Origin of the sequence: Streptomyces tremellae (assembly GCF_039540215.1) — a bacterium.
GTDB classification, from domain to species: Bacteria; Actinomycetota; Actinomycetes; order Streptomycetales; family Streptomycetaceae; genus Streptomyces; species Streptomyces tremellae.
This window is the reverse complement of sequence record NZ_BAABEP010000031.1, coordinates 1-40969: the sequence shown is the minus strand read 5'-3', so window position 1 is coordinate 40969 and position 40969 is coordinate 1. Positions and strand designations below refer to the sequence as shown.

40 protein-coding genes are annotated in these 40969 nt (G+C 73.2%); 18 read left to right on the top strand and 22 right to left on the bottom strand.

The window, feature by feature from the left end; genetic code table 11:
- Positions 1-85: 85 nt before the first annotated feature.
- Positions 86-1246 carry an NADH-quinone oxidoreductase subunit D gene (locus ABEA77_RS20765; protein WP_345649661.1) on the top strand — a complete coding sequence of 387 codons (1161 nt, stop codon included), beginning with the start codon at positions 86-88 and terminating at the stop codon, positions 1244-1246.
- Positions 1247-1312: 66 nt separating this feature from the next.
- Here the strand turns inward: ABEA77_RS20765 and ABEA77_RS20760 are convergent, their stop codons facing one another.
- Both ABEA77_RS20760 and ABEA77_RS20755 read right to left on the bottom strand, forming a co-directional pair.
- A complete protein-coding gene (locus ABEA77_RS20760; protein ID WP_345649659.1) occupies positions 1313-2434 on the bottom strand; it encodes a coiled-coil domain-containing protein in 1122 nt (373 codons plus the stop codon).
- 142 nt (positions 2435-2576) lie between these two features.
- Positions 2577-3689 carry an alpha/beta hydrolase gene (locus tag ABEA77_RS20755; protein WP_345649656.1) on the bottom strand — a complete coding sequence of 371 codons (1113 nt, stop codon included), beginning with the start codon at positions 3687-3689 and terminating at the stop codon, positions 2577-2579.
- A 145-nt stretch (positions 3690-3834) separates the two neighbouring features.
- Here ABEA77_RS20755 and ABEA77_RS20750 point away from each other — a divergent pair, with 145 nt between their 5' ends.
- From ABEA77_RS20750 to ABEA77_RS20725, 6 genes are all read left to right on the top strand, one after another.
- Positions 3835-5823, top strand: coding sequence for a phosphatidylglycerol lysyltransferase domain-containing protein (locus tag ABEA77_RS20750; protein WP_345649653.1), 1989 nt, complete (start codon positions 3835-3837; stop codon positions 5821-5823).
- Between the two features lie 65 nt (positions 5824-5888).
- The gene (folP, locus tag ABEA77_RS20745; RefSeq protein ID WP_345649650.1) at positions 5889-6794 is read left to right on the top strand and encodes a dihydropteroate synthase; all 906 of its coding nucleotides are present in this window, start codon (positions 5889-5891) and stop codon (positions 6792-6794) included.
- Positions 6791-7297 (top strand): nuclear transport factor 2 family protein, encoded by a 507-nt coding sequence (locus ABEA77_RS20740; protein ID WP_345649647.1) that lies wholly within the window; start codon positions 6791-6793, stop codon positions 7295-7297. The genes folP and ABEA77_RS20740 overlap by 4 nt, the downstream gene beginning before the upstream one ends.
- Positions 7298-7479: 182 nt before the next feature.
- Entirely contained in the window at positions 7480-7839 is a 360-nt protein-coding gene (gene folB, locus ABEA77_RS20735) for a dihydroneopterin aldolase (RefSeq protein WP_345649644.1), read from the top strand.
- Positions 7836-8459 carry a 2-amino-4-hydroxy-6-hydroxymethyldihydropteridine diphosphokinase gene (folK, locus tag ABEA77_RS20730; protein WP_345649641.1) on the top strand — a complete coding sequence of 208 codons (624 nt, stop codon included), beginning with the start codon at positions 7836-7838 and terminating at the stop codon, positions 8457-8459. The genes folB and folK overlap by 4 nt, the downstream gene beginning before the upstream one ends.
- 53 nt (positions 8460-8512) lie before the next feature.
- Positions 8513-9013, top strand: coding sequence for a DUF3180 domain-containing protein (locus ABEA77_RS20725; RefSeq protein WP_345649638.1), 501 nt, complete (start codon positions 8513-8515; stop codon positions 9011-9013).
- 116 nt (positions 9014-9129) lie between these two features.
- Here ABEA77_RS20725 and folE read toward each other — a convergent pair whose 3' ends face one another.
- From folE to dacB, 6 genes are all read right to left on the bottom strand, one after another.
- Positions 9130-9735 carry a GTP cyclohydrolase I FolE gene (folE, locus tag ABEA77_RS20720; RefSeq protein WP_345649635.1) on the bottom strand — a complete coding sequence of 202 codons (606 nt, stop codon included), beginning with the start codon at positions 9733-9735 and terminating at the stop codon, positions 9130-9132.
- Between the two features lie 188 nt (positions 9736-9923).
- Complete coding sequence (gene ftsH / locus ABEA77_RS20715) at positions 9924-11960, bottom strand: ATP-dependent zinc metalloprotease FtsH (RefSeq protein WP_345649632.1); 2037 nt, start codon at positions 11958-11960, stop codon at positions 9924-9926.
- 240 nt (positions 11961-12200) lie between these two features.
- Positions 12201-12761 (bottom strand): hypoxanthine phosphoribosyltransferase, encoded by a 561-nt coding sequence (gene hpt, locus ABEA77_RS20710; RefSeq protein WP_425588340.1) that lies wholly within the window; start codon positions 12759-12761, stop codon positions 12201-12203.
- A 35-nt stretch (positions 12762-12796) separates the two neighbouring features.
- The gene (tilS, locus tag ABEA77_RS20705; protein WP_345649629.1) at positions 12797-13864 is read right to left on the bottom strand and encodes a tRNA lysidine(34) synthetase TilS; all 1068 of its coding nucleotides are present in this window, start codon (positions 13862-13864) and stop codon (positions 12797-12799) included.
- A gap of 266 nt (positions 13865-14130) precedes the next feature.
- Positions 14131-15261 (bottom strand): zinc-dependent metalloprotease, encoded by a 1131-nt coding sequence (locus tag ABEA77_RS20700; protein WP_345649628.1) that lies wholly within the window; start codon positions 15259-15261, stop codon positions 14131-14133.
- A 153-nt stretch (positions 15262-15414) separates the two neighbouring features.
- The gene (gene dacB, locus ABEA77_RS20695; protein ID WP_345649625.1) at positions 15415-16929 is read right to left on the bottom strand and encodes a D-alanyl-D-alanine carboxypeptidase/D-alanyl-D-alanine endopeptidase; all 1515 of its coding nucleotides are present in this window, start codon (positions 16927-16929) and stop codon (positions 15415-15417) included.
- Between the two features lie 155 nt (positions 16930-17084).
- Here dacB and ABEA77_RS20690 point away from each other — a divergent pair, with 155 nt between their 5' ends.
- Complete coding sequence (locus tag ABEA77_RS20690) at positions 17085-17582, top strand: inorganic diphosphatase (RefSeq protein ID WP_345649622.1); 498 nt, start codon at positions 17085-17087, stop codon at positions 17580-17582.
- 204 nt (positions 17583-17786) lie between these two features.
- Positions 17787-19430 (top strand): threonine/serine exporter family protein, encoded by a 1644-nt coding sequence (locus tag ABEA77_RS20685; RefSeq protein WP_345649619.1) that lies wholly within the window; start codon positions 17787-17789, stop codon positions 19428-19430.
- A gap of 37 nt (positions 19431-19467) precedes the next feature.
- Here ABEA77_RS20685 and ABEA77_RS20680 read toward each other — a convergent pair whose 3' ends face one another.
- Positions 19468-21123, bottom strand: a complete 1656-nt coding sequence (locus tag ABEA77_RS20680; RefSeq protein WP_345649616.1) for a DedA family protein — start codon at positions 21121-21123, stop codon at positions 19468-19470.
- 274 nt (positions 21124-21397) lie between these two features.
- Between ABEA77_RS20680 and ABEA77_RS20675 the strand changes: the two genes are divergently transcribed.
- Positions 21398-21769 (top strand): YbjQ family protein, encoded by a 372-nt coding sequence (locus ABEA77_RS20675; protein ID WP_345649614.1) that lies wholly within the window; start codon positions 21398-21400, stop codon positions 21767-21769.
- Between the two features lie 401 nt (positions 21770-22170).
- Positions 22171-23610 (top strand): glutamate decarboxylase, encoded by a 1440-nt coding sequence (gene gad, locus ABEA77_RS20670; RefSeq protein ID WP_345649611.1) that lies wholly within the window; start codon positions 22171-22173, stop codon positions 23608-23610.
- Positions 23611-23680: 70 nt separating this feature from the next.
- On the opposite strand, the gene ABEA77_RS20665 is transcribed toward gad, so the two are convergent.
- Together ABEA77_RS20665 and ABEA77_RS20660 are read right to left on the bottom strand one after the other, a co-directional pair.
- Positions 23681-25147, bottom strand: coding sequence for an aldehyde dehydrogenase family protein (locus tag ABEA77_RS20665; protein WP_345649608.1), 1467 nt, complete (start codon positions 25145-25147; stop codon positions 23681-23683).
- Positions 25148-25222: 75 nt separating this feature from the next.
- Positions 25223-26092, bottom strand: coding sequence for a helix-turn-helix domain-containing protein (locus ABEA77_RS20660; protein WP_345649605.1), 870 nt, complete (start codon positions 26090-26092; stop codon positions 25223-25225).
- 320 nt (positions 26093-26412) lie between these two features.
- Here ABEA77_RS20660 and ABEA77_RS20655 point away from each other — a divergent pair, with 320 nt between their 5' ends.
- A complete protein-coding gene (locus ABEA77_RS20655) occupies positions 26413-26949 on the top strand; it encodes an ATP-binding protein (protein WP_345649602.1) in 537 nt (178 codons plus the stop codon).
- Between the two features lie 216 nt (positions 26950-27165).
- Here ABEA77_RS20655 and ABEA77_RS20650 read toward each other — a convergent pair whose 3' ends face one another.
- The 5 genes from ABEA77_RS20650 to rpmG form a co-directional block, all read right to left on the bottom strand.
- On the bottom strand, positions 27166-27408 hold the full coding sequence (locus ABEA77_RS20650; RefSeq protein ID WP_345649599.1) for a DUF397 domain-containing protein: 243 nt from the start codon (positions 27406-27408) through the stop codon (positions 27166-27168).
- 197 nt (positions 27409-27605) lie between these two features.
- Positions 27606-27884, bottom strand: a complete 279-nt coding sequence (gene rpsR, locus ABEA77_RS20645) for a 30S ribosomal protein S18 (RefSeq protein WP_345649597.1) — start codon at positions 27882-27884, stop codon at positions 27606-27608.
- 5 nt (positions 27885-27889) lie between these two features.
- Entirely contained in the window at positions 27890-29083 is a 1194-nt protein-coding gene (locus tag ABEA77_RS20640) for a CobW family GTP-binding protein (RefSeq protein ID WP_345649594.1), read from the bottom strand.
- Positions 29083-29337: a type B 50S ribosomal protein L31 gene (locus ABEA77_RS20635; protein ID WP_345649591.1), complete on the bottom strand. Its 255-nt coding sequence runs from the start codon at positions 29335-29337 to the stop codon at positions 29083-29085. Before ABEA77_RS20635 ends, ABEA77_RS20640 begins: the two co-directional genes overlap by 1 nt.
- A 103-nt stretch (positions 29338-29440) precedes the next feature.
- Complete coding sequence (gene rpmG, locus ABEA77_RS20630) at positions 29441-29605, bottom strand: 50S ribosomal protein L33 (protein WP_345649757.1); 165 nt, start codon at positions 29603-29605, stop codon at positions 29441-29443.
- Positions 29606-29690: 85 nt separating this feature from the next.
- Here rpmG and rpmB point away from each other — a divergent pair, with 85 nt between their 5' ends.
- The 3 genes from rpmB to ABEA77_RS20615 all read left to right on the top strand — a co-directional run bounded on the left by rpmB (position 29691) and on the right by ABEA77_RS20615 (position 30885).
- A complete protein-coding gene (rpmB, locus tag ABEA77_RS20625) occupies positions 29691-29927 on the top strand; it encodes a 50S ribosomal protein L28 (RefSeq protein WP_345649588.1) in 237 nt (78 codons plus the stop codon).
- Positions 29927-30232 (top strand): 30S ribosomal protein S14, encoded by a 306-nt coding sequence (gene rpsN, locus ABEA77_RS20620; protein WP_345649585.1) that lies wholly within the window; start codon positions 29927-29929, stop codon positions 30230-30232. Before rpmB ends, rpsN begins: the two co-directional genes overlap by 1 nt.
- Before the next feature lie 74 nt (positions 30233-30306).
- Positions 30307-30885: a hypothetical protein gene (locus ABEA77_RS20615; RefSeq protein ID WP_345649582.1), complete on the top strand. Its 579-nt coding sequence runs from the start codon at positions 30307-30309 to the stop codon at positions 30883-30885.
- 126 nt (positions 30886-31011) lie between these two features.
- On the opposite strand, the gene ABEA77_RS20610 is transcribed toward ABEA77_RS20615, so the two are convergent.
- Positions 31012-31608: an ATP-binding protein gene (locus ABEA77_RS20610; RefSeq protein WP_345649579.1), complete on the bottom strand. Its 597-nt coding sequence runs from the start codon at positions 31606-31608 to the stop codon at positions 31012-31014.
- A 186-nt stretch (positions 31609-31794) separates the two neighbouring features.
- Positions 31795-32709: an NADP-dependent oxidoreductase gene (locus tag ABEA77_RS20605; RefSeq protein ID WP_345649576.1), complete on the bottom strand. Its 915-nt coding sequence runs from the start codon at positions 32707-32709 to the stop codon at positions 31795-31797.
- A gap of 225 nt (positions 32710-32934) precedes the next feature.
- Between ABEA77_RS20605 and ABEA77_RS20600 the strand changes: the two genes are divergently transcribed.
- Positions 32935-34611: a bifunctional 3'-5' exonuclease/DNA polymerase gene (locus ABEA77_RS20600; RefSeq protein ID WP_345649573.1), complete on the top strand. Its 1677-nt coding sequence runs from the start codon at positions 32935-32937 to the stop codon at positions 34609-34611.
- 104 nt (positions 34612-34715) lie between these two features.
- On the opposite strand, the gene ABEA77_RS20595 is transcribed toward ABEA77_RS20600, so the two are convergent.
- The 4 genes from ABEA77_RS20595 to ABEA77_RS20580 form a co-directional block, all read right to left on the bottom strand.
- On the bottom strand, positions 34716-35450 hold the full coding sequence (locus ABEA77_RS20595) for a GntR family transcriptional regulator (protein ID WP_345649571.1): 735 nt from the start codon (positions 35448-35450) through the stop codon (positions 34716-34718).
- A gap of 114 nt (positions 35451-35564) precedes the next feature.
- Positions 35565-36554, bottom strand: a complete 990-nt coding sequence (locus ABEA77_RS20590) for an aldo/keto reductase (protein WP_425588339.1) — start codon at positions 36552-36554, stop codon at positions 35565-35567.
- Between the two features lie 29 nt (positions 36555-36583).
- Positions 36584-37408, bottom strand: coding sequence for an SDR family NAD(P)-dependent oxidoreductase (locus ABEA77_RS20585; RefSeq protein ID WP_345649567.1), 825 nt, complete (start codon positions 37406-37408; stop codon positions 36584-36586).
- Positions 37409-37601: 193 nt separating this feature from the next.
- Positions 37602-37964, bottom strand: a complete 363-nt coding sequence (locus ABEA77_RS20580; protein ID WP_345649564.1) for an L-rhamnose mutarotase — start codon at positions 37962-37964, stop codon at positions 37602-37604.
- A gap of 235 nt (positions 37965-38199) precedes the next feature.
- Between ABEA77_RS20580 and ABEA77_RS20575 the strand changes: the two genes are divergently transcribed.
- Together ABEA77_RS20575 and ABEA77_RS20570 are read left to right on the top strand one after the other, a co-directional pair.
- Positions 38200-39561, top strand: coding sequence for a sugar porter family MFS transporter (locus ABEA77_RS20575; protein ID WP_345649561.1), 1362 nt, complete (start codon positions 38200-38202; stop codon positions 39559-39561).
- Positions 39562-39764: 203 nt separating this feature from the next.
- Positions 39765-40859 carry a mandelate racemase/muconate lactonizing enzyme family protein gene (locus tag ABEA77_RS20570; RefSeq protein ID WP_345649559.1) on the top strand — a complete coding sequence of 365 codons (1095 nt, stop codon included), beginning with the start codon at positions 39765-39767 and terminating at the stop codon, positions 40857-40859.
- Positions 40860-40969 lie beyond the last annotated feature (110 nt).

The window sequence follows — 40969 nt, the reverse complement described above, 5'->3', positions numbered from 1 at the left end:
GCGCCGCTGAGACCGGGGCCCGGAGACCGGAGACCGGGGTCGGGGGCCGCCGGGGCCGCCGCCGGCCCTCTGCGAGACTGGGCCCATGACGGAAAGCACCGGCGCCACCACGACGACCGTCGGGATCGGCGGGGCGGCCGAGAGCACGGACATGGTGCTCAACATCGGGCCCCAGCACCCCTCCACGCACGGGGTGCTGCGGCTGCGGCTCGTCCTCGAAGGCGAGGTGATCAGGGCCGCGGAGCCGGTCATCGGCTACATGCACCGCGGCGCGGAGAAACTCTTCGAGGCGCGCGACTACCGGCAGATCGTGATGCTCGCCAACCGGCACGACTGGCTGTCCGCCTTCTCCAACGAACTCGGCGTCGTGGCCGCGGTCGAGCGGATGCTCGGCATGGAGGTACCCGAGCGCGCGGTGTGGGCGCGCACCCTCCTCGCGGAGCTGAACAGGGTCCTCAACCACCTCATGTTCCTCGGCTCCTATCCGCTGGAACTCGGCGGCATCACGCCCGTCTTCCACGCCTTCAGGGAGCGCGAGGAGCTCCAGAACGTGATGGAGGAGGTCTCGGGCGGCCGCATGCACTACATGTTCAACCGCGTCGGCGGCCTCAAGGAGGACCTGCCCGCGGGGTGGACGCGCCGCGCGCGGCACGCGGTCGGGGCCGTGCGGTCGCGGATGGACGTGTTCGACCGGCTCGTGCTCGGCAACGAGATCTTCCGGGGCCGCACCCGGGGCGTCGGCGTCCTCGCGCCGGAGACCGTGCAGGCCTACGGCGTCACCGGGCCCATCGCCCGCGCCTCAGGCGTCGATTTCGACCTGCGCCGCGACGAGCCGTACCTCGCGTACGGCGAACTCGCCGACGTGCTCACGGTGGTGACCCGCCAGGAGGGCGACTGCCTCGCCCGCTTCGAGTGCCTGCTCGAACAGACCCACAACGCCCTCGCCCTCGCCGACGCCTGCCTCGACCGGCTCGACGACCTGCCGCAGGGGCCCGTCAACCAGCGGCTGCCGAAGGTACTCAAGGCGCCGGAGGGCCACACGTACGCCTGGACGGAGAACCCGCTCGGCGTCAACGGCTACTACCTGGTGTCCAAGGGCGAGAAGACGCCCTACCGGCTGAAGCTGCGCTCGGCGTCCTTCAACAACATCCAGGCGCTCACCGAACTGCTGCCCGGCACCCAGGTCGCCGACATGGTGGCGATCCTGGGGTCCCTCTTCTTCGTGGTCGGAGACATCGACAAGTAGGGCCGGCGCCAAGGCCGACCAGCGGCCGAGCCGGACGCCGGGCGGGCGGCCGGGCGGCCGGGCCGCTCAGGACCCCAACGCGCTGCGCAGGCCGCCCATTTCGAGCTGCTCGGTGTCGTCGTGCTCGGTCAGGTCGATGACCTCGCTGCCCACCGCGTCGATGACCTCGCTGCCGTCCGCGTGGCCGGCGGGCCCGCCGCCGTCGGCACCGTCAGGGCCCTCCGCGGCCTCGGCGCCACGCGCCGCACGGCCGCCGTCGCGCGAGCCCGCCTCCGGGTGGTCGCGGCCGCCGTCCCGGTCGGCCTCCGCCGTGCGGCCGCCGTGCTGGGTGCCGAAGAAGTCGAACCCGCTGCCGCCGGGCCGCTGTTCCGGCCGGTGCCCGGCGCGCCGCGCGTACGGCACGATCGAGGACGGCGTCGCGGCCCTGCGCGCGGGCAGGGCCGGGCGCGGCGCGCAGGGCGCGTCCTGCGGCTGCGCGCCCCGCGCCGACTCCCGTGCCGCCGCGGGCTGTTCGCCCGGACCCGCGGGCCCCTCGGACGCGCCTCGCGGCGCCACCGTCCTGGCGCCGCCGTCCGCCGGGCCCGGGGCCGCCTCCACCGGGCGCCGCGCGCGGGGCGCGGGCAGCGCGGCCTGTCGGGCGCCGTTGGCGGCCAGTTCGTCCAGGGCCTTGCTCGCCATCAGGTACGCCGAGGGGGTCGGCGTGCCGCCCGCCGCGAGCGCCTTCGGCTCGGCCGACGCCCCGATCGCCAGCCTGCGGCGCCCTTCGAGCGCGCTGGCGCGCTCCGTCTCCGCCGTCGCGTACCGGCGCAGCAGGGCCGCGTGCTCGCCGCGCAGCCTGGCCAGTTCGACGCGCTTGGACCGCAGCTTGGCCTCAAGGCGGCTGCGGATCTCCCGCGCCTCGTCGACGTCGGACTCGAGCTCCGCGACGCGCTCCTCCGCCTTCCACTGGTCGCTCTCGCGGGCCCGCGTAAGACCTGCGACCCTGCGGCCCGCCTCCCGGTCCCAACTCCGCATCAGACAGGCGGCGGTGACGGCGGCCGCACCGGCGACCGCGGTGACGCCCCGCAGTACGAGCGGATCGGCGACGGCCCAGACGCCTCCCGCGCACGCGACGGCGAGCACGGCGACGGCAGCCGGCGGCAGGAGTTTGTGGAGGGGCGGGGAGTGGCGGTGGCGTCCATGCGGCATGGCTCGAAATTTACCGCGCCGATGGGCCGAACGGGTGGCGCGGGTCGCAAGTTTGCCCCGGCGTTTTCGGGACCTTCACCCGGGCCCTGTCGAACCCGTACGCCCCCGCTCGCCGCGGCGGGCCGTACCCGCGCCCGTGCCCTCAGCCGATCCGCTGCCCCAGCCACACCAGCGCGGGCGGGATCTCCCGCTTCCAGGTGTTGTAGTTGTGGCCGCCGCTCGGCAGGACGATCGAGGACACCCGCGCCGGCGCCCTCACCGCCCTGATGAACTCCCGTGTGGCCCGGAGGTTGGTCTCACCGTGCAGGGTGCTCGTCACCAGGAGGGAAGTGGCGGGCGGTGTGCGGTGGCGCAGCAGCCACATCAGGTCGGCGTCGTGGCGCAGCGCCTCGTCGCCGTGGAACAGGTCGCCCGTGGTGGGGTCCTCGGCCGCGCGGTAGTACGCGGCGAGCCCGACGGCGGCGCCGAAGTCCTCCGGGTGGTGCATCGCGATCTTCAGCGCGCAGTAGCCGCCGGTGGAGTCCCCGATGATCCCCCAGTGCGTCAGCCCAGGCCCCACCCGGTAGGAGTGCGTGACGACGTCGGGGATGTCCTTCGCGAGGTACGTCTCGGTGCGCGGCCCGTGCGGCACGTCGACGCACTCGGTGTCGCGCGGCGGCGCCACGGTCGGCCGCAGCATCACCAGCACCATCGGCTCCATGTGGTGCGCCGCGGCCTGGGCCCTGGCGATCGCCGGGTAGTCGAGCCGGGAGACCAGCGCCTGCGCCGCGCCCGGGTAGCCCGTCAGCACGATCGCGGCGGGGAACAGCCGGTGCCGGTACGCCGGCTGGAAGTACTGCGGCGGCAGGTACACGTACGCGGAGCTGACGATGTGGCTGCGCGGCCCCGCGATCGCGGTCTGCCGCACCAGTCCGACGCGCGCCGCGTCCGAGCCGCGCGGCAGCCCGGCGTCGACGGGCCGCTGCGCGTCGGTGACGGCGCCCGTCGGGTCGGTGTCGTGCACCAGTACGGTGCCCGTCCCGGTCTCCCGCCCGAGCAGGTCGTCCCACGACGCGTAGAACAGGAAGGACCGGTTGACGACGAGGGCGACAGCGGCGAACACCGCGACCTGCGTGGCGAGGAGCAGACCCGCCCGCCCCGCGACCTGGCGCACTCCGGGGCGCGCGAGGCGCGGCCAGCGCCACACCGTGAGCACGAACAGGACGACGGCCGCGAGGACCGCGACGCCCAGAACCTTGTGGCTGGTCAGACCCATGGGCTTGGCTCTCCTCCTCGGTGAACTTCCCGGCCGACTGAACCCTCCCGCTCAAAGCCCCGTCCTAGGGGGCGCGGGCCGGTCCGCCCGCCGCTTCGCGGCCAGGGACCGAGCAGCACGACCACCGGACGAACCTTGGGAAGCGATGGCTGTGCCGGTAGATGGGGACAAATCAGTATCGGTTCCACGGAAGGCCGCCGACGCAGGACAGAGCGGCAGCACCGACGTGGCCGGGCGGGCCGGGAACGGCGGGGCCCCGGGCGCCGGTACGGCCTCCCGCGCCGCGGGCGGCGGGCCCGCGCGCCGCTGGGCGCCGTGGCCCGCGCCCCGTACGGTGCCGTCGCTGATCGGCACGGCCTGCACCCTGATCGCGCTCGTCAACATCGCGTCCGGGGTCTTCCCCCGGTTCCGGCACAGCAGGATGCACGCGCTCGCCGAGGTCCTGCCCGGCGCGCTCGGGCCGTTCGCCGCCGCGCTCGCGGTCAGCGTCGGCGTGCTGCTCCTGTTCCTCGCGCACGGCCTCAAGCGGCGCAAGCGGCGGGCCTGGCGCGCCGCGGTGGTGCTGCTGCCCGCGGGCGCCGTGGGCGAGCTGGTCTACCGGCACTCGCCGCTCGGCGCGCTGCTCTCGCTGCTGCTGCTCGCCCCGCTGATCGCGCACCGGGCGCAGTTCGCCGCGCTGCCCGACCCGCGCGGCCGGTGGACGCCCCTGACCAACTTCCTGCTGATGGGCGCGGCCTCGGTCGGCATCGGGCTGATCGTGGTCAGCGCGCACCCGCACCGCACGGTCGGCAGCCCCGGCTTCACCGCCCGCCTCGAACACGTGCTGTTCGGCCTGGTCGGCGTCGAGGGCCCGGTCGCCTACCGCGGTCCAGCCGACAGCGTCGTCGCGTACACCCTCGGCTCGCTGGGCCTCGTCACCGCCCTGAGCACGGTCTATCTGGCGCTGCGGCCCGAGCAGCCGGCGGCGCGGCTCGGCGAGGAGGACGAGCGGCGGCTGCGGGAGCTGCTCGCCCGGCACGGCGGGCGCGACTCGCTCGGCCACTTCGCCCTCAGGCGGGACAAGGGCGTCGTCTTCTCGCCCAGCGGCAAGGCCGCCGTCTGCTACCGCGTCGTCTCCGCGGTGATGCTCGCGAGCGGCGACCCGATCGGGGACGTGGAGGCGTGGCCCGGCGCGATCGAGCGGTTCATGGAGACCGCGGAGGCGCACTCGTGGATCCCCGCCGTGATGGGGTGCAGCGAGACCGGCGGCGAGGTGTGGACCCGCGAGACCGGTCTCGACGCGCTGGAGCTCGGCGACGAGGCGGTGGTCGAGGTGGCCGGCTTCTCCCTGGGCGGGCGCGCGATGCGCAACGTGCGGCAGATGGTCAAGCGCGTGGAGCGCGCCGGGTACGAGACCCGGGTGCGCCGCGTACGGGACGTGCCGGAGGCCGAGCTCGACCGGATCAGGCGCGCAGCCGCCGACTGGCGCGGCGGCGGCACTGAGCGCGGCTTCTCCATGGCGCTCGGCCGGATCGGCGACCCGGCGGACGGCGACGCGGTGCTCGCCACCGCGCACCGGGCCGAGCCGGGCCACGGCGCGGACCAGGGCCCGTACGGCGACCTCAGGGGTGTCCTGCACTTCGTCCCGTGGGGCGAGGACGGGATCTCCCTCGACCTGATGCGCCGCGACCGGGCCGCCGACCCTGGCCTCAACGAGTTGCTGATCGTGGCGACGCTCGGCGCGGCCGAGGCGCTCGGGGTGCGGCGCGCGTCGCTGAACTTCGCGATGTTCAGGTCCGTGCTCGCCCGGGGCGAGCGGCTCGGCGCCGGGCCGGTGCTGCGCGGCTGGCGCGCCACCCTGGTGTTCCTGTCCCGGTGGTTCCAGATCGAGTCGCTGTACCGCTTCAACGCGAAGTTCCAGCCGCGCTGGGAGCCGCGCTTCCTGATCTTCCGCCGTGGCCGCGACCTGCCGAGGATCGGCTTCGCCGCGATGCAGGCCGAGGGCTTCCTCACCCTGCCGCGGCGCGCCGCGGGGGCCAGGCCCTGCGCCCACCTCGCCCCTGCCGACGGCGAAGGCGCCCCGCGGGGCGCGCCCCCCGCCGCCCGCACGCCGGCCCGCACCGGCGGCGGCCCCCGCCCCCTGAGCCGCCGGTGAGCCGCCCCTGAGCCGCCCGCGCCCGCAGGAGCTGCGGGCGCGGGCGCAGCATCTAGGGTGGGTCCATGAGCACCACGACGACGCGCGGACGTGGCACGGTCCAGGGGCTGCCCGAGTGGGACCGGTGTGCGGTCATGGGCGTCGTCAATGTGACGCCCGACTCCTTCTCGGACGGCGGGCGCTTCTTCGACACCACGGCCGCCGTCAAGCACGGGCTCGACCTGGTCGCGCGGGGCGCCGACCTGGTGGACGTCGGCGGCGAGTCGACCCGCCCCGGCGCCAGCCGGGTGGACGAGGACGAGGAGCTGCGGCGGGTGCTGCCCGTCGTGCGGGGCCTGGCCTCCGAGGGCGTCGTCGTCTCCGTCGACACCATGCGGGCCGGGGTCGCGGAGCGCGCGGTGGAGGCGGGGGCCGTCCTCGTCAACGACGTGAGCGGCGGGCTCGCCGACCCGGCGATGGTGCCCGTGGTCGCCGCGGCGGCCGTCCCGTTCGTCATCATGCACTGGCGGGGCTTCAGCGCCGACATGAACGCCCGCGCCGTGTACGGGGATGTGACCGCGGAGGTCGTCGCCGAGCTGCGGCAGCGGATGGACGCGGTGGTCGACGGGGGGATCAGTCCCGAACTCCTCGTCGTCGACCCCGGGCTCGGCTTCGCCAAGCGCGCCGAGCACGACCTCGAACTCCTGGCCCGCCAGGACGAACTGCGGGCGCTCGGCAGGCCGCTGCTGGTCGCCGCGTCCCGCAAGCGGTTCCTCGGCCGGGTACTCGCGGGCGACGAGGGCGCGCCGCCGCCCGCGCGCGAGCGCGACGCGGCCACGGCCGCGGTCTCCGCGATCGCCGCGTCGGGCGGTGCCTGGGCGGTCCGGGTGCACGCCGTACGGGCCACGGCGGACGCCGTACGGGTCGCCCGCGCGATCGAGGGCGCGGTCAGGCCGCCCCGTGCGCACACCCCGGCGAGAGGCACCAGGTGAGCGAGGGCCGCGGGGCGCCACCCACAGAACGCGAGCGGGTGGAGCGTGCCAACACCGACTTCTACGAGGCGATGGAGCGCGGCGACCTTGAGGCGCTGTCCGCGCTGTGGCTCGGCGAGGGCGACGACGGGGCCGACGGCGCCGAGGACGTGACGCCCTCCTGCGTCCACCCCGGCTGGCCGCTGCTGACCGGCCGCGGCGAGGTACTCCGCTCGTACGCGCTGATCATGGCGAACACCGAGTACATCCAGTTCTTCCTGACCGACGTCACGATCGCGGTGGCCGGCCGTACGGCACTGGTCACCTGCACGGAGAACATCCTCAGCGGCGCCCCCGCCGAGGAGGGCTCCGAGCTCGGCCCGCTGGTGGGCCAGCTGGTCGTCGCGACCAACGTGTTCCGCCGCGCGGACGGCGGCTGGAAGCTGTGGTCGCACCACGCGTCACCGGTCCTTGCGGAGAGCGAAGGGGACGACGAGCCGCCCGAGGCCGAACCATCCTCCTGAGTGGGCGGACGCCGCGAAGGGATTGGCCGCACTGAGCACGGGGTAGGGGCGCCGCTACCCCCGGCTACCGCGGGCCCCGCGAGCGGGAGCTGTCCGTGCCCGACGGTAGATTCGAACGTGGGTGCCCGGCCCGCCCGCACGCGGCCGGTCCCCGCCGACCGACGACAGCAGGAGTGATTCGCGTGGATCGTGTCGCGCTGCGCGGCCTCAGGGCCCGTGGGCACCACGGTGTCTTCCCCCGTGAGCGGGAGGAGGGCCAGACCTTCATCGTGGACGTGGTGCTCGGTCTCGACACCCGCCCGGCCGCGGCGGAGGACGATCTGGCGAAGACCGTGCACTACGGCATCGTCGCCGAGGAGGTCGTCGCCGTCGTCACGGGCGACCCGGTCGACCTCATCGAGACGCTGGCCGAGCGCATCGCGCAGCAGTGCCTGAAGCACGACGGCGTGCACGAGGTGGAGGTGACGGTCCACAAGCCGGACGCGCCCATCACCGTGCCCTTCGACGACGTGACCATCACCATCACCCGGAGCCGAGTATGAGCACGCACGACACGCGGGGCACGGGCCCCGCGGCCAGCGACCCGACCGTGCAGCCGGTGCCCGCCTCGGTCATCGCGCAGGTCGACGCGGCCGACCTCACCCTGTCCAACCCGAAGCGTGCGGTGATCGCGCTCGGCTCCAACCTGGGCAACCGCCTGGAGACCCTCCAGGGCGCGGTGGACGCCCTGGAGGACACCCCTGGTGTCCGCGTCAAGGCGGTCTCCCCCGTCTACGAGACGGAGCCGTGGGGCGTGGAGCCCGGCAGCCAGCCCTCGTACTTCAACGCGGTGGTGGTCGTGAAGACGACCCTGCCGCCGGCGTCGCTGCTGGAGCGCGGCCACGCCATCGAGGAGGCCTTCGACCGGGTGCGCGAGGAGCGCTGGGGCCCGCGCACGATCGACGTCGACATCCTCGCGTACGGGGACGTCGTCTCGGACGACCCGGGCCTCACCCTGCCCCACCCGCGGGCCCATCAGCGGGCCTTCGTCCTCGCGCCGTGGCACGACGTGGACCCGGAGGCCGTGCTGCCGGGGCAGGGCGCCGTGACGGAGCTGCTGACGGGCGTCGGGCAGGAGGGCGTCATGGCCCGTGTCGACCTGGAACTCCGTCTGCCGGAATAGTCGTTAGGCTCGGCAGGGACCTGGCGGCATATTTCTGAAGGGCGGCTCTCCGGGTGAGGCAGTTGCGGATCGGCGTCCTCGCCGGGCTCCTGGTGACGGTCGGTGTGCTCGCGTGGGGCGGGGCGCGCCTGTGGGACTCGTTCGGGACGCTGCCGAGCGTCCCGGCGGGCGCGCCCATCGTGCTGGCGGCGATCGCGGTGATCCTGCTGGCGACCGCCCTGTCGATCAGGGCGCGGCTGCGCGCCCAGCGCGAGCGGCGCCCCGAGGCGAAGGGCGTCGATCCGCTGGTCGCCGCGCGCGCGGTCGTCTTCGGGCAGGCGGCGGCGCTGGTCGCCGCGCTGGTCGCGGGGATGTACGGGGGCACGGGCGTCTTCCTGCTGACCCAGCTGTCCATCCCCGCCCGGCGCGACCAGGCGATCTACGCCGGCTTCTCGCTGCTCGCGGGGATCGGGATCATCGCGGCCGCCGTCTTCCTCGAACGGGTCTGCAAGCTGCCCGACGACCCCGAGGGCCCCGGTGGTGACGGCGACCGCTCCACCGGCAGCCGCGCCTGACCCGGCACCGGGCGCACGGCCCGGCACCGCGCCGCCGGCCCGGTCCCCGTACGGCGGACCCGGTCCCGTAGGACGGGCTCGCCGCGCACGGCGGCGCGACCGCGTCCCGTACGGGCTCAGTGCGACAGGATCAAACTCATGGCCTCGGCGCGCGTCGTGGCGTCGCGCAGCTGGCCGCGCACCGCGGACGTGATGGTCTTCGAGCCGGGCTTGCGGATGCCGCGCACCGACATGCACATGTGCTCGGCCTCGATCACCACGATCGCGCCGCGCGCCTCCAGGATGCGCACCAGGGAGTCGGCGACCTGCGTGGTGAGGCGCTCCTGGACCTGCGGGCGGCGTGCGTAGACGTCCACGAGACGGGCCAGCTTCGACAGGCCCGTGATCTTGCCGCTGACCGCGGGGATGTAGCCGACGTGCGCGACGCCGTGGAACGGCAGCAGGTGGTGCTCGCACAGCGAGACGATCTCGATGTCCTTGACCAGCACCATCTCGTCGTGGCCGAGGTCGAACGTCGTCGTCAGGACGTCCTCGGGCTCCTGCCACAGGCCCGCGAGGATCTCCTTGTACGCGCGCGCGACCCGCCCCGGCGTGGCCCGCAGCCCCTCGCGGTCCGGGTCCTCGCCTATCGCGACGAGCAGCTCCCGCACCGCGTTCTCGGCGCGCTTCTCGTCGAACTCGCCGATCGGGCCCTCGCCGTCCAGCGTCACCGGGTCCGTCATGTGTTGCCTCGATCCTTTGTCACATGGTGTACGTGGTGCACGTGGTGCACATGCGCGCTTCTGGTTGTCCGCACATGAAGAATGCCGCGCCCCTCAGGCTAGGCCGCATGACCTGGAACCTGGGGGGGCGCGGCAGACATTCCGGACCGGACGTGTCCGGTCCCACATCCGTCACCCGCCTGCGGGCGTCACCCGTTGTCGGGGCGCTCCTCGGGGACCTGCTCCGCCGGGGCGTCGGTGCCCTTCGTCAGCGAGGCGGCCCCATTGCCGTTGGCGCCCGAGACGCCGTTGGTGAGCGCCAGCTCCTTCGGCGAGAGCACCGGCGGCCTGGTCGACGGCGTGCGCCGCGCCGAGCCCGTCCATGCGGGCCGCATGGGCCGCTTGACGACGGTGGAGAAGATCTGCGCGATCTCCTCCTTGCCGAGGGTCTCCTTCTCCAGCAGCGCCAGCACGAGGTTGTCGAGGACGTCCCGGTTCTCCACCAGGATCTCCCACGCCTCGTTGTGCGCCGTCTCGATGAGCTTCTTGACCTCTTCGTCGACGAGCGCCGCGACCTCTTCCGAGTAGTCGCGCTGGTGGCCCATCTCACGGCCGAGGAAGGGCTCGCTGTTGTCGCCGCCGAACTTGATGGCGCCGAGCCGCTCCGTCATGCCGTACTGCGTGACCATCGCCTTGGCCGTGGAGGTGGCCTTCTCGATGTCGTTCGCCGCGCCGGTGGTCGGGTCGTGGAAGACCAGCTCCTCCGCCGCGCGCCCGCCCAGCATGTACGCGAGCTGGTCGAGCATCTCGTTGCGCGTGGTGGAGTACTTGTCCTCGTCGGGCAGGACCATCGTGTAGCCGAGGGCCCGGCCTCTGGACAGGATCGTGATCTTGTGGACCGGGTCGGAGTTCGGAGAGGCCGCCGCGACCAGGGCGTGTCCGCCCTCGTGGTACGCGGTGATCTTCTTCTCCTTCTCCGACATGATCCGGGTCCGCTTCTGCGGGCCCGCCACCACGCGGTCGATGGCCTCGTCGAGGGAGTGGTTGTCGATCAGCTTCTTGTCCGAGCGCGCCGTCAGCAGCGCCGCCTCGTTCAGCACGTTCGCCAGGTCGGCGCCGGTGAAGCCGGGCGTACGGCGGGCGACCGCGCTGAGGTCGACGTCGGGCGTGACCGGCTTGCCCTTCTGGTGGACCTTGAGGATTTCGAGGCGGCCCTGCATGTCGGGCCGGTCGACGGCGATCTGCCGGTCGAAGCGGCCGGGGCGCAGCAGCGCGGGGTCGAGGATGTCCGGCCTGTTGGTGGCGGCGATCAGGATGACGCCGCCCTTCACGTCGAAGCCGTCCATCTCAACGAGCAGCTGGTTCAGCGTCTGCTCGCGCTCGTCGTGCCCGCCGCCGAGGCCCGCGCCGCGGTGCCGGCCCACGGCGTCGATCTCGTCGACGAAGACGATCGCCGGGGCGTTCGCCTTGGCCTGCTCGAACAGGTCGCGCACCCGGGAGGCACCGACACCGACGAACATCTCCACGAAGTCGGAGCCCGAGATCGAGTAGAACGGCACGCCCGCCTCGCCCGCGACGGCGCGCGCGAGGAGCGTCTTGCCCGTTCCCGGCGGGCCGTACAGCAGCACGCCCTTGGGGATCTTGGCGCCCACGGCCTGGAACTTCGCCGGCTCCTGGAGGAACTCCTTGATCTCCTGGAGCTCCTCGACGGCCTCGTCGGAACCCGCGACGTCGGAGAACGTCGTCTTCGGGGTGTCCTTGGTGATGAGCTTCGCCTTGGACTTCCCGAACTGCATGACGCGCGAGCCGCCGCCCTGCATCTGGTTCATCAGGAAGAGGAACACCACGACCAGCAGCACGAACGGCAGCAGCGAGAGCACCACCGAGAGGAACGGGCTCTGCTTCGAGGGCGAGACCGTGTATCCCTTGTCGATCTGACCGGCGTTGAACTTCTGCTGGAGCTCCTTGGCCAGCGTGGAACCCTGGCTCCCGATGTAGCTGGCCTGGATCTTGTCGCTGCCCGCGACCTTCTGGCCGTTCTTGAGATCGACCTTGATGACTTGATCGTCGCCAGTGGTCAGCTTGACCTGGTCGGCCTGGTTCTTGTCGATCGCCTGAACGACCTGGCCGGTGTCCACCGTCTTGTAGCCGCCTCCAGTGGAGACGACATTCATCAACACGACCACGGCGAGGACGGCCAGCACGATCCACATGACCGGCCCACGGAAGTATCGCTTCACGTCCATCCATACGAGGCGGTGACGCCCCGTCCCTCCTGCCCGTAGGTAAATGCTGCTGTGAGAAAAGACTGTTCTTCGGACGGTACCCCAGCGTCGGCCCTACCGGCCGCACGGTGCTGGTGACAAACGCGTCCTCCCCTGCTCCAACGCGGGGACGGCTGGAGTGGTTCCCGGCTCAACAATGATGTGTCCGCATCACTGCCCCAGAGGGGGCCGCGGGACCGGGACGGGACGCTCCGCTCCTGGTCAGCCGCCGTAGACATGCGGCGCGAGCGTCCCCACGAAGGGCATGTTGCGGTACTTCTCAGCGTAGTCGAGCCCGTATCCGACGACGAAGGCGTTCGGAATGTCGAACCCGATCCACTTCACGTCGATGGCGACCTTTGCGGCATCCGGCTTACGCAGCAGGGTGCAGACCTCAAGCGACGCGGGCTCCCGCGAGCCGAGGTTCGACAGCAGCCAGGACAGGGTCAGGCCCGAGTCGATGATGTCCTCGACGATCAGGACGTGCTTGCCCTTGATGTCGGTGTCCAGGTCCTTGAGGATGCGCACGACACCCGAGGACTGGGTGCCCGCGCCGTAGGAGGAGACGGCCATCCAGTCCATCGTGACCGGGGTGGACAGCGCGCGGGCCAGGTCCGCCATCACCATCACGGCGCCCTTGAGCACTCCGACCAGGAGAAGGTCCTTGCCCGCGTACTCCGCGTCGATCTTCGCAGCCAGCTCGGCGAGCTTCGCGTCGATCTCTTCCTTGGTGATGAGCACCGACTGGAGGTCGGTGCCCAGGTCCGTCTGGTCCACCACAATCACTTTCGTCGTCCGGCGTCCGCTGGCCGGCCTGATCAGCCCTGCCGGAGGACCAGTCTGCCACCCTGCCTCAGCGCCTCGACGCGCCCGGGGAGGTTGATGCCCGACTGCCCGCGCCAGCCCGTGATCAGGCGGTCCACCTCCTCGATGTGCCGCGCGAACAGCGAACCCGCGGGCGCGCCCGCCGTGATGGCCGCCTTGCGCAGCACCCTGCGGCGCACGGCCGGCGGCAGCGCGAACAGCTTCTCGACCTCCAACTGCCCCGCGTCGTCGCGGACGGTGGACTCCGCGTCGGCCGCCCACGCGTCCAGCGCGTCGGCGTCGTCCCTGGAGAGCTGCGCCGTACGGGCAAGGGCCTCCACGACCCCCTTCCCGAGGGCCTTCTCCAGGGCCGGCAGGCCCTCCTGGCGCAGCCGCGAACGGGTGTAGGCGGGGTCCGCGTTGTGCGGGTCGTCCCAGACGGGGATGGACTGGGCGAGGCAGGCCGTGCGGACGGTCTGGCGGTCGAGTTGGAGGAAGGGGCGGCGGTAGCGGCGCCCGGCGCCCGAGACGGCGGCCATGCCGGAGAGTGAGCGGATGCCGGAGCCGCGCGCGAGGCCGAGGAGGACGGTCTCGGCCTGGTCGTCGCGGGTGTGGGCGAGGAGGACCGCGGCGGCGCCGTGGCGCTCGGCCGCGGAGTCGAGGGCGCCGTAGCGCGCGTCGCGCGCGGCGGCCTCCGGTCCGCCGTCGCGGCCGACGGAGACGGCGACGGACTCGACGGGGTCGAGGCCGAGGGCGGTGAGGCGGGCGACGACCTCGGCGGCGCGGATGTCGGAACCGGACTGGAGGCCGTGGTCGACGGTGACACCGCCGGCCCTGACGCCGAGCTTGGGCGCTTCGAAGGCGAGGGCGGAGGCGAGGCCCATGGAGTCGGCGCCGCCCGAGCAGGCGACCAGTACGAGGGGGGCGCGGCGGTCGCAGGGGCCGGTCCCGCGGGAGGCGGCGGACGCGGCGGACGCGCAGTGGGCGGCGCGTGCGGAGTGCGCGGAGTGTTCGGTGAGGATGTCGTGGAGAACGCGGCGGACCGCCAGGCGTATCGCCGCGACCGCAGGATGGGGACCCATGTCCGGTGCCCTTCATGAAAATGTGTCTACGGGGGGGTGACTCGGTCGTGTCCCCGGCGGGGCCGGGGCAGGTTCGTCACTGAGAGTGCGTCGATGGTGACAGAACCGAGGCAATACCCGAGCATCGCACGCCCAGCCAGTGCTTACGCTCCCTCGGACGGGTGATACCCGAGGCGTACATCTGCCACGCGCGCGCCCGCACACGCCCCCTCGGGCACCGGGCCGACGCCCGCCGGAACCGGCCGCGTCCCCGGGTGGGGCGCCCCCTACTGGGACCTGTGCACCCGCGCGACCCACTCCGCGGGGGCGGCGATCTCGGCCTTGGTGGGCAGCGTGTTCGGCGAGGTCCAGACGCGGTTGAAGCCGTCCATGCCGACCTCGTCGACCACGGCGCGGACGAACCGCTCGCCGTCGCGGTACTGCCGCAGCTTCGCGTCGAGGCCGAGGAGCCTGCGCAGCGCCTGGTCGAGGCGGCTCGCGCCGCGCGCCCTGCGCTGCTGGAACTTCTCCCTGATCTCGGCGACGCTCGGCACGACCTGCGGGCCCACGCCGTCCATCACATAGTCCGCGTGGCCTTCGAGCAGCGACATCACGGCCGTGAGACGGCCGAGCACCTCGCGCTGGCGGGGCGTCTGCACCAGCTCCACGATGCTGGGCGCCTCCTCCTCCGCGCCGCCGGCCTCCTCCTGGCGGTTGCCCACCACGGACTGGGCCGCCTTGGTGAGCCGCTCCAGCACCGTCGCGGGGTCCACGTCGGTCTCGCCGAGGAAGGACTGGATCTCGCCCTTCAGATGGTCCTTCAGCCACGGCACGCCGGTGAACTGGGTGCGGTGGGTCTCCTCGTGGAGCGTCACCCAGAGCCTGAAGTCGTGTGGCTCGACGTCGAGTTCGCGCTCGACGTGCACGATGTTCGGCGCGACGAGCAGCAGCCTGCCGCCGCCGTCCTCGCCCGCGGGCAGCTCGCGCCCCGCCGTCGCGAACGTCTCGTACTGGCCGAGGACGCGGGAGGCCATGAAGGACAGCAGCATGCCCAGCTCGACGCCCGTGACCTTGCCGCCGACCGCGCCGAACACGGCGCCGCCCGGCGTGCCCGACCTGCGCTCCTGCACCTTCTCGAAGAGGGGCTTGAGCAGCTCGCGGAAGCCCTCCACATTGGCCTTCACCCAGCCGGGCCTGTCCACCACGAGCACGGGCGTGTCCGCGGGTTCGTGCCCGTCCCGGACCATCCGCGTATAACCGCGCACGTGCTCCTCGGCCGCCTTCGCGTGCCGGCGCAGCTCGGCGACGATCTCCCGCGCCTCGTCCCTGGTGACCTCGGGACCCGGGCGCATGAGCCGGTTCGCGGTCGCCACCGCGAGATTCCAGTCGACCATCTCGGCACCACCGATGCTCGTCATGTCGTCAACCGTACGGGGTGACGGCCGCGTGCGGCGGGGTTCGGGTGCCCGGATTCGTCCCTGACATCCGCCCCGGGAGCGTGGGCGCGCCGTCGGGGCCCTCCCCTACGGGGCCGCGCCGCCGCCTACGGGGTCGCGCCGCCGCGCCCGCAGTCAGGGGAGGAGCGCCGCCGACGCCTGGTCGAGGGCCTGCTCCGCCGCGGTGGGCGAGGCGGTCGCGTCGGCCATGAAGGCGAAGGCGAGCAGCCTGCCGCTGGCGTCGACCACCGTGCCCGCGAGCGTGTTGACGCCCGTCAGGGTGCCCGTCTTGGCGCGGATCAGGCCCTCGGCCGGGGCCTGCCCAGGCCCGGTGTAGCGGTCGACGAGCGTGCCGGTGAAGCCCGCGACGGGCAGCCCGGTCAGCACGGGGCGCAACTCCGGGTGGTCAGGGTCGCCGTCGCGGGTCAGCAGCGAGGTCAGCAGGGCCGCCGTGACCTTGTCCTTGCGGTTGAGGCCGCTGCCGTCGGTGAACACGGTCCCGGCGAGCGGCATGCCGAGCTTCGCCAGGCGCTGCTTCACGGCCTTCGCGCCGCCGGCGAAGCTCGCGGGCAGGTGCGCGGCGAGCGCGGTCTGCCGCGCCATGGCCTCCGCGATGTCGTTGTCGCTCTCGGTCAGGGCACGCTCGATCAGGTCGGAGACGGGCGCCGACCAGCTGACGGCGAGGCGTCGCGCGCCCTTGGGCGCCTTCGCGGGGGCCGCCGCCTTGGTGGCGGTGATCCCACGGGCGCGCAGCTGCCGTACGAACTCCTCGGCCGCGGCGCCCGCCGGGTCGCCGCTGCGCGGGGCGGGCCCGCTGGTGGTCCTGTTGAGGCGGCCCTCGTTGAGCGTGAGGGCCATCACGGGCGCGATGTTGTCGTTGGGGCCGATCGGGTGCTGCCGCGGCCCCGAGTAGAGGGAGACGTCGTAGCCGAGCGCGACCTTCCTGACGCCCTTGGCCTTGAGGGCGCGTGCGGTGGAGTCGGCGAGCCTGCCGAGCGCCTTCGCGTCCAGGCCGGGGTCGCCGCCGCCCACCAGGGTGATGTGCCGGTCGCCCCGGCCCGCCACCACGGTGGTGGGGATGCGGTGGTCGGGGCCGACGGCCGAGAGCGCCGCCGTCATCGTCGCGAGCTTCACCGTGGACGCCGGGGTCATGGGCCGGGTGGCGTTCTTCCCGTACAGCTGTCTGCCGGTCTCGACGTCCACGACGGAGGCCGCGGTGACCTTGCCCAGCGCGGGGCGGCCGAGGAGCGGGCCGAGGGTCTTCGCGAGGTTCATGGGGGCCTCGCCCGCCTCCGCGCGGGTCCCGGTGTGGTTGCCGCGGCCCGAGGTGCCCGCGTCGTGCGCGGTGGCGCCGCCGTCGTCACCTGCGTCACCTGCGTTGCTGGCGTTGCTGGCGTTGCTGTCATCGGGGTCGCCGCCGAGGGCGGTCAGGACGGGCCCCGCGCTCGGCGCGGGCTTGGGGGCGCGCGCGGGGGCCGGTGCGCCGGGGTGCGCGCCGGCCCCCGTGCGGCCCTGCCCCGCGGCCCAGGTCTTCTCTGCCGTGCGCTGTCCGCCGTCCCAGGGGCCCGCGATCGCGATCGCGCCGGCGGCGGCGAGCAGCCCGAGGACGGCGGAACCCGCCGTGACCTGCCAGGCTTTCTGATCCAGCACGGCTGACCAGCCCCTTTCGCGATCACTTGACCTCGTGGGGGACACTTAATCACTGCGCCACGCGGTGCGCTCGCTGCCCCTGTCCGGGCGGAGGACGCCGGCGGGCCGCAGCGTCACGCCCACCGCCACACGTGTTGATCTTGGAGGAACCACCCGTGGAGTTCGACGTCACCATCGAGATCCCCAAGGGGTCGCGGAACAAGTACGAGGTGGACCACGAGACCGGCCGGATCCGCCTCGACCGTCGTCTCTTCACCTCGACCAGCTACCCGGCCGACTACGGCTTCGTCGAGAACACCCTCGGCGAGGACGGCGACCCGCTGGACGCGCTGGTCCTGCTGGACGAGCCGACGTTCCCCGGCGTCCTGGTGGACTGCCGCGCTGTCGGCATGTTCAAGATGACGGACGAGGCCGGCGGTGACGACAAGCTGCTGTGCGTGCAGGCTTCCGACCCGCGCATGGCGAGCGTGAAGGACATCAAGGACGTGCCGGACCACGTCCTCGCGCAGATCAAGCACTTCTTCGAGGTGTACAAGGCGCTGGAGCCCGGCAAGTCGGTCCAGGGCGCCGACTGGGTGGGCCGCGCCGAGGCCGAGGCCGAGATCGAGGCCTCCCGCAAGCGTCTTGAGGCGCAGGGCGGTTCGCACCACTGATCGTGCGCCGGAGCGCACGCGGCGCATGTTCCGCGGCGCTCCGGCCATGGAGTGAGCACCACCCCAGCGGGCGGCGCGCCTGATCACGGCGCGCCGCCCGTTCGCGTGCCACGTGCGCATTGTCGGCGTGTCAGCTGCCATGTCCGTGGCCATACTGGGCAGACGCGGCAGCAGGCCGTGCGAGTAAGGAACGAGGCGTGACGAGTGGCCGAGCCTGACGGTCCGGAGGACAGGAAGCCTCCCTCGGACGAGGCGCACAGCGCCTTCACCCCGCCGCTCGGGGTACCGCAGCCGCCGGTCCCCGAGGACGAGCAGCCCACGTCGGAGTTTGCCGTGCCGGAGGGCGTGAGCACGGAGGCGCCGACGCCGCCGCCCTCGTACGCGCAGACGGCGATGCTGCCGCCGGCGTTCACGCCCGCGGAGGGCGTACCGATCCTGCGGCTCACCAAGGAGGCCCCCTGGCAGGACCGGATGCGCACGCTGCTGCGCATGCCGGTCGGCGACCGGCCGCTGCCGGAGATCGTGCAGCGGCACGACGTCGCGGGCCCCGCGGTGCCGCGCGTGCTCGACCTGACGCTCCGCATCGGCGAACTGCTGCTCGCGGGCGGCGAGGGCGCGGAGGACGTGGAGGCGGCGATGTTCGCCGTGAGCCACGCGTACGGCCTCGAACGCTGCGAACCCAACGTCACCTTCACCCTCATCTCCATCTCCCACCAGCCCTCGCTGGTGGAGGACCCGGTCACCGCGAGCCGGGTCGTGCGCCGGCGCGGCACCGACTACACGCGCCTGTCCGCCGTGTTCGACCTCGTGGACGACGTCACCAACGAGGACGAGGACGTCACGCTCGAAGAGGCGTACCGCCGCCTCGCCGCGATCCGCCGCAACCGCCATCCGTACCCGGGCTGGGCGCTCACGGCGGCCAGCGGCGTGCTGGCCGGGTCAGCGGCCGTGCTGGTCGGCGGCGACTTCGTGGTGTTCGTCGCCGCGCTGGTCGGCGCGATGCTCGGCGACCGGCTCGCCTGGCTGTGCGCGGGGCGGGGGCTGCCGGAGTTCTACCAGTTCGTGGTGGCGGCGATGCCGCCTGCCGCGATGGGGGTGGCACTGACGCTCGCGGGCCCCGCCCTGTCCTGGGACGGCAAGCCGTCCGCGGTGATCACCGGTGGGCTGTTCGCGCTGCTGCCGGGGCGCGCGCTGGTCGCGGGCGTGCAGGACGGCCTGACGGGCTACTACATCACCGCGGCGGCGCGGCTGCTCGAAGTCATGTACTTCTTCATCGCGATTGTGATCGGCGTGCTGATCGTGCTCTACGTCGGTGTGCAGCTGAACGCGGAGCTCAACCCGGAGAGCTCGGCGCCGGTCGCCGAGGGGCGGCCACTCGTGCAGATCCTGGTGTCGGTGACGCTGAGCCTCGCCTTCGCCGTCCTCCTGCAACAGGAGCGGCGCACGGTGCTGATGGTGGCGCTCAACGGCGGCGTCGCCTGGATCGTCTACGCCGCGATGCACGACACGGCGAAGATCTCGCCGGTCGCCTCCACGGCGGTGGCGGCCGGGCTCGTCGGCCTGTTCGGGCAGCTGTTCTCGCGCTACCAGTTCTCCAGCGCGCTGCCGTACGTCACAGCCGCGATCGGACCGCTGCTGCCGGGTTCCGCGACCTACTTCGGCCTGCTCGGCATCGCGTACAACGAGCTGGACCACGGCCTCGCCTCCCTCTCGAAGGCGGTGGCGCTCGCGCTGGCGATCGCGGTCGGCGTGAACCTCGGGGGCGAGATCTCCCGGCTGTTCCTGAAGGCGCCGGGCGCGACGCGCGGCTCGGCCCGGCGCGCGGCGAAGCGCACGCGCGGCTTCTGACCCAGCGGCGCGCGCGGAGCCGCGTGCGCCGTGCGGCTCAGTAGCGGCGGCGCGGGTCGGCGCCCTCACCCTCCGGGTCCTCAGGCCCGCCCTCGGGCGCACGCCCTCCGTACGGCTGCTGCTGCCCGTAGGGGTCGCCGGGGTACTGCTGGGGCTGGTGCTGCGGGTACCGCGGCGGCTGCTGCCCGCCCTGGGCCTGCTGCTGGTACTGCGGAGGCTGCTGCGGGCTCTGCGCCTGCTGCTCGTAAGGGGACTGCTGAGGGTACGGGGCCTGCTGCCCCTGCTGCGGGTACACGGGCTGCTGAGCCTGCTGGGCCTGCTGGGCCTGCTGGGCCTGCTGGGCCTGCTGGGCCTGCTGGGCCTGCTGAGGGTACGGCTGCCGGGGGTGCTGCTGGTACGGGGGCTGCTGGGCCTGCGGGTACGCCTGCCGAGCACCGGCCTGCCCGCCCTGGCCCGGCTGCCCCGCCTGCCCGTAGCCGCCCTGCCGGCCCTCGGCCGCCCCGCCGTTGCCGTACGGCGGGTAGCCGTACGGCTGCTGCCCGCCGGCCTGCGCCGGGTAGCCGTACGGCGCCTGCGGGCCACCGCCCTGGTAGGCCCCGCCGTGCTGCGGCGCCTGCGGGTACTGCCCGCCCTGCGGCGGCTGCGGGTACCGCCGCTGCTCGTCGTACGCGCCGCCGTTCCCGTACCCGGCCTCCTCGCCGTAGACCGGGCTGCCGTACTGCTGCTGTCCCTGGTAGCCGCCCTGCTGCGGGGCGTACGGCTGCTGCCCGCCCTGCGGGTGGGCGCCGTAGCCGCCGGGCTGCTGGTACGGCTGCGGGGCCTGCGTCCCCGGCCCGCCGTACGGCTGCTGCCGGGCGTAGGGGCCCTCGCCGCCCGAGCCCTCGCGGGGGCCACCGTCCCCCGCTCCCCCGCCGGGGCGCGGGCGCCCGGCGGGACCGTCCTCGTCGGCGAGGTCGGACAGCGCGGGCATCGGCATGGTGGTCGAGGGGTCGGCGTGGCCGCCGTCCGCGCGATCCGCGGCCCAGGCCGCCTTCTTGCCGGCTGTGTGGGCCTTGTCGGTCTTGTCGGTCTTGTCGGTCTTGGATCGCGAGCGCAGGTACTCGATCGCGATCGGGATGACCGAGACCAGCACGATCGCCACCAGGATCAGCTCGATGTGCGCGTGCACGAACGCGACCTTGCCGAGCGCGGCGCCGAGTACCGAGACGCCGATGCCCCAGAGGCCGCCGCCGATCACGTTGTAGATCACGAAGGATCGGTAGTCCATGCGGCTGACGCCCGCGATGATCGGCGTGAACGTCCGCACGATCGGCACGAAGCGCGCGAGGACCAGGGACTTCGGGCCGTGCTTCTCGAAGAAGGCGTGCGCCTTCTCGACGTTCTCCTGCTTGAACAGCTTGGAGTCGGGCCGGTTGAACAGCGAGGGCCCGACCTTCCGGCCGAAGAGGAAGCCGACCTGGTCGCCGAGGGCCGCCGCGAACCACACCAGCAGGCACAGCAGCCACAGCGGGGTGCCGAGCTTGCCGGTCGTGACCAGCAGGCCCGCCGTGAACAGCAGTGAGTCACCGGGCAGGAAGAACCCGATGAGCAGGCCCGACTCGGCGAAGACGACGATCAGCAGACCGATCACGCCGAAGGTCGAGATCAGGTGGTCCGGATCCAGCCAGCTGGGTCCGAGAGCGAGGGTGGTCACGGGTTCCGGACTCCTGAGTCGTCGGTGGAGCGTCGCCGCCGATCCTACGTACGGCTCGTACGCACGGCGCGCCCGCGGGCACTCCACCGTACGGACCGGACGCACCGGCGCGTACGGGCGCGGCCGGGCGCGGCCGGCCGCCAAAGCTATCAACGCCGCCGCGCGACGCGTGGTTCCACCCGCGGCGGGCGGCCGCTGCTGGTACGAAGGGGCCGCAGCACTCGCGGAAGAACAACAAGAAACAGAAGAGAACAGAAGAGAGGGGAACGGTCGCATGGCCATCGAGGACTACAGCGGCGGACTCAGCCCGGACGCGGAGGTCATCGTCGTCACCACGAACGACGTGCCCGGCTATCGGGTGACGGAGGTGATCGGCGAGGTCTTCGGCCTGACGGTCCGCTCGCGGCACGTCGGCTCGCAGATCGGCGCGGGCTTCAAGTCCATGATGGGCGGCGAGCTGAAGGGCCTCACCAAGACCCTCGTCGAGACCCGCAACCAGGCGATGGAGCGGCTGATCGAGGCGGCGCGGGCCCGCGGCGCCAACGCCGTCCTGATGATGCGCTTCGACGTGACGGACGCGGCCCAGGTCGGCACGGAGGTCTGCGCGTACGGGACGGCCGCGGTCGTCGCCAAGGACGGCGCCTGAGCCGTGGGCCAGGCCGTCTGAGCCGGGGGCCGGGCCGTCTGAGCCGGGGGCCGGGCCGTCTGAGCCGGGGGCCGGGCCGTCTGAGCCGGGGGCCGGGACGCCTGAGGCGACGGCCGGGACGCCTGAGGCGTCCCCCGCGCCCGGCGGCCCGGCCGGTGCGCGGCCGGTGCGCGGCCGGTGCGCCCTGGAGCGGCCCGCGCGGGGGACGCGTCACGCGCGGCCGGGGGCCGGGGGCGTTCGTATGCTCGCCCCGTACGCCCGTACGCCCGTACGCCTCGTACGCCCCGCCGCCGCACTGCCGGGCCCAGGACCGGCACGGCGGACGGCGCCCGCCGCCACCGTCCACCGCCCGCGCCCGGCCCGTTCCGCCGCGCGGGCGGCACAGCCGAGGAGAGCCGCAGATGACCCTGTACCAGGGCAAGGAGCCGCACCGCCCGAGCACCGGCCGGGAGGACACCGAGGAGGTGCGCCGGCTATCGATCAACCCGTTCTACGGCGAGGCCGACCCGGTCAGCGCGATGAACTCGGCGCCGCCCAAGCACCGGCTGCCTGACGGTCCGATGCCGCCCGCGACCGCTTATCAGCTGGTCCACGACGAGCTGATGCTCGACGGCAACGCGCGGCTCAACCTCGCGACGTTCGTCACGACCTGGATGGAGCCCCAGGCCGATGTGCTGATGAGCGAGTGCCGCGACAAGAACATGATCGACAAGGACGAGTACCCGCGCACCGCCGAGCTGGAGCAGCGGTGCGTGACGATGCTCGCCGACCTGTGGCACGCGCCGGACCCGGCGAAGGCGGTCGGCTGCTCCACCACCGGGTCGAGCGAGGCGTGCATGCTCGCAGGGATGGCGCTCAAGCGGCGCTGGGCGCGGCGGAACGCCGATCGCTACCCGGCCACCGCGAGGCCCAACCTGGTAATGGGCATCAACGTGCAGGTCTGCTGGGAGAAGTTCTGCGATTTCTGGGAGGTGGAGATGCGCCAGGTGCCGATGGAGGGCGACCGCTTCCACCTCGACCCGGCGGCGGCCGCCGACCTGTGCGACGAGAACACCATCGGCGTGGTCGCCGTGCTCGGCTCCACCTTCGACGGTTCGTACGAGCCGGTCGCCGAACTCTGCGCGGCGCTCGACGCCCTCCAGGAGCGGACCGGGCTCGACGTCCCCGTCCATGTCGACGGGGCGTCAGGCGCGATGATCGCGCCGTTCCTCGACGAGGACCTGGTGTGGGACTTCCGGCTGCCGCGCGTCGCGTCGATCAACACCTCGGGGCACAAGTACGGGCTGGTCTACCCCGGCGTGGGCTGGGCGCTGTGGCGGTCGCCCGAGGCGCTCCCCGAGGAGCTGGTGTTCCGGGTCAACTACCTGGGCGGCGAGATGCCGACGTTCGCGCTGAACTTCTCCCGCCCCGGCGCCCAGGTCGTCGCGCAGTACTACACGTTCCTGCGGCTCGGCAGGGACGGCTACCGCGCGGTGCAGCAGACCGCGCGGGACATCGCGACAGGGCTCGCCCGCAAGATCGACGCGTTGGGGGACTTCAGGGTGCTGACGAAGGGCGACGAGCTGCCGGTGTTCGCCTTCACGACCGCCGACCACGTCACCGCCTTCGACGTGTTCGACGTGTCGCGGCGGCTGCGCGAGCGCGGCTGGCTGGTGCCCGCGTACACCTTCCCGAAGAACCGCGAGGACCTGGCGGTGCTGCGGGTGGTGTGCCGCAACGGCTTCTCCGCCGACCTCGCGGAGCTGCTGCTCGCCGACCTGGAGCGGCTGCTGCCCGAACTCCGGCGCCAGGAGAGCCCGTTGTCCCGGGACAAGGCGGCCGCCACCGCGTTCCACCACTGACTGCGGCCGGCCCGGCCGCCGTTCGGAGGGCGGTGGCCGGGCGGGGCGCCGGAAAGGCCCGGAGCCGGGTCTAGAGCGGGACCTCGGGCATGTCGGCCCGCGTCGAGATCCACTGCTCGGTGGAGAAGAGGTCTATGGCGTGCCTGCCGTTGAGCCGGCCGAGCCCCGAGGCTCCGTCGCCGCCGAACATCACCGTGACGTCCTGGAGGTTGGTGGTGCTGTTGACGTGCACCATGCCGGCCCTTATACGGCGGGCCACCCGGGCGCCGCGCTCAAGATCGGGGGTGTGGACCGCGGCGGTCAGCCCGTAGGGCGTGTCGTTGGCCATGCGGATGGCCTCCTCCTCGCCGTCGAAGGTGGCCAGGAGCGCCACCGGGCCGAAGATCTCCTGCCGCAGCAGTGCGGAGTCCTCGGGCAGGCCCGTGAGCACCGTCGGCTCCACGAAGTTGTCGTAGGTGGAGCCCTGGACCAGTGCCGTGGCCCCCGCGTCCAGCGCCTGTTTGATTATCGTCCGCATGGCGTCGGCCTGGAGGGCGTTGATCAGCGGGCCGATGTGGGTGGCCGGGTCGCGCGGGTCGCCGACCTTCAGGGCGCGCACGGCGGCGACGAACTTCTCGGTGAACTCGTCCGCGACGGCCTGGTCGACGAGGATCCTGTTGGCCGCCATGCAGACCTGGCCCTGGAAGACGAACCGGCTGCTGACAGCGGCTCGTACGGCGTAGTCGAGGCGCTCGCCGCGCACGTCGTCGAGGACCACGAAGGCGGCGTTGTTGCTGAGTTGGAGGACGCACCGCTTGAGCTGCCGGGCGGCGACCTCGGCGACGTGCCGGCCGACCTCGTCGGAGCCCGCGAAGGAGATCACGCTCGGCACGGGGTGCTCGATCAGGGCGTCGCCGATCTCCGCGATGTCCGTCACCAGCACGTTGAGCACGCCGGCGGGCAGCCCCGCCTCCTGGAGGACCTTCGCGACGAGGCCGCCGCCGGAGACCGGGGAGTTCTGGTTGGGCTTGAGCACCACCGCGTTGCCCAGGGCGAGCGCGGGCGCGACCGACATCATGGCCGTCGCGAGAGGGAAGTTGAAGGGGCTGATCACCGTCACGACGCCGATGGGGCGGCGGATCACCCGGTTGGTGCGGCCCGGCTCGGGCGACGGCGAGCACACCGTCGTCTCCTCGACCGTGGTGACCATGGCCTGCCGCAGGTGCTCGATGGCGGAGACCAGCTCGATCACCGACTTGGCCTGGTTGCCGCCGAGTTCGTCGGTGATCAGAGCGGCGAACTCGTCCGTGCGCTCCTCGATCACCTCGATCGCGCGCTCGAAGATCCGCCTGCGTTCCCATGGGTCGGTGTCGGCCCAGGCGCCCTGCGCGCGGGCCGCCGCGTCATAGGCGGCGTCGATCTCCTTCGCGGTGGCGACGGTGATCGCGGCGAGTTTCTCGCCGTTGTACGGATTGAAATCGATGATGTCCCAGGACCCGCTGCCGACCTGCCACTGTCCGCCGATGTACTGGTGGCCCAGTTCCGTGAAGTAGGACATGTGATCCCTCTGCTGTCTGTCAGGGCAGTCGCTGTGGGGTCGGGGCTCCCGAATGGGGCTCATAGTAACGGCCCGTCAGCAGGCTCGGCGCCAATCGCGCAGATAGTCAATGCTCTTGGCGGGCGAGGGGCAGTCGCGGATGAGGGATTCCATGACCTCCGTGTACTGGCTGACCTCTTCCGCCTTGTCCAGGTAGAGCGCGCCGGTCAGCTGCTCGGCGTAGATGATGTCGCCGAGATCGGGCTCGGGGAAACTCAGCACGGAGAACGCGCCCGTCTCCGCGGTGTGCGGTCCCTGGCTGAACGGGAGCACCTGAATGGTGACGTTCGGGTGTTCGGACATCTCTATCAGGTGATCCAGTTGCGCCAGCATGACCTCGCGTCCCCCGTAAGGGCGAGCGACGGCGCCCTGGTCGAGGATCGCGTGGAGTTTCAGCGGGTTTTCCGCGACGAGTTTCTTCTGTCGCTCGAGCCGCAGCGCGACCTTGTCGTCAATGGTTTCCCTGGTGACGTTCGGGCCCCGCACGCCACGGGTGATGACGGCCTGCGCATACGCCTCCGTCTGCAGCAGCCCGTGTACGAACTGCACTTCGAAGGCGGTGATACGGGAGGCCGCGGCCTCAAGCCCCACGTAGTTCGGGAACCAGCTCGGCACCACGCTGTTGAAGGCGTGCCACCAGCCTGCCGTGTTGGCCTCCCTGGCCAGTCCGAGCAGGTCGGCGCGCTCCTTCTCGTCGGTGACTCCGTAGAGCGTCAGCAGGTCCTCGACGTCGCGGGTCTTGAAGCCGACCCGCCCCAACTCCATGCGGCTGATCTTCGATTCGGAGGCGCGGATCGAGTACCCGGCCGCCTCGCGGGTGATCGCGCGGGACTCGCGCAGCTGCCGCAGCCGCGAGCCGAGCAGGATGCGCCGCACCACGGAACCGCGCTTTTCGTCAGCGGACACGCTGTCAACCCTCCCCATCCTTTGCGGTCGGACGGAGCAGCCCCCGGCCCCGACTGCCGGATTGTGCCATCAAAACGCTCCACCGCGTACTCGCACGGTTACGCAGGGAGCAATCCGCGAAGAAGCGACCAGAACGACCCACCCCTGCAAACACGCACAAAGAAGGTCGGAACGGGCGATACGCGTCACCTGCACGTGCATCTGCCCTTGCATCCGCAGCCCGCATTCGGAACCATGACGAGAGCAGACTTCTGCGCTCGTACCACGTGTGCCCGTGTCACCGACGTGTGGCCACGGCCGCCGAATCCCGGGAGCCTCGTATGGGGACCAATGGATCGACCGTGCTCACGCCGTTACGGCGGAGCCTTCCACCGATCGACGTGTCCGGCGCGGCGGGAGCCGCCTCGTGCTCGCTCCCCGCACGGTACGAAGCGGTGCGCTCCGCGCGGGAGTTCACCCGTACGGCCCTGGGTCAGTGGGCCCTCGACGAGCGGTTCGACGATGTCGCCCTCGTCGTCTCGGAACTCGTCACCAACGCCCTGCGGCACGCCGTGCCCGAGGCGGCGCCCGGCGGCCACGAGCGCCCGGTGCGGCTGCATCTGATGCGGTGGAACACCCGGCTGGTCTGCGCGGTGCGCGACCCGAGCCGGATCAGCCCCGAGACGCGTGAGGCGGAGGACGAGTGCGCCGCCGAGTCGGGACGCGGCCTCTTCCTCGTTGAGTCGTTCAGCGACACCTGGGGCTGGCACCCCCTGACGGGCACGCTCAGCGGCAAGGTGGTGTGGGCCGTCTTCCTGCTGCGCGCCCCCGTGCCCGCGGGCGCGCTGCCCGAGCCCGCGCTCCCGGTGGAGGACTGAACCCCCGCGCGCCGCGCGCTCCCAGGCCGTCCGCACTCACCGACCGGCCGTCCGCGTACACCGACCGGCCGTCCGCGTACACCGACCGGCCGTCCGCACACACGAAGACGGCCGCGGAACCGCGCCCCGAGGGCGGTCCACGGCCGTCTCGACTGACCAGGGGAAGAAGGAGCGCGCGCCGCACCGGTCGTATGCGGCACGCGCCCTGCCGCGCGGTCAGATCGCGGCGGTCAGGTGGTCGAACTCACCGGCCTTGACGCCGAGCAGCAGCGCCTCGATCTCGGCCGGCGTGTACACCAGCGCCGGGCCCTCGGGGAAGCGGGAGTTGCGCACGGCGACCTCGCCGCCGGACAGCTTGGCGAACTCCACGCAGTTGCCCTGGGAGTTGCTGTACCCACTCTTCTGCCATGCGACATCGGTGAGCTCGGTGGCCGCGATGCCGTTGTATGCCTGATGCACGGAAATCTCCCGGGAGTTGCAAGGTCGATCAACAACTGAGCCGGATCATAGCGACGTGCACGTGCTTCTGCACGAGCAAATGCACGTGCACGGAGAATTTTCCGCGTTGGTGAACGCCGAGGAACTCTTCCGGGGCACAGGGTGAACACGATGTTCGAGTCCTGGAGGCCGCGTGAACGTTCCGCCCGGGCTCCGCGTCAGCGCGGCGCGGAACGGTACGGAAGCAAAGCCATCTCCCGGGCGTTCTTGATCGCCCGCGCCAGTTGGCGCTGCTGCTGGGCGCTCACTTTGGTGACGCGGCGGCTGCGGATCTTTCCGCGGTCGGAAATGAACTTCCTCAGCAGATCAGTATCTTTGTAGTCGATATAATCAATGCCCGCCCGATCCAGCGGATTGGTGCGCTGGGCGGGTGTGCGGCGCTTTCCCGTACGGGAGTCGGCGCGGGATCCTGTGCGGTTCGTGGTGCGTTGGGCCATGTCGGTCAGATCTCCAGCAGGTTGTCGAAGGCGGGTGCGAGGCGCTCCCACGCCTCGGGGCCCGCCGCGTATTCGTCGTCGGTGAGCAAGCAGGAGTCGAGCAGCCGGCAGACACCGTCGGTGTCGAGCCCCGGCGAGGTGAAGACGAGGTGCTGGCAGCGGTCGCCGTGCTCCGGATGCCAGTCGAGGGCCACCGCCGCGCGGCGCACCGGCGGCACGCTCTCCCACGCGGCCTCGGGCAGGGCCGCGAGCCAGGGCCCGTAGCTCTCCACGCACAGCGCGCCGCCCGCGGCGTCCCAGGCGAGCAGGGTGTCGGGCCGGTCGGCGAGCCAGAACCTGCCGCGGCTGCGCGCGGCTGCGCAGCAGAGGTCTTCGAGCGCCTCGTAGAGCCGCCCGGGGTGGCAGGGCCGCTCGCGGTGCCACACATAGGTGACGACGCCGCTCTCGTCGGCCGACTGCGGCAGCAGCGCGCAGGCGGGGTGCTGGCGGGCGGCGGCCGCCTCCACGTCGAAGCCGGTCCCCCAGCCGAACGCGGCCTCGGCCAGGGCGCCCCCGTCGGCGACCCTGATCTGCCGGGCCGTCGGGTGGAGTTGGGCGAGCAGCGCGCGGTCCTCCTCGTCGCCGTAGGAGCCGTCCTCGCCTGCGACGAGCGCGAGCACCGGCGCGTACTCCAGCTGCCTCGCCCAGGTGTCCGCGACGGTGCGCTGGTCGGTCGCCGCCGCGGCGAGGCCCACGTCGGCGAGGTCGTCCCCGTTGCCGAGGCACGGCAGCGTCAGGGACGGGTCGACCGCGGTGAGGACGGAGGCGAGCAGCAGGCGGTCGCCGTTGTGCGCGGCGATGACCTCGGCCATCGCCTTCGGCTCCACCGAGTCCCACAGCTCCACGATCGCGAGTCGGGTCAGCCCGTCGTCGGCGAGCCGCAGCAGCTCGGGCACCAGGTCCTCGCGCAGCGCGCAGCACGCGCAGTCGCTCACGAGCGGCGCGCGTCCCGTGTCCCGTACGCCGGCGGCGTCGCGGACGGTGCGCAGCACGCTGCCGAGGGCGGCGGTGGACAGGTCGTGGTGGAGGGCGACGCTGCCGGGCACCGTGGCCAGCAGGCGCCGCACGGCGGCGCGGCGGGCGTCCCCGTGCAGGCCGCAGACGACGGCGACGGGCAGTCGGCCGTCCGGCGGCGCGGCCGGGTCCCTGGCGGCGTCCATCAGCGGGCCGCGCGCTTCCCGTAGCGGCGCTCGAACCGCTCCACCCGGCCCGCGGTGTCGAGGACGCGCGCGGTGCCCGTGTAGAAGGGGTGGCTCGCGGACGACGTCTCGACGTCGATCACCGGGTAGGTGGCGCCGTCCTCCCACTCGACGGTCTTCTCGCTGGTGGCCGTCGAGCGGGTGAGGAAGGCGAAGCCGGCCGAGCGGTCGCGGAACACGACGGGCCGGTAGTCGGGGTGGATTCCGGGCTTCATGGGCGGGGTCCTCGCGGGTGGGTCGGTACAGGTCGGTGGGGGGCGGTGCGGGGGGTACGTGCGCGGCTCGGCGCGCACGCCGGGCGCCGGTGCGGCGCGCGCGTCAGCGTTCTTCGCGGAACTCGACGTGGCGGCGGACCACCGGGTCGTACTTGCGCAGGGTCATGCGGTCGGGGTTGTTGCGGCGGTTCTTGCGGGTCACATAGGTGAAGCCGGTGCCCGCCGTGGAGCGGAGCCGGACGATCGGGCGGAGTTCGTTGCGGGTCATACGGGCCATGCGCCTAGTATATGGAAACGGTTTCCATTTCCAACACCGGGCTCCGGCCCGTTCCCCGCGAAAGGCGAGCACCCAGATGGCCAACCGCTGCCAACTCACCGGCGCGCAACCCGTGTTCGGCAAGAACGTGTCCCACTCCCACCGGCGCACCTCGCGCCGCTTCGACCCGAACATCCAGCACAGGCGGTACTGGCTGCCCAGCGAGGGCCGCCATGTGCGGCTGACGCTGAGCGCGAAGGGCGTCAAGACCGTCGACGCGCTGGGCATCGAGGCCGCCGTGGCCCGCATCCGCGCGCGGGGAGGGTCGGTCTGATGGCCAAGCGCAGCAAGATCGCAGCCAACGAGCGACGCAAGGAGACGGTCGCCCGGTATGCGGCGAGGCGGGCCGAACTCAAGCAGATCCTGCGCCGCGCCGACACCCCGGAGGATGAACGCGCCGCCGCACGGCAGGAGTTGAACCGCCAGCCGCGCGACGCGAGCGCCACCCGCGTACGCAACAGGGACAGCGTCGACGGCCGGCCGCGCGGCCACCTCAGGAAGTTCGGCCTCTCCAGGGTGCGGCTGCGCGAGGCCGCGCACGCCGGTTTCCTCCCTGGCGTGACCAAGTCGTCCTGGTAGCTTGGAGGGTCGGCCGGGGGCCCGGCGAACCGGCCGTCCCCGGCGGTCCTTCGACTCTCAGGGGGGGCGCCGTCGTGCGCAGGATCACAGGGGCAGGGGCCTTCGCCGCGGCGGGCACGGCCGTCACCGCGCTGCTGCTCGCGGGGTGCGGGGGCGGGGGTTCGGACGACACGTCCGCGTCCCGCGCGCCGGGCGCGGACACGCGGACCGGCGGCGCCGGGGCGCCCGCCGCCTCGGCGAGCGCGCATCCGCCGTCGCCCTCGACGGGCACGGGCCCCGGCTCCCGGACGGTCGCACAGGTCGCGGCGGGGCTCGCAGGGACCTGGCAGGGCGAGACGGACGGCAGCGTCGTGACGCTCGCGGTCAAGGGCGTCCAGGCGGTGGTGATCGCTGACGGCCATGTCTGCCAGGGCACCATCCAGGAGATGGGCGTGCCGATGCTGGCGATGACCTGCACGGACGGGGACAGGAACCGCGTGATGGGCGTCGTCAGCTCGAACGACGGCCGGACGGCGGTGATCGCCTGGGGCGACACCAAGCGCGACACCCTCAAGAAGACGGCGTCCGTGCCCTCTGGGCTGCCGTCGCGGGTGCCCTCCGGGCCGCCCTCGGGGGCGCGGCCCTCCGAAGGGGCGTCGGCGTCGGGGGCGTAGCCGGCGCGGGGCCGGCCGGCGGCGGTGACGGGCCGCAGGCCGCCCGGGAGGCGCGGCGCGCGACGGCCCCGCTCCGTCCACAGGCTGTGGACGGAGCGGGGCCGAGCCGTAAGCGGAGCACTCGGCTCACCGCGGACCGCCCCACGGGCCGTGGCCGCCGGGCCCCGGCCGTACGCCCGCAGGGGCGCCGGGATCAAGCCGTACGGGCGCGGCGGACGCGGCGGGCCCGGGTCTGTCCTCACGGGCGGCCGGGAGGCGGGCGGTGGGCGCGAACTCGCACCACACGACCTTGCCCCTGCGCCCCCGCGCGCAGTCACCCCAGTCCGCGGCGAGGCCGGTGACCAGCAGCAGCCCGCGGCCAGACGCCGCCTCCGCGTCGACCGACTCGATGCCGGTGGGCCAGCAGGGCGGCGTGCGGGACGGGTCGCCGACCTCCACGCGCAGCCGCTCCCCCGCCGCGAACAGGGCGAGAGAGACGGCGCCGCGGGTGCAGCCGCAGGGGCAGACGCCGTGCCGCACGGCGTTGGTGACCAGCTCGCTCACGGCGAGTTCGACGGTCGCCACGAGCTCCGCGTCCACCCCCAGCGGCGCCAGCGTCTCGCGCGCGTGCCTGCGCGCCCGGAAGACGGCCTCCGGCTTGTGCGGGAGGGGGAGCCGGGTCAGCGCCGACCACGGCCGGTCGGGGTGGTACACGTCGTGCACAAGGCCACTGTCAGTGAGCATCGTCACTCTCAGGCATCGATCGATCACGGAAAGCAACCCATGGTGCCCGAGCGTGACGTCCTGCGCCACCGCCGTACGAGGACACTTCGGCGGTCCCGGCGGAAGCGGCCCCCGCCACCCGCCTCACCCCCAGGCGCTGCGGGCCTTGCGGCGCTTACGGGCTTACGGGCTTACGGGCTTACGGGCTTACGGGATGATCACCAGCTTGCCCCGCGCGTGGCCGGCCTCGCTCTCGCGCTGCGCCTCTGCGGCCCCGTCGAGCCCGAACGTACGGGCCACCCGCAGGCGGAGGCCGCCCTCGGCGGCGAGCGCGAGGTTCGCGGCGAGGTGGGCGCGCTGCTCCTCCCGCGGGGCGCCGCCCGCGGAGAACGTCACACCCAGCTTCTCCGCGTCCATGTCCGCGATCGTGACGACCCGGTCAGCGGTACCGCCGCGCAGCTCGATCGCGTCGGGCAGGTCGCCCTTGCCCGCCGTGTCGAAGACGGCGTCCACGATCTGGGAGGGGGCGGCGGCGCGGATGCGCTCGACCTGGCCCTCGCCGTAGGCGACGGGCGTGGCGCCGAGCTCCCGCACGAAGTCGTGGTTGGCGGGGGACGCCGTGCCGACGACGGTCGCGCCGAGCGCCACCGCGAGCTGCACCGCGACGGAGCCGACCGCGCCCGCCGCACCGAGGACGACGAGGGTGTCGCCGCTCTTGACGCCGAGGAGCTTCAGCACATGGCGGGCCGTCTCGCCCGCGACCGGCGCTGCCACGGCCTCGTTCCAGCCGAGACCCGCGGGCTTGGGCACCGCGTTCGTCATCAGCGCGTACTGCGCGTACGCGCCGGTGGCCCAGCCGACGACCTCGTCACCGACCGCGACGTCCGTGACGCCCTCCCCGACCTCGTCCACCACACCCGCGGCCTCCACACCGGGGACCGCGGGGAAGGACGTGTGCATCATCTGCTCCATCCATCCGTGGCGGATCTTCCAGTCCATCGGATTGACGCCGGCCGCCTTCACCGCGATGCGGACCTGCCCGGGGTCGGGATGCGGCTCCGGCACCTCGCCCGTGCGCAGCACCTCGGGACCGCCGAACTCCTCGTACACCGTCGCCTTCATGGTGACCTCCGCCTGTCGCGTCGTTCTCTTGTGGGTACATCCGGGTACGTCCGCCGTGAGCAGGTGCGTACGGCCACCACCAGCCTGCGGCCGGTGCGGCGCACCCGCACGCTGTCACTTGAAACCTCAAGCACAGCGTCCCCGCGTTTGTTCCCAGCACTTCTTCCGCGGTGCGCCCGGGTCGGTAGGGGCCCGCTGTCAGACCCTCCTGCGAGACTCGCTCCCATGGCCGACCGCACCGGGCGCTGGGCGCTCGCACCGCTGGACGACGGGGGCGCCCTGCTGGCGCCGCTCGGCGCGGAAGGCGGCGCGGCCGGGCCCGTGCGGCGGGAGCCCGACCTGGTCGCGGCGGTGCGGGCGCTGCCTGGCGTGACCCGGTGGGTGTGGCGCTCCACGCCCGAGGTCTATCCCCGGCTGCGGGCCGCGGGCGTGCGGGTGGAGCGGTGCTACGACGTGGAGGCGGCCGAGCAGGTGCTGCTGGGACACGAGGGGCGGCTCGGCGAGCCGCGCTCGGCGGCGGCCGCCTGGGCGCGGCTGCGCGGGGCGCCGGTGCCGTCCGACCCGCCGCCGCGCTCGGCCGAGCCCGGCGCGCAGTCCTCGCTGTTCGAGGCGCGGCCCGGCTCCGACGTGCCGTTCGAGGGCCTCCTCGACGTCTACGGGGAGCAGCAGCGGCGCCACGCCCGCGCCGAACACCCGGGCAGGATGCGGCTGCTGACGGCCGCCGAGTCCGCGGGCACGCTGGTCGCGGCCGACCTGCACGCCGCCGGTCTGCCCTGGCGCGCCGACCTGCACCGCGAGGTGCTCGACGAGCTCCTCGGCGAGCGCTACCCGGGCGGCGGGGAGCCGCGCCGCCTCGCCGAGCTCGCCGACGCGGTGTCCGAGGCGTTCGGGCACCGGGTGCGCCCCGACCTGCCGGCCGAGGTGGTGAAGGCGTTCGCGCGCGCGGGCGTGCGGGTCAGGTCCACCAGGCGGTGGGAGCTGGAGAAGGTGGACCACCCCGCGGTCGAGCCGCTGATCCAGTACAAGAAGCTGTACCGGATCTGGACGGCGAACGGCTGGTCCTGGCTTGCCGACTGGGTGCGCGACGGCCGCTTCCGCCCCGAGTACCAGCCGGGCGGCACGGTCACCGGCCGCTGGACCACCAACGGCGGCGGCGCGCTGCAGATCCCGCGCGTCCTGCGCCGGGCGGTCGTCGCGGACGACGGCTGGCGCCTCGTGGTCGCGGACGCGGCGCAGATGGAGCCGCGCGTGCTGGCCGCGATCTCCCGCGACCCGGGTCTCATGGAGGTCTGCGGCCACCCGGGCGACCTCTACACGGCCCTGTCGGAGCGCGGCCTCACCGGCGACCGCGGCCAGGCGAAGCTGGCGCTGCTCGGCGCGATCTACGGGCAGACCTCGGGCGACGGCCTCAAGAACCTCGCGGCGCTGCGCCGCCGCTTCCCGCGCGCCGTGGCCTACGTGGACGACGCGGCGCGGGCGGGCGAGGAGGGCCGCCTGGTGCGCACCTGGCTCGGCCGTACCAGCCCCCGCCCCGCGGGCGCCCCGGACGCCGAGGAGGCGGGGCTCCCCCAGGACGACACCGCGCCCGACGTGCCCGCGTCGGCGTCCTCGGCCCGCGCCTGGGGCCGCTTCACCCGCAACTTCGTCGTCCAGGGCAGCGCCGCCGAGTGGGCCCTGCTGATGCTGGCGGCCCTGCGCGGCGCCATCGCGGACCTCCGGGCCGAGCTGGTCTTCTTCCAGCACGACGAGGTCATCGTCCACTGCCCGGCCGAGGAGGCCGACACGGTCGCCGCCGCCATCCAGTCCGCCGCCGACACCGCGGGCACCACCGCCTTCGGCCCCACCCCGGTCCGCTTCCCCTTCACCACGGCCGTCGTCGAACGCTACTCGGACGCGAAGTAGCGGCCCGCCCGTACGGGTCACGCCGGGGTCAGACCTTGTTTCTCGGGGTTCTCGGGGTTCTCGGGGTTCTCGGGGTTCTCGGGGCCGGCCTTGGTCTGCCGGGGTCAGCCGCCCCGGGGGAGGCCCCTTCCGGCGTGCTGGCGGTCGAGGCTGGCGGTGAGGTGGGCGCGCATGGCCTCGGCGGCGCGGTCGGGGTTGCGGCGGAGGATCGCGCGCAGGATGCGGTCGTGTTCCGCGAGGGTGAGGGGGCCGCCGCCCGGGACGCTGCCCAGGCGGAAGATGTGCAGGTGGGAGTGGAGGCGGCCCACGGCGTCCGCGAGGAGGCGGCGGCCGGTGGCCCCCGCGACGGTGTCGTGGAAGCGCTGGTCGAGGGCGGCGAAGTCGCGGTAGACGGCGTAGCGGTCCCCGGTGCCCGGGTGGCGGCGCATCTGCTCGACGAGGTTCTCGATCGCGTCGAGGTCGGCGTCGTCCGCGTTGCGCGCGGCGAGGGCGGCCGCCCGGGGTTCGAGGAGGAGGCGCATCTCGAACAGCTCGTCGAGGCCCGCGCGGGTGAGGAGTTCGGTGGCGCGGTAGCCGGCGAGGGAGCGCTTGGTGACCAGGCCGTCCGACTCCAGGCGGGCCAGGGCCTCGCGCACGGGGGTCGGCGAGACGTCGAGGGCGCGGGCGAGCGCCTCGATGCCGACACGGGCGCCGGGCTGGATCTCGTGGTCCATGACCATCGCCTTGACGGCCTCGTACACGCTGTCGGCCAGCACCTGGCGGGGCCGGGGCGACGGGCCTTCGTCGGCCTCGGGGCCCTCGTGCGCTCCGGCGCGGGCGGGAGCGTCGTCGTCCGCCATCAGTCGGCCTCCTTCGCCGCTCGCCCGTCCGGCCGTGCGGGCCGGTCCCCGTACCCGAATCAGGAGATCAAGATTCTATAGGATCTCCGGGCGTGGGTACGGGTCCGCCGCCCGTCAGGCGCGCGGCAGGACCGCGCCCTCGGGCAGCAGGTCCGCCGCGCGCAGGTCGTCCCAGAGCGCCTGGGGCACCTCGGTGGTGACGGAGGACACGTTCTGCCACACCTCCGCCGGGCTGCGCATGCCCGCGAGGACCGTACGGACCGCGGGGTGGGCCCGTACGAACGCCAGCGCGGCCACCGGCAGCGGCACGCCGTGCCGGGCGCAGACCGCCGCGATGGCGCGGGCCCGCGCGACCAGCGGCCCGGGCGCGACCGCGTAGTCGAAGGTCGGGCTCTCTTCCGGCGTGGCCAGCAGCCCGCTGTTGAAGACGCCCGCGCCGACGACGTCCACGCCGCGCTCCGCGCACAGCGGCAGCAGCTCGCGGGCGGCCTCCCCGTCGAGCAGGGTGTAGCGGCCCGCCACGATCAGGCAGTCGATGTCGCTCTCGCGGACGAACCGCGTCGGCACGGCGACCTGGTTCATGCCCACCCCGACCGAGCCGAGCACGCCCTCGTCGCGCAGCGCGGCGAGCGCCGGATACGCCTCGGTGAGCGCCTGCTCGACATGCTCGTCCGGGTCGTGGATGAACGCGATGTCGATCCGGTCGAGGCCGAGCCGCTCCAGGCTCTCGTGCAGTGAGCGGCGCACGCCGTCCGCGCTGTAGTCCCGTACCCGCAGGCGGTGGGGGGTGCCGTAGAAGCCGTCTGCGCCCTCGAATTCCTCGGGTGCGCCGGTGCCGGGCACCAGCAGCCTGCCGACCTTGGTCGACAGGACGTAGTCGGCGCGCGGCTTGTCCGCGAGGAAGCGGCCGAGGCGCTCCTCGGAGAGGCCGACGCCGTAGTGCGGGGCGGTGTCGAAGTAGCGGACGCCTGCGTCCCAGGCGGCCTGGAGCGCGGCGTGCGCGTCCTCGTCGGACAGCGGCGCGAAAAGACCGCCGAGCGTGGCCGCGCCGAAGCCGAGCGCCGTGACCGGCAGCCCGGAGCGGCCGAACGGCTCGGTGGGCAGCGCGGCGCCGGCCCGCGGTGGTACGGGTGTCACTCGGCGCCGTCCGCGGGCTCGGCGGGGCGCAGCCTGAGGCCCTGCATGCCGCCGTCGACGGCGAGGTCGGTGCCGGTGGTCGCGCCCGCGTAGGGGCCCGCGAGATAGCAGACCGCGGCGGCGACCTCCTCGGCGGAGACGAGCCGTCCCGTGGGCTGGCGGGCGTTGAGCGCGGCGCGCTCGGCGGCCGGGTCGGCCGCCGCGTCGAGGAGGCGGCCGACCCAGGGGGTGTCGACCGTGCCGGGGTTGACGCAGTTGACCCGTACGCCCTCGCGGATGTGGTCGGCGGCCATGGCCCTGGTCAGGCCGAGGACCGCGCCCTTGCTCGCGGAGTAGAGCGCCCGCTGCGGCAGGCCAGCGGTGGCGGCGATGGAGCAGGTGTTGACGATCGCGGCGGTCGCGGAGGCGTCGCCCGCGCGGGCCGCGACGCCCTTGCGCAGCAGCGGCAGCGCGGCAGCCGCGGCCCTGGCCATGCCGGTGACGTTCACGTCGAGCACGCGGGCCCACTCGGCGTCGTCGTTGTCCTCGACGGTGCCCTGGGCGCCGATGCCCGCGTTGTTGACGAGGACGTCGAGGCGGCCGAAGCGCTGGTCGATCGCGGCGAACGCGGTCTGCACGGAGGCGCGGTCGGTGACGTCGCAGGTGAAGCCGTGCAGGCCGGCGGGGGCCGCGTCGGCGTTCAGGTCGAGGACGCACACCTCGGCGCCGCGCGCGGCGAGCTCGCGCGCCGTCGCGAGGCCGATGCCTGAGGCCCCGCCGGTGACGGCGGCGACGAGGCCGCGGAACTCGCCGCCGCGGGGGAGGTCGGAAGTCTGAGTCATGTGCTGTTCGCCGTCCTTCTCGGTGTCACGCTGTCCTTGTACGTCACGGGCGCCCGCTCACGCGCGCCCCTCTTGCGCGCCCGCTCACGCGCCCCCTCGCGGGCGTCCCTCACGGCCGCCCGCCCCGGCCGTCCGCCGTGGGCCGCCGCGCACGCGCGGCCACGCCCGGCCCCGGGCGGCCCCGCGCGCCGGCTCACTCCATCAGGAAGACCCGCTCGGCGGCGGCCCACCACTCGCCGGGGGCGGCCTCGGGGACGCGCTCCTGGCAGGGGTCGGTGAGCTTCCACCACTCCTGGGTCGCGGGGTCGGCGGCGACCGCCCGGAGGTCGGCCCCCAGGTCGTCGCCGTGGTACTCGAAGTAGCTGAACAACCGGTCCCTGAGCAGGTGGATCGAGTAGTTGGCGACATGGCTCGCGCGCAGCCGCGCGAGGACCGGCTCCGGCACGGCGCGGTGGAGCTCGACGTACTCGTCGCGCTTCTCCGGCTTCACCCTGATCACCTGTGCGATGCGCTGCACGGTCCGCTCCACTCTGAGCTCAGCTGCCCGGCGGTTCATCTGTCCGATGTTTCCAGTGCAGAACCTATAGGAGCGGAGGCGAAAGCAGAACCCCGTCCACCGAGTCCCGACCAGGTGCCCGAGCGGCGCCATCCGGGCGCTTACCGCCGTAAGCGGGGACTTTCTGGCCGAGAATTGTGGTCCGCACCCCTTGACGCACGACGGACATGCCTGCTTAACCTCCCCAGGTCCCCAGATTTCCTATAGGAAAAATCTGACTGTCCTTGGAGGCGTCATGGCTGACCCCGCCCCGCCGGCACCGCCGCTGCCCCGGTTCGTCAAGGCGGTCGCCGTCCTCGGCGGCATGGCGGGCCTGCTGTACGGATACGACTCCGGCGCGATTGCCACGGCGCTCCCGTTCGCGACGAAGGCCTTCGGCCTGTCCTCCACGGAACAGGGCCTGGTCACCAGCCTGATCCTGCTGGGCGCCCTGCCGTCGATCGTGGCGGGCTCGCTCGCCGCGAAGCGCTTCGACCGCCGCCACCTGCTGCTGGTCGCCGGCGTGATCTTCGTCGTCGGCTCCGTCGGCTGCGCGCTCTCGGGCGACGTGGCCGTCCTGCTGACGTTCCGCTTCGTCCTCGGCCTCGGCGTGGGCCTCGCCAACATGTTCGGCCTGATCTACCTGACCGAGCTGGCGCCCAAGCGGACCCGGGGCCTGATCAGCGCGCTGTACCAGCTGAGCGTGAACGTCGGCATCCTCGTCGCGTACGGCGTCGGCGACGCGCTGCGCGGCTCCGGCGCCTGGGAGTGGATGCTCGGCCTCGGCGCGATCCCCGCGCTGTTCTTCTTCGCCGGCATGTGCTTCAGCCCCAACAGCCCCCGCTGGCTCATCCTGCGCGGCCGGGACAAGGAGGCCCACGACGTCCTCGTACGGCTGCGGTCCACCCGCGCGGAGGCCGACGAGGAGGAGCGGGAGATCCACGGCAGCCTCGGCCGGCAGGGCGCGGGGCTGCGGGAGCTGTTCCACCGCTACCGGCCCGCGCTCACCATCGGGCTGATCCTCACCTTCTTCCAGGTCTTCACCGGCATCAACGGCGTCGTCTACTACGCGCCCACGGTCTTCGCCTCCGCGACCGGCGGCGCCACCGACACCGGCATCATCGCCAACTACAGCGTCGGCGGCGCGCTCGTCGTCTCCACGGCGCTCTCGCTGCCGCTGATCGACCGCATGGGGCGGCGCAAGCTGCTGTCGCTGAGCCTGGGCGGGCAGGTCGTGCCGCTGGTCCTGCTCGCGCTCCTCCCACACCTGACGGCGCTCGACATCGTCTGCGTCTTCGTCTTCACCTTCGCGTTCGGCTTCGGGCTCGGCCCGGTGTTCTGGCTGTACATCCCCGAGATCCTGCCGCTGCGGGCCCGCGCGCTCGGCATGGGCGTGGTGACGTTCACGCAGTACCTGTTCAACTTCCTCTTCTCGCTGACCTTCCCCGACCTCCTCGGCGCGATCCACTTCTGGATCTTCGGGATCTACGGGGCGCTCTCCGCGGCCGGCCTCGTCTTCGTCCTGAAGTGGGTGCCGGAGACCGCGGGCCGCTCGCTCGAAGACATCGAGGAGGACTGGCGCCGCCGGGACAGGCGGCAGGCGGTGGGCGCGGTGTAGCGGTACGGGCGCGGGCCGCGGGCCCTGGGGCGTCGCGGTACGGGCGCGGCCCGGCCGTACGGGCTCCGTCCCCGCCCCGCCCCGCCCCCGGACCAGACAACAACCGGAGACGACCAGAGCCGGAACCGGCCCTCGGACGCCCCCCCGGGCCACGGCCACGGACACAGCCACAGCCACGGACACGGAAAGCGAGCAGTACCGCCATGCCGAGCACGACGATCAAGCAGGTCGACACCAGGCTGGTCGACATCGAACCGGAGACACTGCGCACCGACGCCTCGCAGACGTTCGTGCGCCAGGAGACGATCCTCGTCACGGTGGAGACCGAGGACGGGCTGCGCGGCACCGGCTACTCGTACACGATCGGCACCGGCGGCTCCTCCGTGCTCGCGCTGCTGCGCGACCACCTGGCCGCCGGGCTCGTGGGACAGGACGCCCGCGACATCGAAGGCGTCTGGGCCAGGATGCTCGCGTCCACCAGGGCGACCGCCTTCGGCGTCCTCACCTCGCTCGCGCTGGCCGCCGTCGACACCGCGCTGTGGGACCTGCGGTGCCTGCGCGCGGGCGAGCCGCTGTGGCGGCTCGCGGGCGGCGCACACGACCGGCTGCCCGTCTACGACACCGAGGGCGGCTGGCTCCACCTGCCGACCGACGCGCTCGTGGAGAACGTGAGCGCGGCGCAGGCGCGCGGCCTGCGCGGCGCGAAGCTCAAGATCGGCAAGCCGACGGCGGGCGAGGACGCGGAGCGCCTCGCCGCGGTGCGCGAGGCGGTCGGCCCGGCGTTCGAGCTGATGGTGGACGCCAACCAGTCCCTCACCGGCGCGGAGGCGGTCCGCCGCGCGCGGACGTACGAGCCGCTCGACATCGCGTGGTTCGAGGAACCCATGCCCGCGGAGGACGTGGCGGGCCACGCGCGCCTGGCCCGCGCCACCACGGTGCCGGTCGCGGTCGGCGAGTCGATGTACAGCGCCGGGCACTTCGCCGAGTACCTGCGCGCGGGCGCCGCGGGGATCGTGCAGGTCGACGTGGCGCGCGTCGGCGGCATCACGCCGTGGCTGAAGGTGGCGCACGCGGCGGAGGCGTTCAACGTCAAGGTCGCCCCGCACTTCCTGATGGAGCTGCACGCGAGCCTCGCCTGCGCGGTCCCCGCCGGCCTGTACGTGGAGCACATCCCGCAACTCGGCGCGATCACCACGAGCGAGCTGGTGATCGAGGACGGCCAGGTGGTCCCCCCGGAGACCCCGGGCCTCGGCATCGCCTGGGACGAGGACGCGATAGCGGAGCTGCGGGTGGCGTGAGGCGGCGTGCGGGAGCGCGCGTACGGGCCGGCGCCGCGCGCCCCGCACACCCGGCGCGCCCACGCGCCCCCGCTCGCACACCCGGCGTCGCCCGCGGGCCCCGCGCCGCA

Coding starts and splice junctions, on each gene's coding strand:
- ABEA77_RS20765 (WP_345649661.1), top strand. CDS start 86: ATGACGGAAAGCACCGGCGCCACCACGACGACCGTCGGGATCGGCGGG.
- ABEA77_RS20760 (WP_345649659.1), bottom strand. CDS start 2,434: ATGCCGCATGGACGCCACCGCCACTCCCCGCCCCTCCACAAACTCCTG.
- ABEA77_RS20755 (WP_345649656.1), bottom strand. CDS start 3,689: ATGGGTCTGACCAGCCACAAGGTTCTGGGCGTCGCGGTCCTCGCGGCC.
- ABEA77_RS20750 (WP_345649653.1), top strand. CDS start 3,835: ATGGCTGTGCCGGTAGATGGGGACAAATCAGTATCGGTTCCACGGAAG.
- folP (WP_345649650.1), top strand. CDS start 5,889: ATGAGCACCACGACGACGCGCGGACGTGGCACGGTCCAGGGGCTGCCC.
- folK (WP_345649641.1), top strand. CDS start 7,836: ATGAGCACGCACGACACGCGGGGCACGGGCCCCGCGGCCAGCGACCCG.
- folE (WP_345649635.1), bottom strand. CDS start 9,735: ATGACGGACCCGGTGACGCTGGACGGCGAGGGCCCGATCGGCGAGTTC.
- ftsH (WP_345649632.1), bottom strand. CDS start 11,960: ATGGACGTGAAGCGATACTTCCGTGGGCCGGTCATGTGGATCGTGCTG.
- tilS (WP_345649629.1), bottom strand. CDS start 13,864: ATGGGTCCCCATCCTGCGGTCGCGGCGATACGCCTGGCGGTCCGCCGC.
- ABEA77_RS20700 (WP_345649628.1), bottom strand. CDS start 15,261: ATGACGAGCATCGGTGGTGCCGAGATGGTCGACTGGAATCTCGCGGTG.
- ABEA77_RS20675 (WP_345649614.1), top strand. CDS start 21,398: ATGGCCATCGAGGACTACAGCGGCGGACTCAGCCCGGACGCGGAGGTC.
- gad (WP_345649611.1), top strand. CDS start 22,171: ATGACCCTGTACCAGGGCAAGGAGCCGCACCGCCCGAGCACCGGCCGG.
- ABEA77_RS20665 (WP_345649608.1), bottom strand. CDS start 25,147: ATGTCCTACTTCACGGAACTGGGCCACCAGTACATCGGCGGACAGTGG.
- ABEA77_RS20655 (WP_345649602.1), top strand. CDS start 26,413: ATGGGGACCAATGGATCGACCGTGCTCACGCCGTTACGGCGGAGCCTT.
- rpsR (WP_345649597.1), bottom strand. CDS start 27,884: ATGGCCCAACGCACCACGAACCGCACAGGATCCCGCGCCGACTCCCGT.
- ABEA77_RS20640 (WP_345649594.1), bottom strand. CDS start 29,083: ATGGACGCCGCCAGGGACCCGGCCGCGCCGCCGGACGGCCGACTGCCC.
- ABEA77_RS20635 (WP_345649591.1), bottom strand. CDS start 29,337: ATGAAGCCCGGAATCCACCCCGACTACCGGCCCGTCGTGTTCCGCGAC.
- rpmG (WP_345649757.1), bottom strand. CDS start 29,605: ATGACCCGCAACGAACTCCGCCCGATCGTCCGGCTCCGCTCCACGGCG.
- rpmB (WP_345649588.1), top strand. CDS start 29,691: ATGGCCAACCGCTGCCAACTCACCGGCGCGCAACCCGTGTTCGGCAAG.
- rpsN (WP_345649585.1), top strand. CDS start 29,927: ATGGCCAAGCGCAGCAAGATCGCAGCCAACGAGCGACGCAAGGAGACG.
- ABEA77_RS20610 (WP_345649579.1), bottom strand. CDS start 31,608: ATGCTCACTGACAGTGGCCTTGTGCACGACGTGTACCACCCCGACCGG.
- ABEA77_RS20605 (WP_345649576.1), bottom strand. CDS start 32,709: ATGAAGGCGACGGTGTACGAGGAGTTCGGCGGTCCCGAGGTGCTGCGC.
- ABEA77_RS20600 (WP_345649573.1), top strand. CDS start 32,935: ATGGCCGACCGCACCGGGCGCTGGGCGCTCGCACCGCTGGACGACGGG.
- ABEA77_RS20595 (WP_345649571.1), bottom strand. CDS start 35,450: ATGGCGGACGACGACGCTCCCGCCCGCGCCGGAGCGCACGAGGGCCCC.
- ABEA77_RS20585 (WP_345649567.1), bottom strand. CDS start 37,408: ATGACTCAGACTTCCGACCTCCCCCGCGGCGGCGAGTTCCGCGGCCTC.
- ABEA77_RS20580 (WP_345649564.1), bottom strand. CDS start 37,964: ATGAACCGCCGGGCAGCTGAGCTCAGAGTGGAGCGGACCGTGCAGCGC.
- ABEA77_RS20575 (WP_345649561.1), top strand. CDS start 38,200: ATGGCTGACCCCGCCCCGCCGGCACCGCCGCTGCCCCGGTTCGTCAAG.
- ABEA77_RS20570 (WP_345649559.1), top strand. CDS start 39,765: ATGCCGAGCACGACGATCAAGCAGGTCGACACCAGGCTGGTCGACATC.